General features: G+C 71.4%; 44 protein-coding genes and 5 pseudogenes (1 of these 49 running past the window's edge). 20 read left to right on the top strand and 29 right to left on the bottom strand.

The window, feature by feature from the left end; all coding sequences use genetic code 11:
• Window positions 1–109: the 5' portion of an iron ABC transporter permease gene (locus tag AB0M99_RS30845; protein ID WP_365926238.1), read on the bottom strand. The gene continues 1,481 nt to the left of window position 1, outside the view; 109 of the gene's 1,590 nt are visible here — the first part of the coding sequence; it begins with the start codon at window positions 107–109; its stop codon lies off the left edge, out of view.
• A 5-nt stretch (window positions 110–114) separates the two neighbouring features.
• The gene (locus tag AB0M99_RS30840) at window positions 115–1,134 is read right to left on the bottom strand and encodes an iron ABC transporter substrate-binding protein (protein WP_365926236.1); all 1,020 of its coding nucleotides are present in this window, start codon (window positions 1,132–1,134) and stop codon (window positions 115–117) included.
• A 213-nt stretch (window positions 1,135–1,347) separates the two neighbouring features.
• On the opposite strand from AB0M99_RS30840, the gene AB0M99_RS30835 reads away from it, so the two are divergent.
• Both AB0M99_RS30835 and AB0M99_RS30830 read left to right on the top strand, forming a co-directional pair.
• Window positions 1,348–4,005 carry an AMP-binding protein gene (locus AB0M99_RS30835; protein WP_365926234.1) on the top strand — a complete coding sequence of 886 codons (2,658 nt, stop codon included), beginning with the start codon at window positions 1,348–1,350 and terminating at the stop codon, window positions 4,003–4,005.
• A 26-nt stretch (window positions 4,006–4,031) separates the two neighbouring features.
• Window positions 4,032–4,544 carry a hypothetical protein gene (locus tag AB0M99_RS30830; RefSeq protein WP_365926232.1) on the top strand — a complete coding sequence of 171 codons (513 nt, stop codon included), beginning with the start codon at window positions 4,032–4,034 and terminating at the stop codon, window positions 4,542–4,544.
• Here AB0M99_RS30830 and AB0M99_RS30825 read toward each other — a convergent pair.
• From AB0M99_RS30825 to AB0M99_RS30815, 3 genes are all read right to left on the bottom strand, one after another.
• Window positions 4,499–5,071, bottom strand: a complete 573-nt coding sequence (locus tag AB0M99_RS30825) for a dihydrofolate reductase family protein (RefSeq protein WP_365926230.1) — start codon at window positions 5,069–5,071, stop codon at window positions 4,499–4,501. The genes AB0M99_RS30830 and AB0M99_RS30825 overlap by 46 nt on opposite strands.
• 162 nt (window positions 5,072–5,233) lie before the next feature.
• Complete coding sequence (locus AB0M99_RS30820) at window positions 5,234–5,467, bottom strand: hypothetical protein (RefSeq protein ID WP_365926228.1); 234 nt, start codon at window positions 5,465–5,467, stop codon at window positions 5,234–5,236.
• A 229-nt stretch (window positions 5,468–5,696) separates the two neighbouring features.
• The gene (locus tag AB0M99_RS30815; RefSeq protein ID WP_365926226.1) at window positions 5,697–5,939 is read right to left on the bottom strand and encodes a hypothetical protein; all 243 of its coding nucleotides are present in this window, start codon (window positions 5,937–5,939) and stop codon (window positions 5,697–5,699) included.
• A gap of 449 nt (window positions 5,940–6,388) precedes the next feature.
• Between AB0M99_RS30815 and AB0M99_RS30810 the strand changes: the two genes are divergently transcribed.
• Window positions 6,389–6,622 carry a hypothetical protein gene (locus AB0M99_RS30810; protein WP_365926224.1) on the top strand — a complete coding sequence of 78 codons (234 nt, stop codon included), beginning with the start codon at window positions 6,389–6,391 and terminating at the stop codon, window positions 6,620–6,622.
• Window positions 6,623–6,720: 98 nt separating this feature from the next.
• Here the strand turns inward: AB0M99_RS30810 and AB0M99_RS30805 are convergent, their stop codons facing one another.
• Both AB0M99_RS30805 and AB0M99_RS30800 read right to left on the bottom strand, forming a co-directional pair.
• A complete protein-coding gene (locus AB0M99_RS30805) occupies window positions 6,721–7,383 on the bottom strand; it encodes a response regulator transcription factor (protein WP_365926252.1) in 663 nt (220 codons plus the stop codon).
• Complete coding sequence (locus tag AB0M99_RS30800) at window positions 7,358–8,515, bottom strand: histidine kinase (RefSeq protein WP_365926222.1); 1,158 nt, start codon at window positions 8,513–8,515, stop codon at window positions 7,358–7,360. Before AB0M99_RS30800 ends, AB0M99_RS30805 begins: the two co-directional genes overlap by 26 nt.
• 190 nt (window positions 8,516–8,705) lie before the next feature.
• On the opposite strand from AB0M99_RS30800, the gene AB0M99_RS30795 reads away from it, so the two are divergent.
• Window positions 8,706–10,994: an MMPL family transporter gene (locus AB0M99_RS30795; RefSeq protein ID WP_365926220.1), complete on the top strand. Its 2,289-nt coding sequence runs from the start codon at window positions 8,706–8,708 to the stop codon at window positions 10,992–10,994.
• A gap of 85 nt (window positions 10,995–11,079) precedes the next feature.
• Here the strand turns inward: AB0M99_RS30795 and AB0M99_RS30790 are convergent, their stop codons facing one another.
• Together AB0M99_RS30790 and AB0M99_RS30785 are read right to left on the bottom strand one after the other, a co-directional pair.
• Window positions 11,080–11,760, bottom strand: coding sequence for a hypothetical protein (locus tag AB0M99_RS30790; RefSeq protein ID WP_365926218.1), 681 nt, complete (start codon window positions 11,758–11,760; stop codon window positions 11,080–11,082).
• Window positions 11,757–12,098, bottom strand: coding sequence for a helix-turn-helix transcriptional regulator (locus AB0M99_RS30785; protein ID WP_365926216.1), 342 nt, complete (start codon window positions 12,096–12,098; stop codon window positions 11,757–11,759). Before AB0M99_RS30785 ends, AB0M99_RS30790 begins: the two co-directional genes overlap by 4 nt.
• Window positions 12,099–12,187: 89 nt before the next feature.
• Here AB0M99_RS30785 and AB0M99_RS30780 point away from each other — a divergent pair, with 89 nt between their 5' ends.
• The 3 genes from AB0M99_RS30780 to AB0M99_RS30770 all read left to right on the top strand — a co-directional run bounded on the left by AB0M99_RS30780 (window position 12,188) and on the right by AB0M99_RS30770 (window position 13,337).
• Window positions 12,188–12,652 (top strand): DUF2269 family protein, encoded by a 465-nt coding sequence (locus AB0M99_RS30780; protein ID WP_365926214.1) that lies wholly within the window; start codon window positions 12,188–12,190, stop codon window positions 12,650–12,652.
• 5 nt (window positions 12,653–12,657) lie between these two features.
• Window positions 12,658–12,945: a DUF3817 domain-containing protein gene (locus tag AB0M99_RS30775; protein ID WP_365926212.1), complete on the top strand. Its 288-nt coding sequence runs from the start codon at window positions 12,658–12,660 to the stop codon at window positions 12,943–12,945.
• A 233-nt stretch (window positions 12,946–13,178) separates the two neighbouring features.
• Window positions 13,179–13,337: a hypothetical protein gene (locus AB0M99_RS30770; RefSeq protein WP_365926210.1), complete on the top strand. Its 159-nt coding sequence runs from the start codon at window positions 13,179–13,181 to the stop codon at window positions 13,335–13,337.
• 18 nt (window positions 13,338–13,355) lie between these two features.
• Here the strand turns inward: AB0M99_RS30770 and AB0M99_RS30765 are convergent, their stop codons facing one another.
• Entirely contained in the window at window positions 13,356–13,871 is a 516-nt protein-coding gene (locus tag AB0M99_RS30765; RefSeq protein ID WP_365926208.1) for a hypothetical protein, read from the bottom strand.
• On the opposite strand from AB0M99_RS30765, the gene AB0M99_RS30760 reads away from it, so the two are divergent.
• Window positions 13,861–15,567: a hypothetical protein gene (locus AB0M99_RS30760; protein ID WP_365926206.1), complete on the top strand. Its 1,707-nt coding sequence runs from the start codon at window positions 13,861–13,863 to the stop codon at window positions 15,565–15,567. The genes AB0M99_RS30765 and AB0M99_RS30760 overlap by 11 nt on opposite strands.
• Window positions 15,568–15,649: 82 nt before the next feature.
• Here the strand turns inward: AB0M99_RS30760 and AB0M99_RS30755 are convergent, their stop codons facing one another.
• From AB0M99_RS30755 to AB0M99_RS30715, 9 genes and pseudogenes are all read right to left on the bottom strand, one after another.
• Window positions 15,650–18,553 (bottom strand): condensation domain-containing protein, encoded by a 2,904-nt coding sequence (locus AB0M99_RS30755; protein WP_365926204.1) that lies wholly within the window; start codon window positions 18,551–18,553, stop codon window positions 15,650–15,652.
• Window positions 18,543–20,468: a non-ribosomal peptide synthetase gene (locus AB0M99_RS30750; RefSeq protein ID WP_365926202.1), complete on the bottom strand. Its 1,926-nt coding sequence runs from the start codon at window positions 20,466–20,468 to the stop codon at window positions 18,543–18,545. Before AB0M99_RS30750 ends, AB0M99_RS30755 begins: the two co-directional genes overlap by 11 nt.
• Window position 20,469: 1 nt before the next feature.
• Entirely contained in the window at window positions 20,470–22,353 is a 1,884-nt protein-coding gene (locus AB0M99_RS30745; RefSeq protein WP_365926200.1) for a non-ribosomal peptide synthetase, read from the bottom strand.
• Entirely contained in the window at window positions 22,353–25,508 is a 3,156-nt protein-coding gene (locus tag AB0M99_RS30740; protein ID WP_365926198.1) for an amino acid adenylation domain-containing protein, read from the bottom strand. Before AB0M99_RS30740 ends, AB0M99_RS30745 begins: the two co-directional genes overlap by 1 nt.
• Window positions 25,509–25,874: 366 nt before the next feature.
• Window positions 25,875–27,167, bottom strand: coding sequence for a condensation domain-containing protein (locus tag AB0M99_RS30735; protein ID WP_365926196.1), 1,293 nt, complete (start codon window positions 27,165–27,167; stop codon window positions 25,875–25,877).
• 108 nt (window positions 27,168–27,275) lie between these two features.
• Entirely contained in the window at window positions 27,276–28,610 is a 1,335-nt protein-coding gene (locus AB0M99_RS30730) for an MFS transporter (protein WP_365926194.1), read from the bottom strand.
• A gap of 349 nt (window positions 28,611–28,959) precedes the next feature.
• Window positions 28,960–29,103 (bottom strand): annotated as a pseudogene (locus tag AB0M99_RS30725) (MBL fold metallo-hydrolase); the annotation flags it as partial.
• A gap of 59 nt (window positions 29,104–29,162) precedes the next feature.
• Complete coding sequence (locus tag AB0M99_RS30720; protein ID WP_365926192.1) at window positions 29,163–30,680, bottom strand: NCS1 family nucleobase:cation symporter-1; 1,518 nt, start codon at window positions 30,678–30,680, stop codon at window positions 29,163–29,165.
• Window positions 30,681–30,795: 115 nt separating this feature from the next.
• Window positions 30,796–31,779: a helix-turn-helix transcriptional regulator gene (locus tag AB0M99_RS30715; protein WP_365926190.1), complete on the bottom strand. Its 984-nt coding sequence runs from the start codon at window positions 31,777–31,779 to the stop codon at window positions 30,796–30,798.
• Window positions 31,780–31,927: 148 nt separating this feature from the next.
• Between AB0M99_RS30715 and AB0M99_RS30710 the strand changes: the two genes are divergently transcribed.
• The 7 genes and pseudogenes from AB0M99_RS30710 to AB0M99_RS30680 all read left to right on the top strand — a co-directional run bounded on the left by AB0M99_RS30710 (window position 31,928) and on the right by AB0M99_RS30680 (window position 38,244).
• Window positions 31,928–33,340: an aminopeptidase P family protein gene (locus AB0M99_RS30710; protein ID WP_365926188.1), complete on the top strand. Its 1,413-nt coding sequence runs from the start codon at window positions 31,928–31,930 to the stop codon at window positions 33,338–33,340.
• A pseudogene (locus AB0M99_RS30705) lies at window positions 33,316–34,043 on the top strand (SDR family NAD(P)-dependent oxidoreductase). The gene AB0M99_RS30710 and the pseudogene AB0M99_RS30705 overlap by 25 nt, the downstream one beginning before the upstream one ends.
• 87 nt (window positions 34,044–34,130) lie before the next feature.
• Window positions 34,131–34,586 carry a GNAT family N-acetyltransferase gene (locus tag AB0M99_RS30700; protein WP_365926250.1) on the top strand — a complete coding sequence of 152 codons (456 nt, stop codon included), beginning with the start codon at window positions 34,131–34,133 and terminating at the stop codon, window positions 34,584–34,586.
• Window positions 34,587–34,910: 324 nt separating this feature from the next.
• A pseudogene (locus AB0M99_RS30695) lies at window positions 34,911–35,126 on the top strand (SUKH-3 domain-containing protein); the annotation flags it as partial.
• An 8-nt stretch (window positions 35,127–35,134) separates the two neighbouring features.
• Entirely contained in the window at window positions 35,135–35,326 is a 192-nt protein-coding gene (locus AB0M99_RS30690; RefSeq protein ID WP_365926186.1) for an SUKH-3 domain-containing protein, read from the top strand.
• A gap of 396 nt (window positions 35,327–35,722) precedes the next feature.
• Window positions 35,723–36,832 (top strand): CinY protein, encoded by a 1,110-nt coding sequence (locus AB0M99_RS30685; RefSeq protein ID WP_365926184.1) that lies wholly within the window; start codon window positions 35,723–35,725, stop codon window positions 36,830–36,832.
• A 998-nt stretch (window positions 36,833–37,830) separates the two neighbouring features.
• Window positions 37,831–38,244, top strand: coding sequence for a hypothetical protein (locus AB0M99_RS30680; RefSeq protein ID WP_365926182.1), 414 nt, complete (start codon window positions 37,831–37,833; stop codon window positions 38,242–38,244).
• Window positions 38,245–38,712: 468 nt separating this feature from the next.
• Here AB0M99_RS30680 and AB0M99_RS30675 read toward each other — a convergent pair whose 3' ends face one another.
• The 3 genes from AB0M99_RS30675 to AB0M99_RS30665 all read right to left on the bottom strand — a co-directional run bounded on the left by AB0M99_RS30675 (window position 38,713) and on the right by AB0M99_RS30665 (window position 40,825).
• Entirely contained in the window at window positions 38,713–39,264 is a 552-nt protein-coding gene (locus AB0M99_RS30675) for a hypothetical protein (RefSeq protein WP_365926180.1), read from the bottom strand.
• A 14-nt stretch (window positions 39,265–39,278) separates the two neighbouring features.
• Window positions 39,279–40,400 (bottom strand): NB-ARC domain-containing protein, encoded by a 1,122-nt coding sequence (locus tag AB0M99_RS30670; RefSeq protein ID WP_365926178.1) that lies wholly within the window; start codon window positions 40,398–40,400, stop codon window positions 39,279–39,281.
• Between the two features lie 203 nt (window positions 40,401–40,603).
• Window positions 40,604–40,825, bottom strand: coding sequence for a hypothetical protein (locus AB0M99_RS30665; protein ID WP_365926248.1), 222 nt, complete (start codon window positions 40,823–40,825; stop codon window positions 40,604–40,606).
• 381 nt (window positions 40,826–41,206) lie between these two features.
• On the opposite strand from AB0M99_RS30665, the gene AB0M99_RS30660 reads away from it, so the two are divergent.
• Together AB0M99_RS30660 and AB0M99_RS30655 are read left to right on the top strand one after the other, a co-directional pair.
• Window positions 41,207–47,353 carry a glycosyl hydrolase family 18 protein gene (locus AB0M99_RS30660; protein WP_365926176.1) on the top strand — a complete coding sequence of 2,049 codons (6,147 nt, stop codon included), beginning with the start codon at window positions 41,207–41,209 and terminating at the stop codon, window positions 47,351–47,353.
• 52 nt (window positions 47,354–47,405) lie between these two features.
• Window positions 47,406–48,488, top strand: coding sequence for a carboxyl transferase domain-containing protein (locus AB0M99_RS30655; protein ID WP_365926174.1), 1,083 nt, complete (start codon window positions 47,406–47,408; stop codon window positions 48,486–48,488).
• 40 nt (window positions 48,489–48,528) lie between these two features.
• On the opposite strand, the gene AB0M99_RS30650 is transcribed toward AB0M99_RS30655, so the two are convergent.
• The 6 genes and pseudogenes from AB0M99_RS30650 to AB0M99_RS30625 all read right to left on the bottom strand — a co-directional run.
• Complete coding sequence (locus AB0M99_RS30650; RefSeq protein ID WP_365926172.1) at window positions 48,529–49,524, bottom strand: serine hydrolase; 996 nt, start codon at window positions 49,522–49,524, stop codon at window positions 48,529–48,531.
• Between the two features lie 118 nt (window positions 49,525–49,642).
• Window positions 49,643–50,917: a HAMP domain-containing sensor histidine kinase gene (locus tag AB0M99_RS30645; protein WP_365926170.1), complete on the bottom strand. Its 1,275-nt coding sequence runs from the start codon at window positions 50,915–50,917 to the stop codon at window positions 49,643–49,645.
• 16 nt (window positions 50,918–50,933) lie between these two features.
• Window positions 50,934–51,722: a two-component system response regulator CseB gene (gene cseB / locus AB0M99_RS30640; RefSeq protein ID WP_365926168.1), complete on the bottom strand. Its 789-nt coding sequence runs from the start codon at window positions 51,720–51,722 to the stop codon at window positions 50,934–50,936.
• Between the two features lie 39 nt (window positions 51,723–51,761).
• On the bottom strand, window positions 51,762–52,622 hold the full coding sequence (locus AB0M99_RS30635; RefSeq protein WP_365926246.1) for an endonuclease/exonuclease/phosphatase family protein: 861 nt from the start codon (window positions 52,620–52,622) through the stop codon (window positions 51,762–51,764).
• Between the two features lie 466 nt (window positions 52,623–53,088).
• Entirely contained in the window at window positions 53,089–53,970 is an 882-nt protein-coding gene (locus AB0M99_RS30630; RefSeq protein ID WP_365926166.1) for a hypothetical protein, read from the bottom strand.
• A gap of 185 nt (window positions 53,971–54,155) precedes the next feature.
• Window positions 54,156–54,528, bottom strand: a pseudogene (locus AB0M99_RS30625) (TetR family transcriptional regulator); the annotation flags it as partial.
• A gap of 245 nt (window positions 54,529–54,773) precedes the next feature.
• Between AB0M99_RS30625 and AB0M99_RS30620 the strand changes: the two are divergent.
• From AB0M99_RS30620 to AB0M99_RS30610, 3 genes are read left to right on the top strand one after another with little or no spacing between them, the layout of a single operon-like run.
• The gene (locus AB0M99_RS30620) at window positions 54,774–55,202 is read left to right on the top strand and encodes a hypothetical protein (RefSeq protein ID WP_365926164.1); all 429 of its coding nucleotides are present in this window, start codon (window positions 54,774–54,776) and stop codon (window positions 55,200–55,202) included.
• Window positions 55,203–55,205: 3 nt separating this feature from the next.
• Window positions 55,206–55,637: a hypothetical protein gene (locus AB0M99_RS30615; RefSeq protein ID WP_365926162.1), complete on the top strand. Its 432-nt coding sequence runs from the start codon at window positions 55,206–55,208 to the stop codon at window positions 55,635–55,637.
• A 45-nt stretch (window positions 55,638–55,682) separates the two neighbouring features.
• Window positions 55,683–56,912, top strand: coding sequence for a S1 family peptidase (locus AB0M99_RS30610; protein WP_365926160.1), 1,230 nt, complete (start codon window positions 55,683–55,685; stop codon window positions 56,910–56,912).
• 172 nt (window positions 56,913–57,084) lie between these two features.
• Here the strand turns inward: AB0M99_RS30610 and AB0M99_RS30605 are convergent.
• A pseudogene (locus tag AB0M99_RS30605) lies at window positions 57,085–57,576 on the bottom strand (MerR family transcriptional regulator); the annotation flags it as partial.
• Between the last annotated feature and the right edge of the window lie 95 nt (window positions 57,577–57,671).

Here is a 57,671-nt window from a genome sequence, read left to right as displayed (position 1 = left end):
GCAGGACGGCAGGCGGGCGGCGCCCGGCACGCAGCCGCCCGACCGGCGCGGTGGCGCCTGCCGGGCGGACTGCGGGATCCGCCGGTGCGACGGGATCCGTGGAGTGCATGCGGGTCAGACCATCCCGGCTTCCTGGAGCATCTTCAGGGTCTCTTGCAGCGAATCCAGTTCGCCGAGGTCGATCTTGGGGGCGTCGAGGGAGGCCAGCGGCGGGAGGTCCTTGACGGTGCTCGTCACCCCGGCGGCCAGCGGGTACTCCTTGGTGTCCTCGGCGAAGTACTTCTGGGCCCTCTCCGAGAGCAGGAAGTCGACGGCCTTCTGTGCCGCCGGCGCCTGGTCGCTGCCCTTGAGGATGCCGACTCCGGCCGTGTTGACGAGGGCGCCCGGGTCCCCGCCCGGCAGGAAGTGGATCTTCGCCTTGACCTTGCCCTCCCCCTTCTCCGCGACCTGCTCGTACCAGTAGTAGTGGTTGATCAGGCCGAGCGAGACCTCGCCCTTGCCGACGCCGTCGAGGACCTTGAGGTTGTTGTCGTAGACCTTCGGCTCGTTGGCCTTCAGTCCCTTGAGCCAGGCTCGGGTGGCGTCTTCGCCCTCCAGGACCCGCATACCGGTGACGAAGGCCTGGAAGGAGGCGTTGGTCGGGACGTAGCCGATCTTGCCCTTCCACTCCGGCTTGACCAGGTCGTGCACGGTGTCGGGGACCTTGGCGACCTGGGCGGGGTTGTAGGCCAGGACCCGGGCGCGCCCGGAGGTGCCCACCCAGTCGCCCGCGCTGCCACGGAAGGCAGCATCGACCTTGTCCAGCGAGGCCTGGGGCAGCTTCTCCAGCAGCCCCTTCTTGGAGAGCGCACCGAGGGCGCCTGCGTCCTGCGAGAAGAACAGGCCCGCCTTGGTCTTGTCGCCCTCCTCCTGGATCTGGGCGGCGAGTTCGGCGCTCTCGCCGTAGCGGACGGCGACCGTGGTGCCGACTGCCTTCTCCAGCTCGTCCAGGAGCGGCTTGACCAGCTTCTCGTTGCGGCCGGAGTAGATCACGAGCCCGGCGTCGTCCTCGTCGACGCCGCAGCCCGCGAGTGCGGGAAGGAGGAGCGCTGCCGCGGAGAAGGCGGCTAGACGGTGGATCAAGGGGCGTCGCATGGGAAGCCTTTCCTGCACGTGCAGCGAGAACCTGAACGCCCAATAAGTAAGGTAAAGCTAACCTAAAGGCAAGGGTGACGCACGCAACATTTTGGCCCCGCCGGGGGTTCGGCGGAGCCGACCCTACCTGTGAATTCCTTATGGATCTTCCATGTCTCAGCTGTGACTTTCCTGTGACTATCCAATGAGGTAAGGCTTTCCTAAGATGCGCTCGTGACAGCCCCTTCCGCCCTGCTGCCAGGCACCAAGAACGTCCCCCTCGCCGCCGATCTCGCGACCCACGGCGACCGCACCGCGGTCATCACCGCCGACGGCCCCGTGACCTACCGCGAACTCGCCGCCCGGGTGGAAACGACAGCCGGGCGACTGGGCCGCAGGCGCCGCCTGGTCCTGGTGGTCGGCGCCAACACCGTCGATGCACTCGTCGTCCACCTCGCGGCGCTCTCGGCAGGGCACCCGGTCCTGTTGGTGCCGGGCGACCACCCGGAAGCCGTGCAGTCCCTCGTCGACGCGTACGACCCGGACGTCGTTGCACACCCGGACGGCGGACAGTGGGTACTCGACGAACGGCGCCCCGTCTCGGCGCATGACCTGCACCCGGACCTCGCCCTGCTGCTGAGCACCTCCGGATCCACCGGTTCACCGAAACTCGTACGGCTGTCGCACGAAAACCTCCAGGCCAACGCGGAATCCATCGCCGATTACCTGGAAATCCAGGACACCGACCGCGCTGCCACGACGCTGCCGATGCACTACTGCTACGGCTTGTCGGTCATCCACAGCCACCTGTTGCGCGGCGCCGCCCTGATCCTGACCGACCTGTCGGTCGCCGACAGTTGCTTCTGGGATCTCTTCCGGACCGCCCGCGGAACGACCTTCGCCGGCGTCCCGTACACCTTCGACCTGCTCGACCGCGTCGGCTTCGCCTCCATGGACCTGCCCCACCTGCGCTACGTCACCCAGGCCGGCGGCCGGCTCGCGCCCGACCGGGTCCGGCACTACGCGGCACTCGGCCGTGCGGCCGGCTGGGAGCTGTTCGCGATGTACGGGCAGACCGAGGCGACGGCCCGCATGGCGTACCTGCCGCCCCAACTCGCGGAAGCCCACCCCGAGGCGGCCGGAGTCGCGATCCCCGGCGGCTCCTTCCGGCTCCAGCCGCTGCGCGACTGGCCCGAGGGGGACACGGGCGAGCTCGTCTACACGGGCCCGAACGTCATGCTCGGCTACGCCCGCACCCCCGAAGACCTGGCACTCGGCCGGACCGTGGACGATCTGCACACCGGTGACGTCGCACGGCTGACCCCCGAGGGCATGTACGAGATCGTCGGCCGCCGCAGCCGGTTCGCGAAGATCCTCGGCCTGCGCATCGACCCCACGCAGGTCGAGACGATGCTCGCACGGCACGACGTCACGTCCCTGTGCACCGGCGACGACGAGGCCCTCGCCGTCGCCGCCATCGGCACGGGCGCCGCGGCCGCGCGCCGGATACGAAGCCTGGTGACGAGCGAGTGCGGCCTGCCGGCCCGCGCAGTCCGCGTCCACCTCCTGGCCGACCTCCCCCGTCTGCCCACGGGCAAGCCCGACTACCGCGCCGTGCGCGAACTGGCTCACCCGTCCGACGCAGGTTCATCGACGCCCGAGCACCCACTCGGCAGCGGCCCTGGAGACCTTTGCCTGCTCTATGCGCGCATCCTCGACCGGCCCGAGGTGACGCCGGACAGCACCTTCGTCGGTCTGGGCGGCGACTCGCTCTCGTACGTCGAGATGTCCCTCCACCTCGAAGAGCGGCTCGGCCACCTGCCGACCGACTGGCACACCACACCGATCCGGGAACTCAGGCCGCCGGAGGGAGAGATGCCCGCACGCAGGCGGGCCCTTGAGAGCAGCGTCGCCCTGCGCGCCATGGCGATCTTCTGCATCGTCGGCTCGCACATCCACGTCTTCGGCATCAAGGGCGGAGCACACCTGCTGCTCGCCATCGCGGGCTACAACTTCGCCCGCTTCCACCTCACCACCGCCGAACGGGGCGAGCGCGTCCGGCGCGCCTGCCTCAGCATCACGCGGGTCGCCGTGCCGTCCATGATCTGGATCGGCTTCGTACTCCTCCTCAACGACGACTACACCCTGGCCAACCTCGCCCTCCTCGACAGCGTGCTGGGGCCAGAGGACAGCAAGACGGGCATGCACTTCTGGTTCATCGAGGCGCTGGTCTACATCCTGATCGTCGTGGTGGCCCTCCTGGCTCACCCCATCGTGGACCGGGCAGAGCGTCGATTCCCCTACGGCCTGCCTCTGGCGCTCGCCGCTCTGGGCCTGCTCACCCGCTACGACCTGCTCGGCCTCCCCGACCGCACCCGGATACCCGACGCGGTCACCGTCTTCTGGCTGTTCGCGCTCGGCTGGGCGGCGGCGAAAGCCCGGACCAAGACACAGCGGATCGTGGTCACGGCCGCCGCGCTGGCCACGGTGCCCGGCTTCTTCCCCGGCGACCCCGGACGAGAGGCGATCATCATCGCCACGTTCGCCCTGCTCGTGTGGGTGCCGTCCCTCCCCAGCCGCGAACGCGTCAACCAGGTCGCCGGCCTCCTGGCGACCAGTTCCCTGTACATCTACCTGACCCACTGGCAGATCTTCCCGCTGGTCGACGGCTTCTCACGACACTTGGCCTTCCTCGCCTCCCTGTTCTTCGGCGTCGCCTACGCCGCCGCGGCAACTCGCCTGATGCGCGGACTGCCCTCGCTGCTCTCACCGGGTGCACCGCGCAGAAGCGCCCGTCCGGGATCCCGGGCTCGGGTTCCGGTCACCGCGGTGGAGCGGTTCCGCCGAACCCCTGCCCCAGCAGCTTCCGTTCAAGGTCACGGAGGTCCTTGACGAGGGAGGTGCGCACTTTCCGGGCCATGGCGGGCGCGGCCGACCGGTACCAGCCACCGGCCTCGCCCGGAAAGCTGGTGCGCGCGAGCGCGCCCTGGGCGTGCAGCGCGAAGGTGTACGTGCCGTGCATGGGCTCGAAGTCGACGAGGTGTGCGCCAGGTCAGGGCGGTGCCGTGCTTGCCCACAACACGACCCTCGACGACCTGCGGCAGTGTGTTGCAGCCGATCCGTTTGTCGCCCACGAGGTCGTCTCGGCCGAGATCATCGAGATCGCCCCGAACCGTACTGATCCGCGGCCCGGCTGCATGGAGAACTGCGCCGCCACTCGGTGGTCGGCTTCGTGGAAGGGGATGCCCGAGTTCGCCGGGGCGGACGAGCCCGCCTCGGCGCGCCTCCGTCTGAGCCCGCATGGAACCGCGCGCGCCAGCGGCCCCGGCCGGGAAGCCGGCGACGTCGGACGGCTCCCCCGCTGGGCTGACCTCGAAAGTCCCTGTCAGCGAATGACGTCGAAGACGTTCTTCTGCAAGCCGTTCGCGTAGGCCTCGTGTTCGACGAGCTTCAGCTTCTGGGTGTCCTTGTCCGTGCCGCTGAACAGGCGCTTGCCCGCGCCGAGCAGGAGCGGGAAGACGAGCAGATGGTAGCGGTCGATCAGGCCGGCGTCCGAGAGAGCCCGGTTCAGGGAGGCGCTGCCGTGGACGATGATCGGGCCGCCCTCAGTCTCCTTCAGCGCGGCGACGCCGTCGAGTGAGCGCAGGATCGTGGTCTCGCCCCAGTTCGAGACCAGGTCGTCCTCGGTGAGGGTGGTGGAGACGACGTACTTCGGCATCAGCTTGTAGTCGGCGAAGTCCTCCATGTCGGGCCACACCGGACTGAACGCCTCGTAGCTGGTCCGACCCATCAGGATCGCGGAGGCCTCCTTCTGCTCCCGACCCTTGATGTCGAACGCCTCGGGCAGGAACTCTACGTCCTTGAAGGTCCACCCGGAGTTCCGGTAGCCGGGCTCGCCGCCCGGGCCCTCCACGACGCCGTCGAGGGAGATGAAAGCGGTGCTGATCAGGGTACGCATCTGGGTTCCTCGGTGTCTCGTGTCCGGTTCTCAGCAGTTCGGTCGGTGCACGAGCGGCCCCCACTCGCGGCTGCCGCACACCAACCATGATCTATGACTGTGGATCATGAAGGAACTCATCGGTCGTCTCCGATCTCGGACCCGATCAGCGGAGGACGGGTTTTACACGGTGGGGCGATTGATCACGTCCTCGATTTGCTGGTTCCTCAGCTGGAAGCCCTTGGCCATCCAGGAGTAGAGGCCTCCTGCGTTGAGGGAGGACTGCTCCGCGCGTTGGGTGGCAGCGATGACGTCGGCGAGAGGGTCGGTCTGGGCCTCGGCGGCCGGGACTGCAGCGGCGAGGGCGGTGAACAGGAGGGACGCCGTCACGGCGACCCGCTTCGCGGTGGTGGTCATGCCCGGTCAACGCACCCGGACCCCCGTGGTCACGGCGGGGTCACGGGCTGCTGATGTCGGCGTGACCATTCGAACAATCGATCAGACGCGGGCGTCGGGGCGGCCCACCGTCCCGGGACACGGACACGGACACGGACCCGGGCGGCGGGTGCCGGCTGGTGGTGCGGGGCGTGGTGCTACGTAACTGCCGTACGGCCGGCCCCGTGTCGGCCCGGGGCGGCCGGGTGGGTCAGTAGCGGACCCAGAGGGTGATGATGTCCGGGCGGGCGGTACTGAAGGGCTCGCAGAAGAAGACCGGGCCCCAGAAGTTGTAGCCGGCCCGGCCGGCGGCCACGCATTCGGTGTACGAGGCGTGGTTGCTGCGGGCGTAGAAGCCGGTGCCGGGGACGGCCTCGGCGGCGCCCGCGGCGCCGAGCGCGAGGGCTCCGGCGGTGACGGCGGTAGCGAGGGCGGCTGCTGTGCGGCGGCACATGGCATGTCCTCCTGAAAATGCCGGGGATGCCCGGCAGAGTACCCGACACTGCGATGTGGTGCGGTACATGCAGGCTGCGCAGCCAGGCACGAACGTACCGTCACGAACCAGGCCACACAATAGGTCTAGGCCAATGCATCGCCTCCCGTCCGCGATCTCTCGGATTCCTGTCAGTACGCCACCTGCACGAATGCCGCCCCGCGTCAGTGGAATCGACCCGCTCTCTCACATCCATGACGGCGAGCCCCACCCCGGCAACCGACTCCGACCTGCGCCAACACGCATCACCTCACTGTCCCTCACCCCGGCGTCACGGAACCGAGAGATCGCACCTGCGGGTTCGCAGCTCCACGCGTACACCGGGACAGCAACACGGCCTGGCTGGACGAGGAGGTGCCCGAGCGCCTTGTGGGCTTCGGGGCGCTGGACTGCGCCCTGCGCGGGCCGGGTTGCGGGCGGTCCGGGAGCGGCTGCGGGCGAGCCGCCGGCACCGTACGAGCCGGGTCCTCGCGCCGGCGCCTGCGCTGCGTGCCGGACTCGACGAGCCGTGGCGGCTGCGGAAGTGGGAGCCCGTACCCGAAGACGCGCCCCGTTCCGGACAGCCCTACGGCGGCACCGGACCCGGCGCCGGACGCGGGCTCACCGACCGGCTCTGCATCGCCCTCCCGGACGCCCTGTGCTGATCACTGTCGAGCCCGTACTTCGCGCACAGAACAGCATCCACTTCAGGGCCCGCCTCGTATGTCATCAGGCTCTCATGGGACATAGCCCGGCACCCGGCTCAGGTTCCGGGGAGGATACGGCGCGTTTCGTAGGCCCACATCGCGATCTCGACCCTGTTGCGGGCACCGAGTTTGGCCATCAGGCTGGCCAGATGCGTCTTCACCGTGCTGAGGCTGATGTGCAGCGCATCGGCGATCTCGGTGTTGGTCAGCCCGCGAGCGACGGCCAGGAGCACCTGCTCCTCGCGGGCGGTGACCGGGGCGACCGGCTGGGCCACGGGCCGGCCGGCGGGCAGGTCCGCGAATGCCTGGAGCAGACGGACGGTGACGCTGGGGGCAATGAGCGCCTCACCGTCGGACGCCGACCGTACGGCCTGCGCCAGAAGGTCTGGTCCCGTGTCTTTGAGGAGGAATCCGCGGGCGCCTGCACGCAGCGCGCCGTAGACGTACTCGTCGAGGTCGAACGTGGTGATGACGACCACGGCCAGCGGGTCGGCGACGCCCGGGCCGGCGACCAACCGGGTGGCCTCGAGCCCGTCGATCACGGGCATGCGGATGTCGAACAGACAGACGTCGGGGCGCAGTTCGCGGGCCAGACGTACCGATTCCTGCCCGTCGGCGGCCTCGCCGATCACCTCGATGCCGGGCTGGGCGTTCAGTATGATCCGCAGGCCGGTGCGGATGATGGTCTGGTCGTCAGCGACGAGGACGCGAATGGGCACCACTCTCGGTCCTCCCTCTCGGCAGTTCGGCTTCGACGTGCCAGCCCTGGTCGGCGCCGGGACCAGCTCGTAGTTTGCCGCCGAGCAGGGTAGCGCGCTCGCGCAGTCCGGCAAGTCCGTATCCGGCACGGCTTCGGCCGGTGCGTTGGCCGTTGTCGCGCACGCTCACCCGTACCGTGTGCCGTTCGGCGGCGACCCGGACTACGAGCTCGGTCGCGTCGACCGCATGGCGCAGCGCGTTGGTCACCGACTCCTGCACGATCCGGTAGACGGCCGCGTCCACGGCCGGGGGCAGCGCGTCCAGCTCGCCGTCGAGCCCCAGGTCGACCCTGAGGCGGCCGCCCGGGGTGCGCACCAGGCGCTCCAGATCCGCGACTCCGGCAGGGGGCGCCAGCTCGGCGCCGACGCCGCGGTCGCGCAGCGCGGCGACCATGGCGCGCATTTCCTCCAGCGTGCGCGCCCCTTCCTCCTCGACCCCCTCCAGCGCCTCGACGGCGGCGGACGGGTCGGTGCCCGCGAGCACCCGGCCCGCCTGGGCGATGATCACCATGGCCGACACGTGGTGGGCCACCGTGTCGTGCAGTTCCCGGGCGAGCTGCTCGCGCTCGCGGGAGCGCACCTGGTCCAACTGCCGCTCGCGATCGGTCACCCGGAACCGCACGGCAGCCCCGACCACGCCGGGCAGCAGCAGGAAGACGAAGCCCACGAGGTTCTCGACGGCCGGGGTCTCGTCCGTGACGGAACACAGCGCGCTGGCCGCGAGGGTCACCGCGCCGCCGAGCACGATCTCGCGTCCCGATCCCCACCGGGGCAGCGCGTACACCAGCACGAGCACGACCGCGCCGGTGTACAGGCCGACGGGCTCGCGCGGAGCGGCGACGAGCGAGGCCACTTGAAGCAGGATCACCGAGCCGAACGCCAGCGTCACCATCGCCAGCGGGCGGGTCCGGCGCCACAAGGGCAGCAGGCACAGCCATACGGCGAACCCCACCGCCACCGGCCGCCACACGACGTTCTCGCGCAGGGTGGCCTCCAGCACCACACCGGCAAGGCCCGCGGCGAGCAACGCCCAGTCCCGCCACACCCGGGCGGGCGCGTCGGGCGGCCGGGGTTCGGTCCACAGGGTTCGCAAGTCGTCTCCTAGCACGGTTCTCAGAGTAGGCACCGCGCCGCGCCGCGCATCAGCCGAAAGGACTGGGCGTCACTCCGCCCTGGGGCCGACGGATCCGCGGCCCGCGGGCCGATGCCGCGGAGCGCCGTGGCGACGAACCTCGGCATCGGCGGCCGTACAGGAACGGCCAGCGAGGTAGTTGGAGGATCAGATGCTCTCGAAAGCCCTGTTGCGCCTGGGTGGGGGCGCCGCCCGCCATCCCTGGCGGGTGATCGCGGCATGGCTGATCGCCGCCACGCTTGCCGTCCTCGCCGCGATCGCCTTCGGCGGGCGGACCGCGGACTCGATGACCGCTCCGGGGCTGGACTCCCAACGGGCCGCGGAACTGATCGAGCGGGCCGGCACCGGCCAGGAGGGGATGACCGCCCAAGTGGTCGTCACCCCCCTCGACGGCGGTGCGACGTTCTTCGACCACGGCGGCGCGCGCACCGCTCTCACGCGGCTGCAGAGCGAGGTGAAGCGGCTGCCGCACGTGCTCGGTACGAGCGACCCGGCGGGGGCACTCGACGCACGCGGGGACACCGCCGTGCGCGGCGGCCTTGTCTCGGCCGACGGGCGGATCGCAGTCGTCCGGGTGCAGTACCCCGACCAGAGCCGGCTGTCGGCGAAAGACCTCGACGCCCTCGTCGAACTCGGCGACCGGCTGCGCGCCGAGCTGCCCCTGCGCATCGAGATGGGCGGGAACCTCTTCTACGCCTTCTCCGAACCCGCCGGCGGCGCGAGCGAGCTGATCGGCATCCTCGCCGCCGCCGCGATCCTGTTCTTGGCGTTCGGTTCGCTCGTCGCCGCCGCGCTGCCGATCGGCATGGCGGTCTTCGGGCTGACCATCGGAGTTGCCACGATGACGGTACTGGCAGGGGTGACGGACGTCCCGACCTTCGCCCCCGTCCTGGGCAGCATGGTCGGGCTCGGAGTGGGCATCGACTACGCGCTGTTCGTGCTCGCCAGGCACCGGGAGTACCTCGCGAGCGGGCTCGATCCCCACGAAGCGGCGGGGCGGGCGGTGGCCACGGCGGGACGGCCCGTGGTCTTCGCCGGCGGCGTCGTCGTCGTATCGATCCTCGGCCTGGCGGTCGCGAACGTGCCGTTCATGACGGTGGGCGGGCTCGCCGTCTCGGTCGTCGTTCTGATCATGATGGTCGCGTCGGTGACGCTTCTGCCGGCCTTCCTCGGCGCCGCCGGCCCACGCCTGGCCCGGGCCGGCCGGATCGGCCGGGCTCTGCAGACCGGGAAGCTGGGCCGACTCGCACGGCGGCGGGACCCGGAGGCGGGCGCCGCTCCCGCCGCCGGTTGGCGGCGCTGGATCGGGCACGTCAGCCGGCACCCGGCGCTGTACGCGATCGGCGCGGCGGGGCTGCTGCTGGCCGCGACGCTGCCCGTGCTCGGCCTGCGCGTCGGCCTGCCCGACGACGGCTCGATGCCCCCCAGCCGTACCGAGCGCCGCGCCTACGACCTCGTCGCCGAGGGGTTCGGCCCGGGCACCAACGGTCCCCTCGTCATCGCCGCGGACCCCGCCGGTGATCCGGGAGTGCTGGACCGAATCGTCGGGGCGGTCGCGGCGGATCCGGGCATCGCATCCCTCGCGCCGACGCACATCGATCGGGCCACCGGCATCGCGACCCTCGTGGTGTTCCCGACCACCAGCCCTCAGGACAAGGCCACGGCCGACACCATCGCCCGGCTGCGCACCGGCGTGCTGCCCACGGCGATCGGGCACGGTCCGGCCACGGCCACGGCCCACGTCGGCGGCGCCACCGCGAGCCTGTCCGATGTGGGCCAACGCACCAGCCAACGCCTGCCGGTGCTCGTCGCCGCCGTGCTGGCGATGTCGTTCCTGCTGCTGATGCTGGTCTTCCGCTCGATACTCGTACCGCTCAAGGCGGTACTGCTGAACCTGCTGAGCATCGGCGCGGCCTACGGCATCATGGTCGTGGTCTTCCAGTGGGGTTGGGGAGGCGCGCTCATCGGGCTGGAAGCGACTGTTCCGATCGTGTCGTTCATCCCGATGTTCCTCTTCGCCATCCTGTTCGGCCTGTCGATGGACTACGAGGTGTTCCTCCTCTCCCGCGTACGCGAGGAGTACCTGCGCACCGGCGACAACGGCACGGCGATCGTCGAGGGCATCTCGCGCACCGCCCGGATCATCACCTCGGCCGCCCTCATCATGGTGGCGGTCTTCCTGTCCTTCGCCGTCGCCGAGGACCCCTCCACCAAGATGTTCGGGCTCGGCCTGGCCACCGCGATCTTCATCGACGCCACTGTCGTACGCATGGTGCTGGTACCGGCGACCATGACACTCCTCGGCCGGACCAACTGGTGGCTGCCGAAGTGGCTGGACCGGATGCTTCCCCGCGGCCCGGTCGGCACCGACGACACCGACGCGGATGCGGATGCGGAATCCACGGGCGAGACCCCTCGTCCACGGCTGGCTGACCGTTGACTCAACTCCCGCAGACGGCACGTCCCTCTGACCAGCACAACAAGCCAGTACCGGGCAGCCCCACCACTCCGCAGCCTCCCGTTCGTCAGGGGGCGGTGACAGGCAGGCGGGCGCAGTGGCGGCACGCGCGTGCAGAAGCGGCGATGCGCGTGTGGAAGGCGATAGTGATCAGACAGGCGGCCGCGATCAGTGGCCAGTTGGTGGCCAGTACCGCGGCAGTGATGAGGGTCAGCGCGCTCAGACCGAGGGCGACTGCCGCGGTGGTTCCCGTCCAGGCGACCACGAGCGGCAGTCGTTGCGGGAGGGGCAGTCGGCGGGCCAGTGTGCCGGTGATGGAGAGGCACACGGCCGCGAGCAACGCAGTGAGCGCTGCGAGGACGCCGAGGTGGGCGACGGTCACCTGGAGCAGGTCCAGCAGCCGGTGGCCCGCCGCGCGGGTGGCGAGCTCGACCAGGTACCAGCACACCAGCACACACGGGACGATCATCATGACGGTGCGCGCGGTGTGACGGGCCTGGGTGATGGTCAGTTCATGCTGGAAGCTGGGCGCGATCTCGGCCACGGTGCCGAACTGGCGGATGGCCTGGCGGGCGGCGTCCCGGCCAGGTTCGGTATCGGGCGACAGCTCCCGCGCGGTGTCCAGGAGGCCTTCGCGCAGTTCGTCCACCATCTGGGTCTTGAGTCGGGCCGGGCCGTGCAGGGTGGCCGTCAGCTCCGCGAGGTGGACTTCGATGGTGTCGTCGGCACGGATCTCGGGCGCCTTCACGTGGCGTGTCCGGGGGTCGGAGCGGGTTCCAGCACCGAGCCGATCGCTGCCGTGAACGCCCGCCAGTGTGTCCGCTCTGTGGCCAGGCTGCGCCGTCCGGCGTCGGTGAGTTCGTAGCAGCGCCGACGGCGTTCGCCCACCGACTCCCATGCGCTGCTCAGCAGTCCGATCCGCTCGAGCCGGTTGAGGGCGGGGTAGATGGTGCCCTTACGAAGCTCCAGTACGCCGCCGCTGCGCTCCTGGACCGCGGCGATGATCGCGTAACCGTGCAGGGGGCCGGATTCCAGTACGGACAGCAGTAGTCCGTCCAGGTGGCCGCGTACCGCATCCGTCTTCATAGTCAGGCAGCCTACCCAAGGAGCGCCATACCGTGCTACTTATGGATCGGTAGCCAATCTATTGGTAAGTCATCCATGAAGGGATCCCTGTGACCAAGCTGCTGCTCTCGCTGCACGTCCTGGCCGCGATTCTGGCGATCGGGCCGATCACCGTCGCAGCCTCGATGTTCCCCCGCTACGCGAGGCTGTCGGCCAGCAGCGACGCGCAGGAGACCAACGGCCGGATCACCGCCTTCCTGCACAAGATCTGTCGTGGGTACACGGTCGTCGGCATAGCCGTCCCGGTCCTCGGCGTCGCCACCGGCGCCCGGATGGGCGTCCTCACCGACCCCTGGCTGCTGACGTCGATCGTGCTCACGGCTGCCGCTGCGGCCCTGCTACTCACGGCGGTCCTGCCCGGACAGGCCCGACTGCTCGCCCAACCCGCGGACGCCATTTCGGAGCTGCGGTCAGCGGCGGCACGCCTCTCCATGACCACGGGGATGTTCAACCTGCTGTGGGCAGTCGTCGTCGTCCTGATGATCGTCCGCCCCGGCTCCACAACGGGAGCCTGATCAACATGCGAACTCTGCGCATCGCGGCCGCAGCCGAAGCCGCATCCCTCACGCTCCTGCTGCTCAACCTGTTCACCGTGCACACCGGGGTGATCACGTCGCTGGCCGGCCTGCTCCACGGCACGGCCTACCTGGCCGTCATCGTCGCAGTCTTCCTCACTCCCGCCATCGCGCGGCCGGGAGCCAAGGGGTGTGCCTTCATTCCCGGCATCGGAGGGCTCCTCGCACTGCGCCTGCTGGGGCAGCAGCCACCCGCCTCCTCACCTGACATACTGCCCGGCGCCGACAGATGACCGGGAAACGATCACCGACAGCACGGGAAGCCCCGCTCCCCGCGGGGTGCTCAGACGCAGGCTGACGACTTCCGTCCGTGCCCCATGTGCAGCGGGTCGACCGACGGCCATGGGTAGCCCGGTCGCTCGGCATCATGCGAACCTCCCCAGACCTGGGACTGTCCGAAAGTTTACGTATGCCCCGATGTGGCCCGTAAGGCATGAGACGTGGTCTCCGCCGGGAAGGATCACTGATGGGGATCAAGGACGACCGGCCCCGTGAAGGCATCGTACGGACGGGGGCCGAGTTGGCTCGACTGGCGGAAACAGAAAGCGACTTGGCCAGCCCGCTCGTGGAGCGGGCCCGCGCCGAGAGCGTGAACCTGGTCGGGGAGAACGGACTGCTCAAATGACTGACCGGGGAGGAGGGTTCAGGCGTCGCGCATGCGCAGCAACAGGACTCCGACCGACAGCGCCGCGGCGGCCCACCCGGCGGTCACGCAGAGGCCGGCCCAGGGGCTGATGGGCAGGCCGGGGAGGTCAGTGGTGGCCTGGATGGCAAGCCCGGCGCTCATCGGCGCGATCTTCTGGAGCAGGCTCTGCCAGTGCGGATCGCTGATCGTCTGGGAGACGATGGGGACGACGTAGAGCAGGCCGAGGACGACCCCGATGCTGGTGGCGGGGTCCCTCACGGCGCTCGCGATTCCGAGGCTGAGAAGAGCGATCAGAACCAGGTGGAGGACCGACCCGACGACCGCGCGCAACGTCGGCCCGGCGGCCAGGGACAGGGCCTGGTCATCGGGGCCGGGCAGGATCAGCCACCCGGCAAGTAGCGCCCCGAGGACAGCGACGGTTCCGGCGACGGCCACGACGCCGGTGAGGGCAACGGCTTTGGCCGCGAGGACGGTGGCCCGCTGCGGCACCGCCGTCAGGCTGGTGCGGATCACGCCCGAGCTGTACTCGCCGCCGATGACCTGTACGGCCAGGATGGCGACCGGCGCCTGGCCGAGACAGGGTGGCCGTCGGGGGGTCTCGGATCCGCACGGGGTGCTCGCCACCCTCACGACCGGCGCGCGCACCGTCACCGTACGCGGACCGCAGCGGCACTTCACCGAGCAGAAGCGGCCGTTCACCGACCCGTTCGACCGCGTGGTGAAGAACCTGGGCGGTGAGAAGCCCGAAGACGGGGACCCCGAGGGGTGGGGCCCGTCCCCCGGCGGCGGCAGGTGGGACATCGACGGGTACGAGCCGCTCCATTCCGACTACACGGTGGAGGGTGGCTCCGGCCGCATCAAGCTGGCGCGCGACAACCGCACCCGCTACGCGTACCTCGTGGACAAGGAGGTCGGGGACGTCGATGTCACAGCCGTCGTCGGCTTCAGCAAGGCGCCGAGCGGCGCACCGTTGTCGATCGGCCTGACGTGCGGGTTTACGGACATGAAGAACCACTACCGTGCCAGGATCACCGTCTCGCCGGCGCCGAACGTCGAGGTCCGGCTGTTCCTGGAGAAGGAGGACAACGACGTGGTGACCGTGCTCGGCGGCACCCCGCAGTCCGACTCCGTCCTGCTCGCCACCGGCTTCACGCCGTCGGACCGCTGGAACATCCGACTGGTGCGGGAGGGACACAAGCTCCGGGCGTCCGCTTGGCGTTCCGGTGACGCCGAGTCCACGGCGAAGTCGAGCGGCGAGGTGACGGACACCCGATTCGGCAAGGGCCACATCGGGGTGCGGGCACTGGCCTCCCTCAACTCCACCAACTTGCCCGTGGATGCGATAGTCGACGAGTTCAAGGTGAATTCCTGCAGTTGGGCCGAGCCCCCCTCGGTCACCCACGCGACCTGGGTCCGTCTCCTGCCGGCGCCCTTCAACGGCACCTGGACCAAGGAGTTGGACGCGCAGATCCGGGCTTGGGCGTCGGACATCTCGCCCGACGCGCTCTCCTTCGCCTCCATGTTCCTGCTGAACGCCCCCGACGTCACCTCACCCGCCCTCCACGGTGCACGCGTGCTGGGCAAGGCCTCCTACGGGCCGAGAGAGCACGACGCCCCCGATTCCGGCCGGCTGGACATCGGCGCCGACGTCTTCGACTACATGGGCCTGAAGGAGGCGGTCTTCCCCAACGGCGAGCCCGACCGAAAGCCCGGCGAAGATCCCGAGGATCGCAGCCGCTTCAAGGGCAGCCTCGACTGTTCGGGCTTCGTGCGAATGGTGTTCGGCTACCACATGGGCATACCCATGGTGGTGAAGAGGGACTTCGGCTCGGGGAACCTGCCTCGGACCAGCCACGACATGGCCCTGGAGGGACCGGGCGTCATCGTGGCCCAGTCCACTCCTCCGGCCGGGAGTCAGGACAGCACGGCTTACGAGGCGAAGCCGCCGTCGATCACCGGGCTCCAGATCGGCGACACCCTGTACTTCAACTGCGAGCCCGAGAAGGCCGGCGCCCCCGCCGATCAGCGCCGCCCCATCGACCACGTCGGCATCTACGTCGGCCTGGACGACAAGAAGCGCCCCCGCTTCGTCTCCAGCCGCAAGACCCCCGACGGCCCCACCAGGGGCGACCTCGCCGCCCAGTCCCTCATCGGCCAGGCCGGCACCGGCTACTACACGAAGGCCCTGCGCATCATCCGCCGCTTCTGACCCGGCGTCTCCTCGGTCGGCACCGGGTGCGGAGCTGACCGAGGAGACACGAGCGCTCGGGGCTCCGGGCGCGGTGGCAGGGTCAGACGGGGGCGGCGCTCATCGGGCCGATCATGTCCGCCAGTACGGTCCGCCGGTCCTCTCCGGGACGGGACCGCAGGGGGCGCGCCAGGCGCGTGCTGTCGTAGTGCCAGCGGTGGTCGAGGTCCTGGGGGACGGCCTCGGTCTCGTGGAACTCCGCGCGGGTGCCGAGCAGTTCCGTGAGGTCGCGTGCGAGGTCGCGCCAGGACACATGGCCGCTGCACGCGTTGGCGACTCCGTGCAGGGGCCGTTCCAGGCACTCGGCCACCGCGCGGGCCAGGGCGGCCGCGTGCACCCAGGCCGGTCCGTACCAGGCGTGGCCGCCCGTTCCCGGGCGCGGCAGTGTGATCGGCCGGCCCTGGAGGGCGGACTGGTAGAGCGTGCCGATGGCGCCCCAGCGCAGTTGTTCGCGCAGTCGGTCGTGCGCGCCCCAGACGATCGGGGAGCGTACGACGCTCGCTCCCCCGCGTCCCTCGGTCTCCGCCGCGCGCAACAGCAGCGCCTCGCAGTCGAGCTTGGCCCGGCCGTACGGGCTGACGGGCTCGTGGGGCGGGGTCTCCTCGCCGACCCGGTCCGTACCGGGGTGCCCGTAGGCGTCGACGCTGCTGACGAAGGCGAACGGCCCGCGCCGCCAGGCGTCGACCATCGTCTCCATCGCGGCCAGGTCCACGTCGTGGCGGGTGAAGGTACAGGCGGCGTGGACGACCGCGTCGGCCTGCGCGACGGATTCGCGCAGGCCGGCCAGGTCGGCAAGGTCGCCCTCGATGACGTCGACGCCCTCAGTGGCGATCAGGTGGGCGGACTCGGGCCGGGCCAGCGCCAGTACCGGGCGTCCCTGGGCGGCGAGTTCACGGATGATGAACGCACCCACGCCGCCCGTCGCGCCGGTGACCAGCACCGTGCCCGGTCGGAGGGCCCGGGAGCGGGGGGCCGGCCGGCTCGCGGCCTGCGCGGCGCTCTGCTGCGCCGCCCGTCCGTCGAGGAGCGCGGTCAGGGCCCGGGGCGTACGGGCCTGGAGCACGTCGAGGCCCGTGAGGGGCAGTCCGAGGTCCGTCCGCAGCCGTTCGGCGAGTTGCACGGCCTTGAGGGAGTGGCCGCCGAGGGCGAAGAAGTCGGCGTCCGGCGCCGGGTCGGTGCCGAGTACGGCGGTGAAGGCCTCCCGGACCGCTTGGGCCCGGGGGCCGGACGGTGCGCTCGGCCCGGACGGCCCGGGCAGCCGGGTCTGGTCGAGCGGCCCGGAGTCGGTACGCGGCAGCGCGTCGACGAGCGTGACCGCGGCGGGTGTGGCCTCGGGGGCGAGCGATCGGCGCAGCAGGCCCAGCAGTTCGTTGCCGGATGGGCCGATGCTGTCGCGCAGGACGGCGTAGGCCACGGACGGACCCTGATCGGGCTGGACCACGACGGCGTCGGCGACATCCGGGTGGGCCCGTAGGGCCTGCGCGGCCGGGTGGCTGTCGGCGGGATCCGGACTGCCGCTCGGCAAGGGCAGGTCGGCCAGGACGAGTTCCGGGTCGGCCGCCACCGCGTGCAGCAGGGCCGCGTAGTCGCGCACGACCGTTTCTGCCACGGTGTCGTCGAGGGTGCTCGCGTCGTACTGGACGAGTGCCTGGGGCTGTTCGTCGGTGACGCCCGGCCCCGGCCCCAGAGCCAGGCCGTACGAGAGGGTGAACTTCGCGCCGTCGGAGGGGATGTCGACGTACTCGGCCGACGTGCCGGGCAGCCGCAGTACCGTCGGCTCGCCGAGGAGGTCGGAGGTGACGCGTACCAGCGCGCTGCCGTCGGCGCCGCGTGCCCGGCCGCCGAGGCGTTCGAGGACCAGGTCGAAGGGGATGTGCCGGTGGCTCTGGGCTTCGAGGAGGGCGTCGTTCACCCGTAGCAGCAGTTGGGCGAAGGTGGGGGCGCCGGAGACGTCGACGCGTACCGGCAGGGTGTTGACGCACAGGCCGACCAGTGCGCGCATGGCGCTCCCGCTGCGGTGCGTGCTCGCCACCCCAATGACGAGGTCGTCGGCGCCGGTGAGGCGGTGCAGGGCCGCGAAGGCGGCGGTGAGCGACACGGCGAAGGGCGTGGCGTTGCGCTCGGCACCCAACGCCATCAGTGCGTCGGGGACATGGGCCGCAAGGGGCTCGCTGCGTGCAGCCGCGGGGCGGGCGGAGTCGTACGGCGCGGCCGACGTCCGCTCGGGCAGGCGGGGTGGGACCGCGCCCGTCAACAGGTCGATCCAGCGCCCCATTTCCGTCTCGTAGCCGGGCAGGGCGTCGTGTTCGCGGCGCGCGTGGTCGGCGTACTGCGGCGGTGCGGCGAGCGTGTGCGGGCTCGTTCCCGCGGCGGCCTCGGCGTAGAGGACGGCGAGTTCGCCGGCCACCGTCTCCAATGAGGCGCCGTCGATCGCGATGTGGTGGAACGTCAGCAGCAGGGTGTGGTCCTGCGGCCCGTGGCGCAGCACGAGCGCCCGTACGGCTTCGCCCGCCGCCAGGTCGAAGGGCCGGGCCGTCTCGCGCCGCAGCAGCTCCGGCGCGTGCGCCGGGTCGGCATCGACGACGTGGACCGGGACCGTCCACGGCGTCGGGAGCACCTCCTGGCAGGGCTCGCCGTCGCGCTCCAGGTAGCGGGTGCGCAGGATGCCGTGGCGGGCCACCAGCGAGGTGAAGGCGGTGGCGAAGGTGGCCGCGTCGAAGGGGCCGCGGAGGCGGGTGGCGAAGGGGACGTGGTACGAGTCGCCCGCCCCGCCGAGGCGTTCCATCAGCCACATGCGGCGCTGGGCCCGGGACAGGGGGACGCTCCCGGTCTGCGCGGCGGCGGGCCCGGCGTGACCGCGCCGGGCGGTTCCGGCGCGGGCGCGGCGCAGCAGCTCCCGCTGGAGTTGGCCGCGTTCGTGGGCCGCGGATTCGGCGTCAGTGGGCATCGCTGTGCTCCGGGGTCTCGGGGTGGAGGTCTCGGTGGGTGTCCAGGAGGACGCGTTCGAGCAGCGCGGCCTGTTCGGCGACGCTCGGGGTGGCGAAGAAGTCCGCGAGCGAGATCTCCACGCCCAGTTCCTCGCGCAGGTCCTCGGTGACGATGAGGGCGAGGAGCGAATGTCCGCCGAGGAGGAGGAACTCGGCGTCGGCGCTGGTGACCTCGACGCCCAGCGCCTGGCTCCACACCTCGGCGACGGCCTGCTCGATGGGCGTCATCGGCGCCGCGGCCCCGTCGGCGGGCCGCTTCTCGGCGGTGTTCGCGCGTCCGGTGAGGGCGCGCCGGTCGACCTTGCCGGCCGGGGTGAGGGGCAGTCGCTCCAGCAGGGTGACCGTGTCGGGAACCAGGTGGGCGGGCAGGACCGCGGTGAGCCGCTCGCGGAGCGCCGCGCCGGACGGCCCGTCGACGGGCCCGGCGACGGCGAAGGCGATCAGGCGCGCCTCGGGCGTGCCGGCCCCGTCGACGGTGACGGCGGCGTCGTCCACGTCCGGCTGCTCGCGCAGGGCGTGTTCGACCTCGGCGGGTTCGATGCGGAAGCCGCGGACCTTGACCTGGTCGTCGTTGCGGCCGTGGAACTGGAGGACGCCGTCGGGCCGCAGGGAGACGACGTCGCCCGTGCGGTAGAGCCGCCGGCCCGCGGCGGCGGCGTGCTCGACGAATCGTTCGGCGGTGAGTTCGGGCAGGCCGGTGTACCCCTGGGCGAGCCTGCTGCCGCCGATCCACAGTTCGCCCCGTTCGCCGTCGGCCACCGCGCGGCCCTCGGCGTCCAGGACGTGCGCGGTGGCTCCGGCGATGGGCCTGCCGATCGGTATCTGCGCCAGACAGTCCTGCTCGGTGACCCGGTGGGCGGTGGCGAAGGTCGTCGTCTCGGTGGGCCCGTAGCCGTTGACGAGTTCCAGCCAGGGGAAGGCGCTGAGCACCTCGCGTGCCTGCGCGGCGGCCATGGCCTCGCCCCCCACGACGACCGAGCGCAGCTGCGCGAAGACGCGGGAGTGGCGTGCGGCGAGCTGGTGGAAGAGGGCGGTGGTGAAGAACGCGACCGTCACGCCGTGCCGTTCGACGTGCCGGGCGAGGTCCTCCAGGGAGGGTCGCTGTTCGGTGCAGACGACGACCGCGGCGCCGTTGGCGAGCGCGACCCAGACTTCGAACGTCGAGGCGTCGAAGGTCATGGGCGAGTGGAACAGGACGCGGTCACGGCCGGTGAGGGTGACGTAGTCGGGCGCGGTGACCAGCTCGGCGATGGCCCGGTGCGGTACGAGGACGCCCTTGGGGCGGCCGGTCGAGCCGGAGGTGAACATGATGAACGCCGGGCCGTCCGGGGCGGACTCGTCGTCCGCTCGGCCGCTCGTGAGCGGCTCCTCGGGCAGGGCGAGGACGGGGCCGGGGAGCGTGGCCGCGTCCAGCAGCTTCGCGTCGCCGACGGTGAGCGTCACCTGCGCGTCGGCGATCACGGCCTCGGTGCGCGGCCGGGGCTGGGCCGGGTCGAGGGGTACGCACACCGCTCCGGCCAGCCAGAGCCCGAGCTGCGCCACGACGGTACGGTGCGAGCGCGCCGTCAGCAGCGCCACCCGGTCGCCGCGGACCACGTCGTGTTCGCGCAGGCGGGCGGCGAGGGCGCGGCCGGACCGCAGGAGTTGGCCGTAGGTGAGGGTGGTGTCGCCGTCCACGACTGCGAGTGCGTCGGGGGTGAGTTCGGCGTGCCGGGCAACGAGCGCCGGCAGGGTGGCCGCCAGTGCCGGTGCGGGTGCGGGTGCGGGTGCGGTCGTACGGATGCCGGGCGCGGGCGCGGGGGTGCCGTGCGCCTGGGCGGCGGGCTGCGGGGTGGTGGGCTGCGGAGCGGCGGGCTGCGGGGTGGTGGATGACATGTCAGGCTCCTTCCGGTCGCGGGGTCCGGCGGTGGTCGATGAGGGCGGCGAAGGTGCGCAGGTCGGTGCTGCGCAGCAGCTCCGGGGCGCGCAGGCGCACTCCGGTCTCGTCTTCGACGACGGCCAGCAGCCGTGCGGCGATGATGGAGGTGCCGCCGGCGTCGGTGAAGTTGTCGCCGAGAGCGGTGCCGGGCCGGCCGAGGAGGTCGCGCACGGTCGTCAGTACGAGCCGCTCAGTGGCCGTGGTGGCGGCGTCGGCAAGGTCGTCCGTGGCGGCGGTCCGCGGCGCCCCGGGTGCCGGAGCCTGGGCCTGGGTCCGGTCCTGTTCCCGGGCGGTCAGGGCGGGTCGGTCCACCTTGCCGTTGGCGTCGAGCGGGAAGCCGTCGACGATCCGTACGGCGGTGGGGACGGCCTGCTCGGGGAGCCAGGAGCGGACGGCGTCGAGGAGCTCCGCGGGCGCCGGTTCGGCGCCGTCGGCGGTCCGTACGTGTGCGACGAGGCGGCCGTGGCCGGCGCTGTCGCGCAGCACGGTGACGACGGCGGTGCGCACGCGGGGGTCCTGCTCGAAGGCGGCTTCCACCTCGGCGGGTTCGATCCGTACGCCGCTGATCTTCACCTGGTCGTCGAGGCGGCCGAGGAAGTCCAGGCTGCCGTCGGGGTTCATCCGTACCCGGTCGCCGGTGCGGTAGAGGCGGTCGACGCCGGGTACGGCCAGGTCCGGGGCAGGCGTCGTGAACCGGAGTGCGGTGAGTTCGGCGTCGAGGTAGCCGAGCGCCAGGCAGTGGCCGCCGACGCGCAGTTCGCCGTCCTCGCCGCGGGCGACGGGGCGGCCTTCGGCGTCCGTGACGACGAGGGTGACGCCGGGCAGCGCGGTGCCGATGGGCGGCGGGGCATGGTCGCCGGCCTGCGGATCGGTGGCCCGCATCGCGTGGGCGGTGGTGAGGACGGTGGCTTCCGCGGGGCCGTAGGCGTTGTGGACGGTGGCGGTGACGTCGGCGCCGGGTCGGCGGCGCATGCGGTCGCCGCCGACGACGAGGTGGCGCAGCTCCAGGCCCTGGGGCCACGGCCGGTCCAGGAGCGGTTCGACGGTGGGGGTGGCCGCCACGGCGTGGGTGAGGCCGGTGTCGCGCCACCAGTCGGTGAGCACCTGCGAGTCCCAGCGGGTGTCGTCCGGGGCCGGTACGAGGGCGGCTCCCGAGGTCAGGCCGGCCCACAGCTCCAGCAGGTGCGGGTCGAAGGCGACGCCGATGAGCAGGGACTGGCGGTCGCCCGGGGCGATGCCGGTCTCGGCGCGGTACCAGTCCAGGGCGACGGAGAGCGAGGCCTCCGCCACGGCCACCGCCTTGGGGCGCCCGGTGGAACCGGAGGTGAGGACGGCGTACAGGGTGCCCTCGGGTGCGCGCCGGGTGCCGCGGACAGGGCCGGCGAAGGCAGCGACCGCGGCGGCGGGCGCGTTGACGCCGTCGGTGGGCAGCAGCAGCGGCACGTGCTCGCCGCTCCGGTACTCCTCGGGCAGGACGCCGGGGTCGCCGATGAGGCAGGCGACGTCGAGGTCCTCGGTGACGGCCCGGATACGGCGTTCGCCGGGGCGGGGGCCGAGCGGCAGGTAGACGGCGCCGATCCGGGCGAGCGCGACGGCGGTCACCACCAGGGCGGTGGAACGGTCGAGGCAGACGCCGACCAGGTCACCGGGCCTGACGCGGTCGGCCAGGTCCTTGGCGGCCAGCGCGGCCGCCGCGTCGAGGTCCTGGTACGTCCAGGTCCCGGTGCCGTCGATCACGGCCGGGGCCTTCGGGGTGCGCCGGGCCCAGTCCTCGAAGCGGGCGAGCACGCGCGTCGGTTCGGCGGCGGGGCCGTGGGCGACGCTCAAAGTGGTCCGGGTCATCACGACTCCGTCGAGGTGGTGGTGGCGAGCGCCTCGGCCTGGTCGGCGAGGACGGGGTTGCGGAAGAGCACCTTCAGCGGCGGGCGCGTGCCCAGCCGGGGCTCCAACCAGGCGGCCAGCTCGGCGGCCAGCAGGGAGTGGCCTCCGCTGTGGAAGAAGTGCGAGCGGGCGTCGAACCGGCTGTGGCCGAGGACCTTGGTCCAGCCTTCGGCGAGCAGGGCCGTCATCGGTTCGTCGAAGACCGGGGTGGACGAGGACCGGGCCTCGGGCTCGGGCTCGGCCGTCGCGGCGCCGTCGGTGTCGAGTGCCGCGGCGCGCCGCGACAGCGCCGTACGGTCGGGCTTGCCGCCGGCGAGGGTCGGCATGCTGTCCAGCCGCGCCCACCGGGCGGGCACGAGGGGGGCGGGCAGGCGGCCGGCCAACTCGGCGTGCAGCGCCTTCTCGTCGAAGGCCGCGCCGTCGGCTGTGCCTTCGAGGAAGCCCACGAGCCGGGGCCCGCCGGGGCCCTCACGGTCCAGGACGACGGCGCAGGAGCGGCCGCCCAGCACCGCGGAGGCCGCCGCCTCGATCTCCTCCAGCTCGATGCGGTGGCCGCGCAGCTTGATCTGGTGGTCGCGTCGGCCGAGGAAGTACAACAGGCCGTCCAGGCCTCGGTAGCCGACGTCGCCGGTGAGGTAGACGCGCAGGCCGCCGAGTGCGTCGACGGTGACGAACCGGGCGGCCGTCGCCTCGGCGTTGCCCACGTACCCTTCGGCGAGGCCGGGACCGGCGATGGCCAGTTCACCGACCGCCCCGGTCTGCAGGGGGCGGTGGTGGGCGTCGAGGACCAGGACCCGCTCGCCCGGGAACTCGGTGCCCAGGGGGATCTCGGCGCCGTCGGCGAGGGCCTCTCGGGATACCTCGTGGACGGTCGAGCTGATGGCGGCCTCGGTGACGCCGTACACGTTGAGCACGGTGGCGTCGGTGTCGGCGAGGACGCCGCGCAGGGCCTCCACGGGAAGGCGCTCACCGCCCAGGACCAGGAGCCTGGGCGCCCAGCTCCCGTCGCGCAGCGCGGACCGCAGGTCCTCGCGGGTGGCGAGGAAGTAACTGGTGGGCAGGTTGGCGACGGTGACCCGGGCGGACACCAGCTGTCCGGCGAGCTCGGCGCCCGTGGGCACCTCGTACTCGGGCACGACCAGGCAGGCGCCGGCGTGCAGGGTCGGCAGCACCTCCTCCAGCGCCACGTCGAAGGACGGCTGGGCGAACATCAGGACGCGGTCCGAGGTGGTGAGGCCGAACCGTTCGGCGGCCGACGTCATGTGGTGCACCAGCGCCGCGGGGCCCACGGCGACGGGCTTCGGCGTCCCGGTGGATCCGGAGGTGTGGATGACGTACGCCGTGCCGGGAAGTACGGAGCTTTGGTGCGCGGGGGGCAGTACCGGGGCGTCGATCCGGGCGGTCGGCAGCGCCTGCGGCAGTTCCGGCGTGCCGTCACCGGTGAGCACCAGCGCCGGGGAGAGCCGCTCCAGCAGCAGGGCGAGCCGGGCCGGCGGGTCCGACGGGGACAGCGGGCAGTAGACGGCGCCGGCGCGCAGGCAGGCGAGCAGGGCGACGACCGAGTCGGTCCCCCGGGGCAGCACCGCGGCCACCGCCCGGCCGGGCGTCACGCCGGCGGTGCACAGTCGCCCGGCGAGCGAGCCCACGCGCTCGTCGAGTTCGCCGTAGGTGAGGCGGCGGGCGCCGCACAGCAGGGCCGGCAGCGACGGGGGGTGCGCGGCGACGGGGTCCAGCGGATCGCGGTCGGCCGGGACGGCCACCGGCGCGGCGGCGGGCTCGACTGCGGTCGGGTCGAGGTCGGTCAGCGGCTTCTCGGGGTCGTCGAGATAGGCGCGCAGCAGGTCCAGGAAGCGGCCGGCGAGCAGGCGTGCGACGTCTTCGCCGAAGAGGTCGGCGTCGTAGTCCCAGACCAGCGTCATGCCGGGCAGGCCCTGGCGCGGGGTGACTCCGCGGCGGTCGTCCGGGAGCAGGACCACGTCGAGGTCGAAGCGGGTGGTGCCGGTGTTGAAGCCCTCGAAGAGGGTGATGTCGAGGCCGGGTACGTCGATCTCGGGCAGCGGTGCGTCGTGGGCGCTGAACATGACGGGGAAGAGCGGGTTGCCCGCGCCGGAGGTGTGCATGCCGAGCGCCCGGGTCAGCTCCTGGACCGGCACGTCCTGGTGCGGCAGGGCCCGGATGAGGGTGTCGGTGACCTCGTCCATGGTGTCCTGGGCGGGGACGGAGCCGTCCAGGGCGAGCGGGAGGGGGATGGTGTTGACGAACATGCCGACGGCGTCCTCGTAGCCGAGGGGGCGGTTGCCGACGGCGGTCCCGATGACCATCCGGGAGCGGCCGCTGTGCCGGCGCAGGAGCTCGGCGAACAGCCCGAGGAGCGTGGCGAAGGGGGTCAGGCCACGTGAACGGGCGTGCCCGCGCAGGCGTTCGGCGAGATCGGCGCCGATGCTCTGGCGCAGCTGGCCGCCGTGGTGCCTGCGCTGGGCACCGGGGCGGGTCAGGCCCGGCAGCGGCAGGTCGTACTGCTGGTCGCGCAGCTCGGCCCGCCAGAAGTCGAGCGATTCGGGGGCGTAGGCGGCCCCTTTCCCGGCCTGGGCCCGTACGTGGTCCGCGTACGACGAGGCGGGCGGGAGCTCCAGGCTCTCGCCGAGGACGTGGGCGCGGTAGACGCGGAAGACGTCGTCGAGCAGGATCGCGAACGACTGCCCGTCGTGGATCAGGTGGTGCTCGACGTGGACCAGCCGGTGGTGCCGCTCGGCCAGTCGTACGAGGGTCCAGCGGATCAGCGGTGCCTCGAAGGTGTCGAGCGGGCTCTCGGCCTCGGTCCGCAGGAGCCGGGCGAAGGCCGCCTCGGGGTCATCCTCCGTACTGAGGTCGACCGTGTGCAGTCTCGGCGCGCACTGCGGCGCCACGCGCTGCGCCGGTACGGATCCGGTGGAGGCGACGAGCTCGAGCCGCAGGCCGGGGTGGCGCGCCAAGGTGGCGGCGAGTCCGCGGCGCAGGGCATCGGTGTCGAGCGTGCCCCACAGGTCCAGTGAGGCGGTGAAGTTGTAGGCGCGACTGCCGGGCTGCATCTGCTCGTGCAGCCAGACGATCTCCTGCGAGGAGGAGAGGGGGAGCATGGGCGATCCCTGAGGTTGTGGGTCGGTCTCGGTGCCGGGCACGGTCGTGTCGTGTCCGGTGGTCGTGCGGACGGCTCCGCGGGTCGCGCGGTGTCGTTTTCTGCGTGGGGATGCCGTGGGGGGAGGCGTGTGTGCGCGGGGGCCCTGCGCGGTGTGCGGGCGCGGCGGCTCTGCGCGGTGTGCGGGCGCGGCGGCTCTGCGCGGTGTGCGGGCGGTTGCCGGTGCGCGCGGGGCCGCGGGTGGGGGCCCTGGCGCGCTGGGGGGCGCCGCAGTTGGTTCGGGTGCCGGGGGCTCGGGCGTCGTCGTCGGAGCGCGCGGGTGGTGCCGCCGCGCGACTCGGGCCTGCGCCGGTGTCCGGCGGCTGGGTCACTGCACGGCGTGTCCCGAGGGGCGCAGCGCGCGGGTGAGGACGTCGAACGCCCGGTGCGCGGTCTCGTCGCCGAGTACCGCCCGGTCCCACACCATCCGCAGGCGGATCTCCGCGCCCTGGGTGACGGAGACGGCGAAGGGACCGCGGACCGGTCTTCCGTCGACGTGGACCTCGCGTCCCTCGACACCGGCCAGCCGCAGGGGCGGGCGGCGCGTGTCGTCGTCCACGGTGAGCAGCCCGTCGAGGCCGCCGCTCCAGCGCGAGCCGGCGGCCCGCGCGGCGGCCACGACCGCGTCGAAGGGTACGTCGGCGTGGTCGAGGTCGTCCCACCACGCGTCGGCCGCCACCTGCGAGCCCGGCCCGTGACCGGTGTCGACGGGGAAGACGAGGGTGTTGAGGAAGCAGCCGACGACCGGCTCCGCTCCCGTGGGACGCCCGCCCCACGGGTAGCCGAGCGGGACCGCGCGGTCGGGTCCGTACAGTTCGCGGGCCGCGGAACGGCAGGCGTCGAGCAGTCCGGGGAAGGACACGCCGGCGTCGTGGGCGGGCAGCCGGGCCTGCGCGGCGCCACCGGGCCGCGCGCCTTCGCGTACGCGTGCGGGGCGGGGAACCGGGGCGTGGTCGTGCACCGCGTGCAGCCGGTCCGCCCAGTACGCGGCGGCCTCGGGCGTCTCCGCCTTCTCCTCGGCGGCGAGTTGGCCGAGGACCGCGTCCCGGTAGGCGGCGAGTTCGGCCCGCGTCTCCTGCGGCGTGGGGTGGCCGTCGGTGGCCTCCTCGCCGTAGGCGGCTCCGAGTTCGTCGACGATCCGCGCCAAGGACCGTCCGTCGCAGACCGCGTGGTCCAGGACGACCGCGAGGACGTCCTCCTCGCGCTCTTCGTCGCGTACGAGGAACAGCCTCAGGGAGGGCCCCTGCACGTCCCAGGCGGCCAGTGCACGACGGAGCGCCTCGGCGGGCGACTCCCCCGGTACGAGGCCGGGCCGGGTCACGCTGACGTCCGGGTCGGCGGCGACGGACAGGACGGGGGTGCCGCGGATGACGGTGGGCCGCGAGCGCAGGGCGGTGTGCCGCGCGGCGAGCCTGCGGGCGGCGGCCCGGAGGCGTTCGGGGTCGATGGTTCCCTGCGGGAACGCGAAGAACATCGGCACCAGGTCGGGGCGACCGGCCGGGTCCAGCGAACGCACCAGCACGAAGCGGCGCTGCGCTCCGGTGGCCGGCAGCAAGCTGTCGGACCGGTCGTCGGCGAACCGCCGGTAGCGGGCCAGGTACTGACTGGTGATGCTGAGCACGTGGTCCTCTCTGTCATGGCATTGGTGGGGGCCGTTGTCGTCGCAGCGGCGTGTCGGCGGGTGCGGCCGGCGCGGGGTCCCGTCCCCGCGGCGCGCGTCGTGGGCGGGTCAGCTGGTGGGTGCGGGGGCCGGGCGTTCGTCGCCGTCGGCGGCTGTCGGCTCGCGCGGTGCCGCCTCGGCGGCGTCGTCGTCCGGCGGAGCCGGCAGGTCCCGCATCCGGCGCAGCGGCGACAGCAGCAGCGGCACCGGTACGGCGAGGATGCCGACGGCGCACCAGGCGAGCGCGGTGCGCGACCCGTAGGACTGGGCGAGGGCTCCGCCCAGGAGCGCGCCGAGCGGCAGGGTGCCCCACATGAGGAAGCGCAGGGTGGCGTTCATCCGGCCGAGCAGCCGTGGCGGGCACATGCCCTGGCGGAAGCTCACCTGAGCGACGTTGTAGACGACGGCGCCGAAGGAGACGACCGCCGATCCGGCCGAGAACAGGAGCGCCCCGGCGACACCGTGCCCGGACAGGGGCCACAGCAGCGCGAACGGGCCGGTCACCAGGAGGGACAGGAGGATGACCCGCGCCTGCCCCAGCCGGGCGGCGATGCGCCCGGCGCACAGCGCGCCCAGGAGCCCGCCCACGGCCGACGCGGACAGCACCAGCCCGAGCCCGCCCGCCTCCAGTCCGACGACGCGGACGAGGTGCACGGTCTGCGTCGCCATGAGGACGGCCGTACAGAAGTTGGCGAGGCCGGTGGTCAGGGCGATGACGCGGAGCAGCGGGTGGCCGAAGATGAAGCGGACGCCTTCGCCGATCTCCTTGCGCAGGGAGCCCCCGGCGACGCGTTCGGGTGCCTCCTCGGCCTTCTCGATGCGTTGGAGGAAGAGCGCGGAGAGCACGTAGCCGATGGCGTCGACGATGACCGCGAACTGCGCTCCGACGAGTTGGACCAGCCCTCCGCCGAGTCCTGGGCCGGTGACCTGGGCGGTGGACCGGACGGTCTCCAGCGCTCCGTTGCCGGCCATGAGTTGTTCACGGGGCAGGATCTGCGGGAGGTAGCTCTGGTGCGCGACGTCGAAGAACACGGTCGCCACGCCGGTCACGAGCGCGACCGCGTAGAGCTGGGCCATGGTCAGGACGTCGGCGAGCGCGGCGGCGGGGATGCTGCCCATGGACACGGCGCGCACCAGGTCCGCGCGGATCATGAGGGGCCGTTTGCGCATGCGGTCGGTGAGGGCCCCGGCGGGGAGCCCCACGAGCAGGAAGGCGGCGGTCTCCGCGGCGGTCAGGAGGCCCACCTGGAAGGCGGACGCGTCGAGTTCGAGGACGGCGACGAGGGGCAACGCCACCAGCGTCACCTGGGCACCGAACTGTCCGGTGGCGGCTCCCGCGAGCAACAGTCGGAAGTCACGTAAGCGCAGTGAGCCGCCAGTGGCAGCTCCGGATGTGTCGGACATGTGAAGGACACTCACCGATCCATCGATCAAGGTCAAAGCAAAGCTGTCGCTTTCGGACATCTTTTGCTGCCCGATGGATGCCGATCAGGAGATTCTTCGTACTACCCGGGGTAAGACCGCGTGAATTCCCGTCGACGACGCACGCAGCACGGGGCAGGTGGGCCAAGGGGGAACAGGGAGGCGCCGATCGCCGCCCCTCACCCTGCGCAACCGCCATCACCCTGACCGAAAACGGGCGCGACGATGGAGCTGGGCCGAGGCGCGGGCCACCGCCTGCTGAGGAGCCTGTGCGCTCTCGGCTTCGCACAGCAGCACGTCGCATTACTCGGCCAGTTGCGTGAGGCTCGGGCACGGCGTCGGGCTCGTCCAGCCGCACGTGCCGCTGCACCGGGCCGAGCGTCCCGCTCCCCGCTTCCACCCAGATCCGGGTGTCGCCGCACGGGTGGTCCACGCTCGGGTACAGCGTCGCGCACCCCGGCACCGTAAGGCGCAGAAGCTGATCACTCGTCCCGGGAACTTGGAACGCGTGATCCACAAGGGTCGGCGATTCCTCTACTCGCGATCGGCTCCCGGTGAGCCGGGGCGCGCCCCGGCCATGAGCGCTGCGTAGAGCAGCAGGGACACGGTCAGGCCGACCGCCCAGCCGTAGTCGGCCAGCGGCTTGAGGAAGGGGATCAGACCCTCGGCGGGGAACGGGCCCTTGCCGGGGGCCGAGTGGGAGCCGCCGATGGCCAGTACGCCGCCGACCGCGAAGGCCGCCAGTGCCCGGAGGTTCCAACCGCCCGTGTACCAGTACGGGCCGCCCTCCCGGTAGAGGTCGGGCAGCGAGAGCCGTGTGCGGCGCACGATCCAGTAGTCCGCGATGAGGATGCCGGCGACCGTGCCGAGCAGCCCGCCGACCAGGCCCAGCCAGGTGAAGATGTACAGCTCGGGGGTGGAGGTCAGCTTCCACGGCATGATCAGCACTCCGACCACGCCGGTGATCAGCGCTCCGCGGCGGAAGTCGATCAGGCGGGGGGCGAGGTTGGCCAGGTCGTAGGCGGGTGAGACGACGTTGGCGGCGATGTTCACCGAGATCGTCGCGATCAGTACGGTGACCAGGGCGAACAGCAGCCCGAAGACGCTGTCGGCCTTGGCCACGAGCTCCACCGGGTCCCAGATCGGGGCGCCGTACACCACCTCCGAGCCCGAGGTGACGAACACGGACAGCAGCGCGAAGAGGGTCATCGTCGTCGGCAGCCCGAGGGTCTGTCCGAGGATCTGGGAGCGCTGGCCGGCGCCGAAGCGCGTGAAGTCGGGGATGTTGAGGGAGAGGGTGGCCCAGAAGGCGATCATCCCCATGAGCGAGGGGAAGAAGACCGGCCAGAAGTCCGTGCCCCAGCCGAGCCGGGACGGCTGATCGAGCAGTTCGCCGAAGCCGCCCGCCTTGACCCCGATCCACACCAGCAGGGCCAGCGCGCCCACGATGACGAAGGGCGCGGCCCAGTTCTCGAAGCGTCTCAGGGCCTCCATCCCCCGGTAGATGATGGCGAGTTCGAGAGCCCAGAAGACGATGAAGCACAGCCACAGCGTCCACGGCTCGCCACCGATCTCCGCAGCGCCCGCCCAGCCGCCGAAGATCTTGCCCAGCAGGACGAAGATCCCGGACCCGCCGATCCAGGTCTGGATCCCGAACCAGCAGCAGGCCACGGCCGCCCGGATGAGCGCGGCCAGGTTGGCCCCTCGTACCCCGAAAGAGGCTCGGGCCAGCACGGGGAACGGGATCCCGTACTTCGGGCCGGCGTGCCCGGTGAGGAGCATCGGCACCAGCACGATGAGGTTGGCGAGCGCAATGGTGAAGACGGCCTGCTTCCAGTCCATCCCCAGGGCGATCAGCCCGGAGGCGAGAAGCCAGGAGGGGATGTTGTGTGCCATGCCGACCCACAGGGCCGTGAAGTTGTACGTCGTCCAGCGCCGGGCCCCGACCGGTACGGGCAGGAGGTCGGGGTTGGCGAAACGGCTGTCCGAGGGGACTTCGCCGGGAGCGAGCTCGGTGCGGTCACCGTTCTCGGCGATCGGGTCGTCGGGCATGTGCGCACGCCCCTTCGGGTCGGGTGGGGACCTCGGCCGGGACCGAGAGGGACACCCTCTCCTTCCCGGTGTTCCGCGCGGCCATGCCGAAAATCCCCGCAGACGGCGCGGCGGCTCACAGCCAGCCGCTGCGCTGCGCCTGGAGGGCCATCTGGAAGCGGTTCTCGGCGCCGAGGCGGGCCATCAGGACCTGGAGCCGGCGGAAGAAGGTGCGGCGGCTGATGCCCAGCTCGCGGGCGATGACCTCATCGCTCGCGCCGCCGGCCAGCAGGCGCAGCAGGCGGCGGTCGGCCGGCAGCAGACCGGCCGGGCGGGTGGCGCGGCCGTGGAAGGGCAGGGCTTGCTGCCAGGTCTGCTCGAACAGTGCCAGGAGGGCGGAGAGCAGCCCGCACGGCTGCACCACCAGCATCGTGTTGTGTACGTCCGCCTCCCTGATCGAGAGGGACACCAGCGCGTACGCCTCGTCGATGATCACCAGCTTGACCGGCACCGTCGGCGCCACCCGGGCCTGCTCACCGGCTTCGATGCACGGCTCGATGGCGCTCTCCAGCTGCCCGGGCACCTCCAGGGACGCCCGCGAGTAGACGACCCGCTGCGTCACGCCGCGGGCGAGCGTCGCGAGCGCGTCATCGAGGGCGCCGGCCAGCGGGAAGTAGGGCGGCGAGTCGAGCTGGCGGATCTGCGTGCGGGCGCTGACCCAGGCGCGGCGCATCCTGGGGCCGATGGCGTCGCCGGTCACGACCTCGACGAGGTCGTCGTTGTACGCCGCGAGCCGCTGGCGACGGAACGACTCGAACGCGCCGCCCACGGTGATACGCGACCCCTCGAGCTCCGCCGCCCGGTGCCTGGCGAGGATCTCCAGGGCCGCGGCGGGCGGTACCGGCGCCACCACGTCCGTACCCTCCGTGGCGGCGCTGGCCAGCCCGGCGTCGACCAGCTCCGCGTACGCCGCGGGGAACTCGGCGCCGTCCACCCCGGCCGCGTCCCCGATCTCGGCGAGCGGGGCGGGGGCCAGTTCGAGGAGTGACAGGTACACGCGGCCCGCTGCGGGGCCGATCCCCAGCATCCGCAGGGCATCGCCCAGTTTCGCGTTCGCCATGCACGCCATTATCGACGACGAGGGCGTGGATGTGGCCGATCAGTGCCACTGGCACGACTGGCCCACCTGAGCGCTCCCGTCCGCAGTACGGTCCGGGTGCCGCCGGGGGCCCCTCGGCAGTCGAACCGATCCGGAAGAAGGTCCAGGCGTGTCGAAGGGTCGCAAGAACGGTCTCTACTCGGGGGTCTCCGAGGAACTGTCCGCCCTGATGAGGAAGGGATGGGCGGACACCGAACGGGACGGCCTCCCGCTCGACGAGCAGGCCCCGTACGCGGCCCGGCGCCGCGCCGCGCTCTCCGCGTGCTTCCCCGGCGAACGGCTGGTCATCCCGTCGGGCAACCTCAAAGCCCGCTCGAACGACGACACCTACCCGTTCCGCCCGCACTCCGCCTACGTCCACATGACCGGGGACCAGGCCCGCGACGGCGCGCTCGTCCTCGAACCCCGCCCCGACGGCGGCCACGACGCGTACTGCTACCAGCTGCCGCGCGACGGCCGGGACACCGACGAGTTCTGGCTGGGCTACACCGCCGAGCTGTGGATGGGCCGTCGCCGCTCCCTCGCCGAGTCCGAGCGCGTGCTCGGTCTGGCCTGCCGCGACGTCCGCGCGGCGGTGGGCGACCTGGCCTCCGCGCCCGACATGCCCACGCGCATCGTCCGCGGCGTCGACCCGGCACTGGAGGCCGCGGTCACCACCGACGCGGAGCGCGACGCCGAACTGGAGGAGGCCCTCAGCGGACTGCGGCTCGTCAAGGACGACTGGGAGATCGGCGAGATGCGCAAGGCGGTGGACTCCACCGTGCGCGGCTTCACCGACTGCGTCGGCGAGCTCTCGCGGGCCGTCGCGTCCTCCGAGCGGTGGGTCGAGGGCACCTTCTTCCGCCGGGCACGGCTGGAGGGCAACTCCGTGGGCTACGGCTCGATCTGCGCCGCGGGCGAGCACGCCACGATCATGCACTGGACCGACAACGACGGTCCCGTACGCCCCGGGGACCTGCTCCTGCTCGACGCAGGCGTGGAGACGCACACCCTCTACACCGCCGACGTCACCCGCACCCTGCCGATCAGCGGCACCTTCACGGCCGTGCAGCGCAAGGTGTACGACGCGGTGTACGAGGCCCAGCAGGCGGGCATCGCCGCCGTGCAGCCGGGAGCCGCGTACCGCGCCTTCCACGTGGCGGCGCAGCGGTACCTGGCGGAGAAGCTCGTCGAGTGGGGCTTCATCGAGGGCCCGGCAGATCGCGCCTACGAGCTCGGCCTGCAGCGCCGCTTCACCATGGCCGGCACGGGCCACATGCTCGGCCTGGACGTCCACGACTGCGCCCAGGCCCGTACCGAGGAGTACGTCGACGGCGTGCTGGAGCCCGGCATGCTGCTCACGGTGGAGCCGGGCCTGTACTTCCAGCCGGATGACTTGACGGTGCCCGAGGAGTGGCGCGGCATCGGGGTGCGGATCGAGGACGACCTGCTGGTGACCGCCGACGGCTCCGAGAACCTCTCGGGGTCCCTGCCGCGCTCGGCCGACGAGGTCGAGGCGTGGATGGCCCGCGTCGCGGGCTGACTCTGTGCGCCACGGAGCTGACCGATCCCGCCCTGTCTGCCGTGAACCCGGCTCGGGCAGGGTGGGTACGGCGGCATGACCGCCGCACGACGGGAGAGGCGATCACGGGGGAACTGGACGGCAGGACCGCTCTGGTGACGGGCGGCTCATGTGGGATCGGGCGCGCGGTCGCCCTGCGGCTCGCCGCCGAGGGAGCGCCGGTCGCGGTCCACTACGGTGACGACGGTGCAGCCGCCGCGGAGACCGTGGCGCGCATCGCCGAGGCCGGAGGCCGGGCGTTCGCGGTGCGGGCGCGGTTCGGAGAGAACGGCGCGGTCGACCGGCTCTTCGAGGCACCCACCGCCGGACTGGCGGACCACGGCGTGGACGTCCTGGACGTCCTGGTCAACAACGCGGGCATCCACTCGGTCAGTTCGATCGGGCAGCTGACCGAGGAGGAGCCCGGGAGGCTGCCGGCGGTCAACGTGAGCGCGCGCCCGGCCAGATCGGTTACACCGTCACCAAGGCGGCACTGGCGGCCCTCGGCCCGTCCCTCGCCAACGAGCCGGGCCGGCGCGGGATCACCGTGAACACCGTCGGACCCGGGGTGGTGCCGACCGACATGATCGCGCCCTACGCCGCGGTTCCCGAGGCGGTGGCGGCCCTTGAGCCGATCACCGCGCTCTCCGGCGGTACCTACCTCGGGCCGGGCGCGGCCGGGTGATCGGCCCGAGCGGAACGGCAACGTCCACCTCGTCGAAGACGTCCTCGGCGCTCCGGCAGCGAGGCCCCTGGCATACTCCGCGCCGTGATGACTGACCACGGCTCCGGCCCGTCCCTGACCGTCGGCGAGCACGATCCCGAGCTCGCCGACCGGTTGACCGAGGCGCTGATCGCCTTCAACAGCGCCGCCACAGGTGCTCCTGACCGCAGCGTGCTCTCGATCAAGGTCACCGACGAATCAGGTGGACTGGTCGGCGGGTTGACCGCCCGGACGTGGGGCGGCCTGTGCGACATCGACCTGTTGTGGGTCCGCGAGGACAGTCGCAAGGACGGCTGGGGCAGCAGGATCCTGCTGGCGGCCGAGACGGAGGCACGGCGCCGCGGTTGCGATCGTCTCTCCGTCTCCTCCTTCACGTTCCAGGCCCCTGGCTTCTATCAGCGCCATGGCTACGTCGAGACCGGCCGGACCCCGGGGGTTCCTGGCGGGCACTCGGTCGTGCACCTGTTCAAGGCGCTGACCGACGCGGCACCCAGGCCCCAGTAGCAGCCCTGCCGCCGGGTACGGCGTAGCCGCCACGGGTGAGGTGGATCGCGTCGGCGAGGGGGCGTTCGACCCGCAGGTACTTGCCGTTCGCCTGCTTGGCGATGTCGGTCATCCCCGTCTGGCGCTTGTCCAGGGTGCAGACGGCGTGGCGGCGCCGGTGGACGTACGGGCGCCGGGCCCCGCCCCGCGGCCCGAAGTGAAGGACGGGTCGATCTGGAGACGTCAGACCCCGCCGAAGCCGCCGCGTTCGCAGCACGCATCGTCCGCGAGGGGCAGGCGGCGCCGCAGGAAGAGCCGTACGTCTGGCCGAGGGAGGCGGAAAGGGTGTTACGTGTCGCGGGCCGGCATCCGGGCAGGAGCCACGACACGACACCGTGGCGGGAGCAGCTGGAAGCGGACGGATTTTGCATGCACGCTGCCGCCGGGGAGTTTCTGCGCGAGTTCGGTGGGCTGACAGTCGGCCGTGGAGGCCCCGGGATCACCCGCGCGAGGGAGGCCTTCGAACTCGACCCGCTGCTCGCCACAGTGAGGACGACCGCTTCGGCGAATTGGGCGAGGAGATCGGCCGCCACCTGTTTCCCCTGGGGGAACTCGACCACGGCCCTGCATTCCTCGGCCTGGACGAGCAGGGTGAGCTTTACGTTGTGTCGAATTGGCTGGCCCGGTTCGGCCGCATGCCCCGGGCCATGGAGAACCTCGGCCTCGGAGTGATGCCGGCCCGCAGCCCAAGGGTTCCCTGAGCACCTTCCGGCCCGCCATCGGAGTCCGAATGAAGCACCGCGGCTGCCGAGGCCTCCGCGCCGGCCAGCCGCTGTGCCGGTGACGGCAGGCGGGACGAGGCCTGATTCCTCGGGGAGGCCAAGAGAGCCGTAGAGCGCCACAATCGAGCATCCGGACAGCCCGGGCTCAGCTGCCGTTGGGGGCGTTGACGATCTCCGCATCGGTGGGAGGCACAAGGCTGATCCTGGTGTCGAAGGCGGAGTAGACCAGCTCCAGCTCCTCCGACCTCTCCTGGGTGTGCTCCCAGTAACTACCGGGTGGTAGCTATATTTGACCAGCCCGTGCACCCGATGGGGGCATACGGGTCTCAACAAGGGGGATCCATCATGACAATGACACGTCGTCAGAGCAGGCCAGTGCTCTCGACGCTTTCGGCCGGACTTGCAGCCACCGCCCTCATCCTGGGGCTCGGCACGTCGGCCGCCGCCGCGCCAATACCGGGCGTGGCGCAGGGCAACACGTCGGCGGGGGCGGTGCGCGGGGCGCAGCCCATACCCACCGTCTCGGCCTCCAAGGCACTGCCCGGACGCGACATATCGCCGGTCCAGAACTTCGGCACGATCAACACCTTTGGGCAGAACGCCGAGCACGAACGGATCACCCGCGCGGCTCTCGCCTGCGCGCCGGGTACGACTCCCGGCACTGCCGGCACGTGTTTCCAGCCTGCCTCCATCCGCCAGCTGGCGGGGGCGAACGGCACGACCGGAGCCATCGGCGCACCGGACATGGACCAGGTGTTCACCGAGGCCGCGCACTGCGACGGAGCCGACTACCTGAACGCGGCCGGCTACCCCCGGACCCGGGCCCAGGCCACGTCGGTGCTGCTGGCCTGCATCGCGCACCTCAAGACCGAGTTCAACCGGGGCGTTGAGAAGGCGGACGCGCTCGTGGATGGCGCGGGCACCGTCAACGGCTCCGAAACCGACCTCTCCTCCGACTGCACCTTCGTGCTGGGCGTTGCGGGCCGCGGCAAGTGCAACGCCATCGAGGGCTTCGGCCGGGCACTGCACGGCACCGAGGACTTCTACTCGCACAGCAACTGGGCGGACCAGGGGGACAGCCGGTCCGCCATCGGCATCAACAACCCGCCGGGCCTCGCCCGTACCGGCCCGGCGCCCTTCCTGCAGATGGCCGCCACCGCACCTTCGGCCTCCGCCATCCCCGGCGACCTCACGACGGGCTGCTTCAGCCTCAACCCGTGGGGCTGCGGCAAGCGCATCACCCACAGCGTCCTGAACAAGGACAACGGAATGATCAACGCCGCCACCGGGGAGGCCACGTACCCGACCACCTCCAGGGGGCTGATCGGAGGCAACTTCAACGCTGCCGTCCAGGCCGCCATCGCCGACACCCGCTCCCAGTGGGACGGCTTCCGTAGTTCCCTCACCGCCCGCTACGGCACCGTCCGCGGTCAGCGCATCGCGTGCGCGATGACCCAGGACGACCCGGTGCGCGACTGCCGGTAGCCCTTGACCGGAGTCCTCGGCACAAGGGCGCCGGGTCGATGCAGACGACGTAGGGCCGGATACCGGTCGGGGCCCGGCAAGGGCCCCGACCCGTATCCGGGACCTCACTGGAGCTTTGCCGGCCCGGATGACGCCGCGCGGAGCCTACCCGCGTCCCGAACGTATCCCGGCCGGCCAGGAGAGCTTCACCCACTCCCCCGCCCTGCCCAGAAAAGACTGTTCCTGCACGGGAGTTGACATCACGCATGTGATGTCAAGGAGCCACGCCGCACGCCGTCACCAGCGGCTACGCCGGTGAACGGCTAGTGCGGGACCCGGCAGCCCCTGGACCTGCTGCCCGACCGGGAGGCCGGGACCCTGGCCGCGTGGTTGCGCGAGCAGCCCGGTGCCGAGATCGTCTGCCGCGACCGCGCGGCGCTCTTCGCCGAGGGCGCCCGAACTGGCGCCCCGCAGGCCCAGCACTGCGCAGAACGCCGAATGGTCCCCCGGCCCCGTCGAATGCCGCGTCAACGACCTGAAAGCCCTCGAGCGTGGCATGTTCGGCAGAGCGAACCTTCCGCTGCTGCCGAAGCGGCTCCTCCTGACTCGATAAGTCGCATCTCCGAACGCAGAAGCCGTTCTCGCTGCTCGGGAGACCGATTTCTTGGTCACCTTCACGGGATCCGGTCCTGAACCCCTGCAACCCGTTGGAAACACCGAGCTGCTCGGCCGAGGACCTTTCGCGCAAGGACTCTGGACGGCACCAGTCAAGGCCTTGCGGTGCCGCAGATCAGAGGCCCTGCAAAAGAACGCCGCCCGTATTTTTGCAGGTGGAACTGCCTGGATCACACCCGACCACCGTGATCGACTGTGCATACCGCAGAAGAGCTGCCCTGCCCTGGCGGACGGCCCCACCCCTCGGTGGTCCGGGAATGAACAACAACGGCGGCGGGCTGGGAAGCCCTCCCGCCAGCACCGCGTCTGTGCCCGAACGGGCCAGTCGCACGAAGGAGACAGTCATGCTGGTCCAAAAGCTCAAAGCAGCCGTGATCGCGGCCACCGCGGTCGCGAGTGTCGCGGCGGTGGCCACCCCGGCCGAAGCGGGCAGCTGCTCGCGCGGAGGCCGCGCCTACATCTGCGATTACGGCGTGACCAGCTACCTGCTGCCCAACAGCACGAAGCAGGAATTCGTCGTCGGCACCGACCGTGCCGTGTGGACCCGCTGGACCGACTCCGACGGGGACTGGTCCGGATGGGAGTCCATGGGTGGAAAGGCGTGGAGCACAGCACGCGCCTACGACTACGACACCAGCGACCCCTGGACCTTCAGGGTGTTCTACTACAACGACAAGGGCGAGTACTGGGGCCGCAACCGCGACCGCTCCGGCACCTGGTCTCCGTGGACCCGATACGAGCTCCCCATCAACGGCTGAACACCGAGCCCCGCCACAAGGTCCCCCGTCGCCTCGTTCAGGACTCCTCCGGCTCATTCAACGGCCCTCGCGAGCAGCAGTGCTCACGAGGGCCGTCCTCGTCGCGCTTCCACCCGATACCCCGTCCCTCGTTGCGAACGTGCACGCCCATCACACCCTCGGCCAGGCGCCTGTACGTGCAGCACCAGCCGTCTGCCGACTCCCCCGCTCCGCGCCCGGTCAGTGTTGCGAGCGCGCCCGGATCGTGCCTTCGCAGCCTCGCGCCCGGCCTCCTACGGCGGGACCCACCACCACAGCGGCTGCAGGGGGCGCCTTCTCCTGCGCGGCCACCCACGCGGCCTCCGGGCGTTCCGCCTCTGCCAGCTCCGTGCGCGTCGGCCCGCATCAGCTGAGCACCCGCGGCACCTGCCTTGATCCGGCTGGCATCCACCCCGTGCCACCAGCACACCCGTTGACATCAGCCACGAGTCACGTCCGCGGGGTGAGGCGCGCGACTGCCGTGTCGTAGCGGGCCTGGACTCCCGCGTCCGCCGATACCTTCAGCAGCACGCCCAGTGCCCGGACGGCGCCGTCCTCGTAGCCGGACGACTCCGCTTGGCGGGCTGCCAGGTCGAGTTGCCCGATGCCCTCGGCCTCGTTCCCGAGTGCCAGCAGAGCTTCTCCCCTCACCATGAGCAGGAGTATCCGGGGGATGTCAGCCGTGTCCCGCCGGTCGTCGAAGGCCAGCGCCTCGGTCGCCGTGTCGAGGGCCTGGTGCCAGTTCCCGGCGTCGGCCTGGTGCCGGGCGAGGTGCTGCATGGCCAGTCTCTCGATGGTCCGGTCACCGGCCTTGCGCGCCAGCTCCACCGCCCGCTCGCATCCCTGCACGGCGGCGTCCAAGCCGCCGAGCGCGGCCTGCGCCATGGCCAGAACGATCAGCGCGTTCGCCTCGGCGAGTGCGTCACCTGCCCGGGAGGCGAGTGCGGAGGCGGCCCGCAAGTGGGTCAGGGCCTCGGCGATGCGTCCTTTCTCGGTCAGCACCCAGCCGAGCACGTTCAGCAGCCGTGCCTCGCCGTGCTGATCGGCGTCGGCGCGAGCCGCTTCGAGCCCGGTCTGCAGAAGCGGGACCCAGCCGTCCCGTCGCGCCAGACGATCAGCGGCCACAGTGTCAGGACGATCCGCCAGGTCCTGCCGTGCAGTGCGGCGGCGTGCGACCCGGCCACCGCCGATGTGAGGTCGTCCCGCTCCGCCGTGTACCAGGACACGGCGGCGGACCGGTCGGTGAACTCCCTTACGGCGGCGGGCGGCAGGTAGTCCGCTGGCAGCGGGAAGCAGCCCTCGTTGCCGGGCTCGGCCGCCGCCACGGCCGCGAGGCCGGTGGCGATGTAGTGGTCGAGGACGCGCTGGAGCGCGTGGGGCCCGATGTCCAGGCTCCGTGCGTAGAGCCGTACGAGATCGTGCAGCGTCCACCGGCCGGGCACCGTCTCCGTGACCAGGTGCGCGGCGGCCAGCTGCTCCAGGCCGGTCTCGGCGGTCGCCGGGTCCGTGCCGGTCAGGGCCCCCGCCGCGTACCGGTCGACGTGCGTGCCCGGGTGGCGGCCGAGGTGGGCGAACAGGCGGGAGACGTGCTGCGGGAGCTGTTGCAGCGTCACCCGCAGGACCGCCCGTACGCCGGTGTCCTCCACGTCCAGCAGGCCCAGTCGGCGCGCTTCATCGGCCAGCTCGGCGGCCATCGCGCCCAGAGACCAGCCGGGCCGCTGCGCCAGCCGTGCCGCCGTCACCCGCAGTGCCAGGGGCAACCCGCCGCACAACTCCGCCAGCCTTCGCGCGGCCTGAGGCTCTGCGCGCACCCGTTCCGTGCCGAGTACCTCGGCGAGGGGCATCGTGCCGTCCTCGGTGCTGAGCACGTCCACGGCAACCGGCCGGGCGTTTTCGGTGACGATCAGCCCCGGCAGCCGGCGCCTGCTGGTGACCGCGGTGACACAGCGGCGGCCGCCCGGCAGGAGCGGCCTGACCTGCTCGGAGTCCCGCGCGTTGTCCAGGACCACGAGGAGCCGGCGGTCGGCGGAAATCGACCGGAACAGCGCGGCCGCGCCGTTCGCCGAATCCGGTATCCGCTCGTGCGGTACACCGAGCGCCAGCAGGAACTCGCGCAGTACCTCGCTCGCCCGTGTCACCGAAACCGCGCAGGTCCACGTAGGGCCGCCCGTCGGGGAAGTCGGCACGACCCCGGTGGGCCCAGTGCAGCACGAGGACGGTCTTCCCGACCCCGGCGGGCCCGACGACCAGACAGACGGGTGCCTCTCCGGCGGCGGTCCCGGACACAGCGGTGAGCTCCGCCGCCCGCCCGCGGAAGCCGCGCGGCGCACGCGGGAGCAGATCAGGCACACCAGGTGACGCAACAGCATCCCGTGCGGCGGCATCCGGCACACCAGCAGGCGGGTGTCGCGGCAGGCGGCCGGACGACCGCGGCAGCCGCGCGGGGACGGCCGAGACTCGCGGCGTGCTCCAGATCCCGGGCCCCGTCCTCACCCAGCCCCAGGGCCGCGGCCAGCGCCTGCACGGTCCGGCGCTGCGGCCCCCGGGTGCGTCCGCGCTCCATGTACGACAGCGCCCGCACGCTCACCCCCGCCGCGTGCGCCAGCTCCTCCTGGCATGCATCCCGCACGGCAGGCACCACTGGTCAACAGGGGATCCCAACAACGGAATTGGTTGCACCACCGTCGCGTCACCGCCACGGGGGCCGCGCGGTCTCCGGTGTCCGGTCCTTCCTGGTCGACGACCCCTTGAAGGGGTGGCGCGACCGCTGCCAGGATCCAGCGTCGTCCCGGGGGCGTCCGGACAGTTCCTGGTCCAGCCCGTTGATCTGCTGTCTACTGCCCCCTGCCACGATCCGCGCCTGAACGAAGTCCCTTGAGGAATGGAGTACAAGGACATGCAAGGGCTGATCGGGCGGGCATGCCACCCGGGCCGACTGCGGGCTTTGAGCCAGTTGCTGGGACTGGCCCTGATCGCAGGACTGTTGCAGACGCTGCTCCTGCCAGCCGGGCAGGCCGCAGCCGACGTCGGAGACCACACCGTGGCTTCCTGGAACCTGCAGGCCAAGGCTGCTCGGCTCCAGTACACGGTCCCCTATCTGATGCGGGAGAAGCGGCTGGAGATCATGGCCCTTCAGGAGATCCCGGAGATGGGCGAAGCCATGCAGTTCTTCACCGGCGGCAGGCTGGTCAAGGACGTCGGGACGCGTCACCTGGAGGAGTCGTCGTGGAGTGACAACGGGCAGACCTACTACCTGTACCGGGTGGTGAACGACCGCTCCCAGAACCGGGGGGTCGGAATCGTCTCGACGGTCCAGCGGCGGGCTGACGATCTCGACGTCGCCGAGATGCCCGGAAACCGCGAGGAGGTCTCGACCAGGGGACGAGACGGCGCGGTGGGCGTGGTCCCACGGAATGATGCGTTCCCCTTCCCTGCGGTGGGCGTTCGCCTCGGCGCCGAATGGTTCTACTCGATCCATGCGACCAACGGATCGACGCGGAGGTTGAACAACGCCGCGGGAATCGTCCGGACGATCAACGACCGCAGGCCGGGCGAACACTGGGCTGCCCTGGGTGACTGGAACCGTCATCCCTCCAACGGGAGCGACAAGTTCGCCGCCGGGTGGGACCTCAGGAGGGAGAATCCGCTGGAGCAGCAGATCGACAACGATCCCGCGGGCGTCCGCGCCGTCTACAGCAATCAACGCACACACCGCACATGGGTGGTGAAGCCGGGCGACGAGAACAAGTCGAAGAAGCAGCAGAAGAAGATCATCGTGGACTCGAACGAGATCGACTACCTGGTGAGCAACGGCGCCGCCGCAGGCTACGCGGCTACCAGGATGGACAGCCCGCTGGGGTCGGACCACTATCCGGTGGTGTACTCGCGGAACGCCGTCGACCCCGCCGTGGCCTGCCCCCTCCAACCCGTCCAGCCCCGGACCGAGTCGAGTGCCACCGCCGGTGGCCTCTGCGAGGAGACGCCCGAAGACGACACTTCCGACGCCGGGTCGGCCATCGTCTCGATGGGGGACAGCTACATCTCCGGTGAGGGAGGGCGCTGGGCGGGCAACGCCCTCACGAAGCAGGAGGGGGACGTCTGGGGGACGGACCGGCGCGACCGCTGCCGGTCCAAGGAGGACGGTACGAAGGAGGACTGCGTCTACGACGCGACGTCCTACGAGGGCGGCAACAAGTGCGACCGCTCCGACGTGGCGCCGATCAAGGGAGCGGAGTTCGAGGACGTTCCGGTCGAGCGCCGGTTCAACCTCGCCTGTTCGGGGGCGACGACGAAGAACATCGTCTCGGATTCGTTCAAGGGCGAGAAGCCCCAGGTCCAGCAGCTGGCGGACCTGGCCAGCTCCTACGACATCCGGATGGTCGTCGTCTCCATCGGCGGCAACGACCTGGACTTCTCCGGCATCATGACGGGGTGCGCCCTGGCCTTCTTCAGCACCGCTCTGAACTCCACCTGCGTGCCGCACGCGGATCGGGTGTTCAGCGGGAAGCTCGACACGGTGCGGGCCGATGTCACCAACGCGCTGACCGAGATCCGCCGGGTCATGTCGGCCGCCGGCCAGTCGAATTACCAACTGGTGCTCCAGTCGTATCCCAGCCCTCTTCCCGCCACGGACGACTTCCGCTATCCGCAGGGCACGATCGTCAGCGACCGGTTCAAGAAGGGAGGATGTCCGTTCCGCGACAAGGACGCGGACTGGGCCCGCAACTCGATGCTGCCCCGCATCACCGGGATGCTGCGGCAGGCCGCGGGCATGGCCGGGGCGAAGTTCCTCAACGTGCAGGACGCCTTCGCCGGGCACGAGTTGTGCGCGAAGACGGCGCAGCAGGCGACGGACGCGAACAACAACACCGCTCCGCTGCCGGCCGCGAAGGCCGAGTGGATCCGGTGGGTGCCCTACGTTCCCCGTACCGGGTGGGTCACCCCCAACGCGCAGGGCGACGTCCAGGAGGCCGTTCACCCGAACGCGTTCGGTCAGCAGGCGCTGTCGCAGTGCCTGACCGAGTTCGGCAAGGCGGCGCCCGGCTCCGACCGGTACATCTTCGGCTGCGCCGGCTCGAACGACGGCATGAAGGTCGCCCCCGACCCGTCCGTGGTGCGCGAGGGCATCGTCCGGCTCCGCAACGCGCGCACCAACGAGGTGCTGGACGCCGAAGGCCAAGGCGATGACGACTACCTCGTCACCCACCCCGCTGACGGGCGGACCAGCCAGCGCTGGCTCCTCCACAACGTGGACGGGCAGGTGTCGCTGCAGGCCCAGCACAACGGGCGCTACTTGGCCCCGTGGAACTCCTGGACGTACCTGGGCGGCGCCGAGCTCGGCTGGGAAGTGTCGCGGGAGGCGGACGGCCGGGTCGTGCTGTCCATCGGCAAGCGGGGCAGGTGTCTCGCCCAGGACCCGGGGAAGAGGTCCGGCGGCAAGAACTGGGTCAGCCACGACTACTGCCGGAACGGGGTGAACGAGAACGAGTACTGGTACCTCGACTATCAAGGGGATGTCGTCATCACCCCCCGCGACACGGACTCCGGCACGGATCCGCGCGAGGGCCAGCAGGTGGACCTGCGCTCGGCCACGGGCATGGCCGTGGACCTGAGCGGCAGCAACACCGCCGCCGGGACGAGCGTCCAGGCCTACGAGCCCAACGGCTCCCCCGCCCAGCACTGGGTGATGCGGGCGCTCGGCGGCGGGAACTGGCGGATCGCGTCCGCCCTGAGCCCGGGCATGGTCGTCGACCACGATCCCGGGCCGCACACCACCCATCTCATCGCGGCCGAGGAGGGCAACGCCAACCAGGTGTGGCAGCCCAAGGGCACCGGCACCGGCTGGTACACCCTGGTCAGCGGGGCGGACGGCCAGTGTCTGACCGCCGGCGCCGAGGGCTCGGCGCTCGCGGTGACGGCCTGTGACGCGAACGACCAGGCCCAGCGGTGGAAGTTCCGGGAGACCGGGACGGGCACCCAGGTGGGCACGATCCGCGGGCTGGGCGACAAGTGCGTAGAGCCGCGCGGCGGCAGCCGGGACGACCGGACACCAGTCCGGCTCTCGGACTGCGCGGGCTCCGACGGCCAGGCGTGGACGGTGGCGGCAGACGGCTCCCTCCAGTCCCTCGCCAAGTGCCTGGACATCGACGGCGGCCGCGCGGACAACGGGACGGCCGTCCAACTGTACGTGTGCAACGGGTCCCCCGCCCAGAAGTGGATTTACACCGCACGGCAGGAGCTGCGGAACCCGAACTCGGGCAAGTGCCTGGACGTCCCCGGCTCGGACACCGCCCGGCTGTTGCAGATCTACGACTGCAACGGGCGCGACTCCCAGAAGTGGCAGCTGTCCGCCCGCCCGGTGGGCCAGCCGGACGGCGGCGACGCGGGCGACCCGTTCGACGCCTCCGCTGACGGGCGCGGCACCAAGCCGGCCGTGTCCGGCGACTGCCGCCCCGAGGGCATGACGCCCACCCAGGGCGTCGCGGCGCGGTACTGCGACGTCTACGACGGCGCGGGCCGCGAGTGGGTCGGCAACGAGCGCACCCGGCGCGTGGTGGGCTACTTCACCGGATGGCGCGCGGGCAAGAACGGCGACCCGAAGTACCTGGCGTCGAACATCCCCTGGTCGAAGATCACACACGTCAACTACGCGTTCGCCGACGTGCAGGACAACCGGATCAGCATCGGCGACCCGAACGACCCGGCCAACCCGGCGACCGGCATGACCTGGCCGGGCGACAAGAACGCCATGGACGCCTCGCTGCCGTACAAAGGGCACTTCAACCTGCTGAACACCTACAAGAGGCAGCACCCGGCGGTGAAGACGCTGATCTCGGTCGGTGGCTGGGCGGGCACGCGGAACTTCTATGCGACGACCACGAACGCCGACGGTTCGGTGAACCAGTCCGGTATCGACGCGTTCGCGGACTCCGTCACCGCCTTCCTGGACCAGTACGGATTCAACGGCGTCGACATCGACTACGAGTACCCGACCGCGCTGCCCAATACGGGCAACCCGCTGGACTGGGACGTCTCCAACCCGCGCCGAAGGGGCCTCCAACAGGGCTACAACGCGCTGATGAAGACGCTACGGGAGAAGCTGGACCGATCGGGTGCGGACAGGGGCCGGTACTACCTGCTGACCTCGGCCGGCTCCTCCTCCGGCTATCTCGTGCGCGGGCTGGACGCCGGACAGGCATTGCAGTACCAGGACTACGTCAACGTCATGACCTACGACCTGCACGGCTCCTGGAACAAGTTCGTCGGCCCGCAGGCCCCTCTGTACGACGACGGGCGTGACAACGAGCTGGCGGACGCCGGCATCTACGACGACCAGGCGCCCGACACCAAGGACTTCCGGAAGGAGGGCTACTTCAACACCGACTGGGCCTACCACTACTACCGCGGCGCCCTGCCGGCCGGCCGGATCAACCTCGGCATCCCCTACTACTCCCGCGGCTGGCGCGACGTCCAGGGCGGCACGGACGGGCTGTGGGGCACGGCCGCGATGCCGGACCAGGCGCAGTGCCCGCTGGGCACCGGCGGCCGCGGTCCCGTCAACGCGCAGTCCTGCGGGCTGGGCGCGGTCGGGATCGACAACCTCTGGCACGACCTGGAGAACGACCGCGAGGTCGGCGCTGGGTCGAACCCGCTATGGCACACCAAGAACCTCCAGGACGGCCGCACCCCCGGCTACCTGCGCTCCTACGGGGTCGACACCGAGCTGCCGAGCGGGCAGCTGACCGGATCCTACGCGCCGAAGTACTCGGACGCCCTCCAGGCATCCTGGCTGTGGAACGACACCAAGAAGGTGTTCCTGTCCACCGAGAACGAGAAGTCGCTCGACGCCAAGGCCCGTTACATCGTCGACAAGGGCATCGGCGGCGCGATGATCTGGGAGCTCGCCGGTGACTACACCCAACGCCCCGGCGGGGCATGGGGCATGGGCTACGACCTGACCACCCGCCTCGACAACGCGTTCAAGGGCGCCGGCGCCACCGGCAACGCGAAGGCGGGCGGGCGGCCCCAGCCGACCGAGGTGATCGACGTGAAGGCCGAACTGGTGGACTTCCCCACGGGGGAGAAGGACTTCTACCCCGTCCAGCCGAAGCTGCGGATCACCAACAACTCCGGCGTCGCGCTCGCCCAGGGCACCGAGATCTCCCTCGACCTGCCCACGTCGACGCCGCCCATCGTCAAGGACAACGACTACAAGGAGATCAAGGGCCTCGTGCCCGGCCACACCGGGCCCAACACCGGCGGCCTCCAAGGGGACTTCCACCGGCTCACCATCACTCTCGGCTACTGCGAGGACCTGGCGCCAGGTGCCTCCCGGGACATCGACCTGAAGTACTACTTGCCGGTCACCGGGCCGTCCAACGTGACGTTCAGGATCGGCGGACAGGAGTTCGGCTCGACGGGGGACCAGCGCCGCGGCGTCCGGACGGTGACCCCGCCGGCGCCCGCTGCGGGCAACTCCTGCCAGGCCCCGGACTGGCGCGAGGGCCAGGTTTACCGGCCGGACGGTGGACGGCTGTGGCGGATGTACGACAAGGGGGACAAGGGCTGGATGTTCGAGTACGGCGACAGCCGGGCCGGGAAGCCTATGGTGATCGACAACAACCCGGACCGGTCCCGGGCGCACCTCGTGGAGCTGATGGACCAGAACCCCAACCAGTACTGGCAGATCCAGCCGGCCGGAGGCGGCCTGTACTCCATCGCCAGTGGCGGCAGGTGCCTGACCGCCACCGCCTCCCGGCAGGACATCGCCTCCCTCGGCTGCAGCGGACGGAACGAGCAGAAGTGGCAGCTCGTGCCGATCTCTGACAACGGCAGTGAGGGAACACCTGGCGGGGCGAAACACAGCGGCCTGTTCAAGCTCCGCTCCACCGCGGGCAACGACATCGAGGTCGCCGGCGGCGCCACTGCCCGGGAGACCCATCTCCTCACCGGCGACCCGGCCGCCTCGACGGCCGCGTTCGTGAAGTACCAGGGCTCCTACTGGTACGCCCAGTGGTACACCACCGCCGCCCCCGGCACGGCGGAGGCCAACGGTGGCCGGCCCTGGAAGAAGCTGAGCCCGACGCCGTAACACTGAGGACCAGTTGGCCGGACACCGCGCGTGCAGCGGTGTCCGGCCAACTGTGCTCTGTCAGCTGGTCTTGTCACGTCGGGTTTGTGGTAGTTCGCTGGCTGGCAGTGCAGCGGTCAAAGGGAACGGCTCTCCGGCCCGAGAAGGCGCAAGCCGGCCTGGCCAGCGAGCCGTTCCGCACGCTCCGAGTCCTCCTGGCGACTGCACACGTAGAGTCGCGGCCCAGAGTCTCTACGGCCAGATCTTCCTCCGCAATGTCCGGCTCTCCGGCAGGGTGCCCCAGATCTCCCTCATCATGGGCCCCTGCGCCGGCGGCGCCGTCTACTCACCCGCGCTGACCGACTTCGTGGTGATGACGGACAAGGTCTCCCACATGTTCATCACCGGCCCCGAGGTCATCAGGGCCGCCATGGGCGAGGAAGTGGATATCGAAAGGCTCGGCGGCGCTCATACCCACAACGCCAGGTCGGGGAACGCCCACTATCTGGCGGCGGACGAAGAGGACGCGATCGCCTTCACGAAGAGGCTCCTGTCCTATCTCCCCGCGAACAGCTCAGAGGAGCCGCCGGCCGGTGAACCCGCCCCTTGCTCCTCCGTGCGGCTCGAGCAGCCGCCCGGGAGCGCGCCACCAGGCCGGGGAACGGACGTCCATGACATGGGCGAGATCATCACCGGCGTACTGGACACCGGAACGTTCCTGGAGATCCAGCGGTTGTTCGCACCGAACATCGAGGCGACGGTCCCGCTCATCGCCGTCATCACGGGCAGGGCATACGGCGGTGGCTACGAGGTGATGGGGTCCAAACACCTGGGGGCCGACGTCAACCTCGCCTGGCCCACCGCCCTGATCGGCCCCACGGACCCCTCGGACGCGTTCCGTTCCCTGCGCAGCGCGTCCGGTTCCCCCGATCCGGCGATCACTGGCGACGCCGACACGGACGTCGACCGGCCGTCCGCCCGCCCGCATCAGGACACCGCAGGGCTCTGCGATCCCTACATCGCGGCGGAGCACGGTTACGTCGACATGGTCATCAACCCCTCCGACACCCGTGCGCACGTCATCCGGACGCTGCGACTGCTGCGTGGCAAATCGGCGACCTTGCCGCCCCGGAAGCACGACAACATCCCCCTGTGACCACGCCTCATCGGCTGGCGACCCATCCCGTGGCCACCGGTCAGCGCTTCGGGTGCGGGTCGGCGAGGGCCTGCGGGAGGGCGGCGCGGATGGCCGTGATCAGGGTGTGGCTGGACCTGAAGGCGGCGGCCATACCTTCGGCGGGGGTGGTGTCCGGCTGCTGGTGGAGGACGACGCCCAGGATGAGGCGGGCGGCGCCCGCGGCCTCCTGCGTGGCGGCCCACATGAGGTTGCCGCCCGCCGGGGTGGAGGAGCCGGTCTTCAGGCCGATGACCCCGTCCTGGCCGAGCAGTTTGTTGCTGTTCTGGATCTGCGTTCCGACACCGGGGGCCGTGACGGAGGGAGTGGCCACGATCCGGCGGAAGGCTTCGTTCATCATGACGGCGCGAGCCAGCTTCAGCTGGTCGGCCGCCGTACTCGTCGTGTCGGTTTCGATGCCCGAGGCCCCGGTGTAGGTGGTGCGGTTCATTCCGAGTGCGGCGGCGGCCTTGTTCATCTTCGCCGTGAACCGCTGCTGATCGCCGGAGTCCCAACGTGCCAGCAGCCGGGCGACGTTGTTTCCGGAGGGCAGCATCATGAGTTCCAGGAGCTGCTGTTGGGTGTACTGATGCCCGGCCAGCACCGGTGCGGTCGATTCCGCGGTGGAGAACGACTCGTCGGCGGCCTGCTGGTCTGCCTTCACCTGCTCGCCCGGCCCGTCGCCGGACATCGGGTGGCCGTTCAGGATCACGTAGGCGGTCATGACCTTGGTGATGCTGGCGATCGGTACCGGTACCTGCTCGCCCTTGGAGCCGAGGCTGCCGATGCCCTCGACCTCCGCGCTCGCCTGGCCCTCCGCCGGCCACGGGAGGTCCAGCGACCCGGCGAGCGAAGCGGCCGCGGCGCCGTCCGCACTGCGCGGCCCGTCGCCGCCGAAGGCGTACCAGGCGCCCGTACCGGTCACCAGGGCGAGGACGGCGGACAGCGGGACGAGCGCGGACCGGCGCAGGACGGACCGGCGCTGGCCGTAAGAAGTGCGGTGGTGTTTGGCGGGCATCGGGGAACCTCCAGGAAGACGGGTGCGGATCGCGCACCGGGATCACCTTCGAGGAGCCGTACTTCCAGACCTGCGCAAGCCGGTTTCCGCCGCCGGGAGAGCGTGTTGCGGTTCCGTTTCAGCCACCGGACGGACCGGGTCCGCCGTCCAGGTCGAGGGTGGCGACGGCGCCCCCGTCAGGGGCGTTCGCGAAGGCCAGCCGGGCACCGAGGACCTCCGCCTGCCCGAGCGCGATGGTCAGCCCGAGTCCGTGGCCGCGCCCCCGCTCCGGGGTTCCCGTACGGAAGCGCTGCGGGCCTTCCGTGAGCAGCGCTGCGGGATAGCCGGGCCCGTGGTCCCGTACGAGGATCCGCGCGCCCGTGGCGGTGGCCTCCACGGCGACCTCGACGGGGGCCGATCCGTGCCGGTGGGCGTTGGTGACGAGGTTGACCACGATCCGTTCCACCCGGCGCGGGTCGGTCTCCACGGTCCTGGTGGCACGGACCGCCACGGCGGTCGGCGTCCCCGTGCGGCGGACGATGTCGGTGACCAGCTCGCCCAGCGGCACCGCGTCGGTCCGGGCCCGCTCGGCTCCGGCGTCGAGCCGCGAGACCTCCAGGAGGTCCTCGACCAGCCCGTTCAGAGCACGGGCCCGGTCCCGGACGAGCTCGGCCGCCTCATCGCCCTCCGGGAGCAGCCCGGCGGCGGTGGACAACCCCATCAGCGGGGTGCGTAGTTCGTGCGCGACGTCCGCGGTGAAGCGGCGCTCGGCCTCCAGTCTGTGCTGCAGGGCCGCGGCCATCTCGTCCACGGCCGCCGCCATCTCGGTGATCTCGTCACGGGCCCGGCCGCCCGGTCCGATCCGGGCGTCGAGGTCGCCGTCGGCGATGGCCCGGGCTGTCCGCGATCCCCGGCGCAGCCTGCGGTTCATCGGCTCGGTCGCCAGGGCGGCGAGCGGCACGACGACCAGGAGGGCGGCCAGCACGGCCTTGACGATGCTGCGGTCCAGGAGCTGGAGGCCGCGTACCTCGGAGCTCATGTCCGTCCGGGCGACGAGTACCCGGTCGCCCTCGACGGGCATGGCCGCCCACAGCCAGTACCAGTTGGGGGGTTTGCGGTCGTTCCAGGTCGCATACAGGGCGGCCGGGTCCTTGGCGGCCAGGGCCTTCGCGAGGGGTGGGTCGAGCCGCTCCGGAGTGAGGACCTCGACGTCGAGCGGCGCGCTGCCCGTGCGGGTGTACTCGCGCTCCGCGGCTGCCAGGCGCGCGGTAAGGCGTTCCTTCCCGGTACGGTCGCCGCGTTCGGCCATCGCCTGGTGGACGAGGACGCCGATCACGGCGGCCACGGCGCAGCAGGCGGCCGCGGTCAGGGCGGCGATCTTCCAGCGCAGGGCGCGCGGGTTGAGGAGTGCCATGGGTGCGGACGGCCCCTCAGCCGCGGGCGAGCTTGTAGCCGAAGCCCCGGACGGTCTCGATCCGGTCGGCGCCGATCTTCTTGCGCAGCCGCAGCACGCACAGGTCCACCACCCGGGTGTCGCCCTCCCAGCCGTAGTCCCAGACGTCGCGCAGGAGCCTGCGCCGGTCGAGCACGGCGCCGGGGGCCGCCGCGAACTCCAGCAGCAGCCGCAGCTCGGTGGGGGTCAGCGGAACGGGCCGTCCACCCCGGTGCACCTCCAGGCCAAGGGTGTTCACGGTCAGGTCCCCGAAGACCAGCTCCCCGGGGGCCGTCCCGGCATCCGCGGAGCCGACCGCGGGATCCGCCGGTCCCGCCCCCCGCGCCGGAGTCGTCTCCGGTCCGGCCGCCCGGAACGTGGCGCGGCGCAGCAGCGTACGGATGCGGGCGACGAGGACGGCGGTGTCGACGGGTTTGACGACGTAGTCGTCGGCTCCCGCCTCCAGTCCCGAGACCACGTCGAGGGCGTCCCCGCGCGCGGACATCATCAGGACCGGGACCAGGCTCTCCTCGCGGATCCGGCGGCACAGCCCGATGCCGTCGAGCTCGGGCAGCATCACGTCCAGGATCAGCAGGTCGTGCGTGCCGGCCCGGAACGCCTCCAGGCCGTCGAGTCCGTCCGCGGCGACCGCGACCTGATAGCCGTACCGCTCCAGGGACAGCTGCACGGCGCGGCGGATGGTGGCGTCGTCCTCGACGACGAGGACGCTGACGGGGTCGGGGACCCGGGGTGCCGACACGACACCTGCCTGTTCATAAAGGGACATATGTGGAGACCATCGTAGTCAGTGGGGCCTGCGGTGGGGTCACAGCCGGAGGGAGGCCGCGACGGGGAGGTGGTCGCTGCCGGTGGCGGGAAGGGTCCACGAGGAGGTCGCGCTCATCCCCTTCACCAGGATCTGGTCGATGCGGACCACGGGGAACGCGGCGGGCCAGGTGAAGCCGAAGCCGGCGCCCGCCTCCCGCTGCGCGGAGCTCAGGTGAGAGGTCACGGGATCCAGGGCCGAGTCCTGCGTCGTCCCGTTGAAGTCGCCCATGACGACGACCCGGGCCAGCGGCTCCGCCCGCACGGCGGCGGCCAGCTTCCGGGCCGCATCGTTGCGGCGCGCGGTGGTGAACCCGGCGTCGGGGGTCACGCGTACCGAAGCGAGGTGGGCGGCGTAGACCGCGACGGGGCCGCCCGGGGTGTCGACGGTGGCTCGTACGGCACGCGTCCAGGGCATGATCGGCACCGCTTCCACGCCGTTCAGCGGGTGTTTGCTCCACAGCCTGACGCCGAGGGTGTCGGAGTGGTGCGGATAGCCGGCGGCCAGCTCGCGCTCGTAGACGGGCGTGGCCTTCGAGGACATCTCTTCCAGGGCCAGTACGTCCGCGCCCGACGCGGCGAGCGCTCGCGCGGTCCGCGCCGGATCGGGATTCTCCTCGTCCACGTTGTGGCTGACCACGGTGAAGTTCCCGCCGCCGGACCGCTTGTCGCTGAGGGTCCCGCCGAAGAGGCAGACCCAGACGACCGCGGGGGCCAGGACGGCGACGGCCGCGAGCCGGGAGCGGCGTACCGCCGCCGCCACGAGGAGGACGGGGACGCCCAGCCCGGCCCAGGGCAGGAAGGTCTGGAACAGACTGCCGAGGTTTCCGGCCACGTTCGGGATCCAGGCGCTAAGGGCCATCGCCAGGGCCGCACACACCGCGGTGGCGGCGATCAACCAGCCACGGCCGCGGCCGGTACGTCCGAGAGTGCGGGAGCGGCAGGCGGGAGGAGGCGGAAGCGGGCCGGGTAGCTCCTCTTCCCTGGTGGCCTCAGAACGGTACGGGGTGCTCAGCACGGCAGCCGCCTTCCGATGTCGTGTGCGCCGGTGATCCGGTACCGGCACAGCCTCGGAGAGGTGCGCTTCCAGGGCGTCAGGAGAGCCCTTCGAGGGCCCCGCGATTGCGTTTCAGCTGGGTATCGGTATGCGGAGCAGACTCACGGCCCGCGGCGCCGGGCCGGCGTCCGGGTCCCGGCAAGCGGTGCGTACGAACGAGAGCACCGTGTACGCCGATCTCCGCCAGGCCTTCGCCGAAGGCGTGGAGGGCCCCGCACGGAACCGGGAGGCCGGGGGTTCGCATGCGGGGCCGCTCACGGAGTGCGGGCCGTCAGACTGCGGTCAGGGCGTACGTACCCGTACCGTCCTGCCTGCCGCTGGAGTACTGGCGGATCAACTCCCCGTTCGCGTACCGGTCGTGGCCCATCATGGAGCCGGTGTACTTGTTCTGCACACCGATCTTCGAGCTTCCGGGTACGTCGCGGTAGATGTAGAACCGCTGGAGGTCGTCCTCCCCGCAGGTGACCGTCGTCAGGTAGGCCTGCTCCTGGCCGGCGATGCCCGCCGGGATGGTCGCGCATCCGCCGTTGCCCCAGTTCCACAGGGACGCCTCGAGGACTCCGTTGTTCTCCGTCACGTTGCACAGGCGCCAGTTGTCCAGGTGGGCGCTGAAGAACGTCGATTCGCGCAGGCGGATACCGTCGTCGGCCAGGAGCGGGGCGCTCCAGTTCAGGGGCCTGCCAGGCACGTCGATCCTGTAGGCGCCGGGCGCGCAGTTGAGCGCGAACTGCGCGCCTCGCCCGACTGTTGTGCCGCTGGTGGTAGCCGGGCGCTGCACGAGGTCCTGCGTCTGCTCCCCTGTCAGGGCCACCGCGCCTGCTTCGAGGGCGGCGCGGGTCGTGGAGCTGCTGCTGCCAGGCCTCTCGATCCACTTCAACGCCCAACGGCCGTCGCCCTGTTGGACACGGTTGCAGTTGAGACTTGCGGACGTACCGGTGACTTCCTGGGTGACTCCGGTCGTCGTGACGTACGGGTGGCGCATGCCGAGGTCGGCCGCTGTGCAGGTGTCGCCGGGCTTGACCTGCGCGGCGGCGGACTTCGCGGGTGCGGCCGAGGCCGGTAAGGCGGCAAAGCCGACGGTGACTACCGCGGCCGCGACGGCACAGGCCATGAATGCTTTGCCCATGCGGCCGACGGAGTGTGTGGGGCGCATCGTTGCCCTCTCCCCTGGTTGTGGATGTTCGGTCAAGCGACGAACGTAGTGGCCACGGGGGTGGGGGCGGGAGCCCGGAACCTGCCAAAATGATCATAGAGGGGCCTATTCCGCCCCTCGCGCGCGGGTCCGGTCGGTATCAGCTGGTCGCCGTGCCCCTGTCCGGAACGGCCCTGGCCCGTGGTCATCAGCCTGTCCCCGGCGCGGTCGACGCCGCCGTTCTGCGCGCTCGCCTGGGCGCCTTCCCGGAGGAAGGTGATCTCTGCGGAGACGCCATCGGGTGCGTGCGCACCGGCCCGCTCGCACATGGCGGTGAGGCGGCGGCGCTGATCGGCCTGGTGGCTCTCGATCGGTCGGCGGGCCGGATGGCCGGGCTCGGGCAGGCCGGCGATGGAGTTCACGAAGGGGCCAGCCCCTCCGGACGATGTCCGGCAGTCCCCCGGCGATGAAGCGTGCCACGGCGAGCACTTGGGCCCGGCCGTCGTCGCGGTGCTCGGCTTCCGCCCGGTCCGCGAAGGCCTGGACCCCGACAGCCCTGATGCCCTCGTCGAGGAACAGTTCCTCGGCCGCGTCGAGGAGGAGCTCACGCTGTTCCGGGGGCCGCTCCGGCTGGAGCCGTAGGGCCTGTCTTCCGGATCGGTGTCCATCGGGCGTCTACTTCGACGTCGTTGGGGCACCAATCGCCGTACTGACATGCATGTTGACTGAACGTCTGCCAAGGCGCACGACCGTTGTCGGAGTCCGGTCACGGACACCGGCGCCCACCGGTATGCGGCGCCGGCAGACGATCCAGGAGGACTCCCATGTCCGCAATCCCCTTCCGCACCCGCGCCGCGGCCGTCGCGGCCCTGGCGGTGGCCGTCGCGCTGCCCCTCGCGGGCTCGGCCACCGCGTCGGCGGCGGTGCCGACCGATGTCCAGCAGGTACAGAGCTCGCTCCAGTCCGGGGACTCGCCCACGAGCTGGGCGACCAAGAACGGCGGCTACGTCCAGATCAACTGGAACCCGCCCTTCAACGTCGGCAAGTACGACTGGGTCGGCCTCTACAAGCAGGACCCCGGCGTCATCGGCGTCAACAACTACGTGGACTGGCAGTGGGCCTACGGGCACGGCACCTCGTACGTGTCCAAGATCCCGGCGGTCAGCGGGGACTACTGGACGGCCTATGTCTCCTACGACTACTCCTCGGGCCAGTACCGCATCGTCACCTCCTCCCACGACAAGATCGACTGAGTCATGACCGTGCTCACCAGGGCGGCGGCCACGGCCCTCGCGCTGCTGTGCGTGCTGCCGGTCCAGGCCGCCTCTGCGGCCGGGCCGGCGGTCCCTGCGGCGGTCCCACCGGCCGCCGCCCCGTCCACGCCGGGCACCTGGGCCGCCGCCATCCACGTCAAGGAGACCCAGGTCGTGACGATCGGCTGGGACTACGGCGGCAACCCGGTCGGCAAGTACGACTGGGTCGGGCTGTACTCCTGCGACCCGCAGGAGTGCGGCGTGAACAGGTACGTCTCGGGCGCCTGGCAGTGGGCCTCGTCCGGCACCTCGTACACCTTCACCCGGGCGCTCAGCGACTCGCTCATCGGCACGTACTGGACGGGTTACGTCTCCTACGACTACGCGTCCGGCCAGTACCGCCTGCTGTCCTCGCACATGAACCTGCTCGCCTGAGCAAGGGCCCGCACCCCCGCACGACATCCATTCAAGGAGATGACCATGAAGGTCCCCAGGAAGGCGCTCGCCAAGGGCGCGGTCGCGGCCCTGCTCGCCGGGCTCGCCATGGCGCCCGGCGTGGCGTCGAGCTCCGCCGCCGGCAGCCTCGCCTTGCCGGCCCCGTTCACCCCGCAGACCGCCGCGCGTGCGGTGGCGGCCCAAGTCGGCCTCCCGGAGGCCGAGGTGGCGCAGCGGCTCGCCGCGCAGGACGGGCTGGCGGCCACCGCCAAGGCGTTCGAGGGCAGTCAGGGCGCGAAGGCCGCGGGCGTCTGGGCCGACGTGATGCGCGGCGAGGTCCACGCGAACGTCGTCGACGACGAGGGTGAGCGCGCGGCGAAGGCCGCCGGGGTCATCCCGCAGCGCGCCGCGTACACCACCGCCGTCCTGAAGGAGGTCCAGGCGCGGCTGGATGCCGCGGGTGCCAAGGGACTGATCCCGAAGGACAGTTCCTGGGGGGTGGACACCCGGGCGAACCGCGTCAGGCTGGAGCTTCCGGCCTCCGCGGACGGCGAGGCGCTGCTGCGCGAGGCCGGCGTGACCGGCGAGGAGCGCGGAAAGGTCGCCGTCTCCATGCATCAGGGGACCGCCAACCACCAGACCGGACTCGTCGGCGGTGACGGTCTGTCGATTCCGGGCAGGGGCCTCTGCTCGGCCGGGATCATGCTCCAGAAGGGTGGCGACACCTACCTGGCGACGGCCGCCCACTGCGTCGACATGGGCAACGAGATCCGGCGGAACGACGGCAGCACGGACAGGAACGGCAACGGCCTCATCGGCAGGGTGGCCGTCAAGCAGTACCCCACCTCGGACTACGCACTGATCAAGGTGGACCACCCTCGGGACTGGAGCCCGTCGGGTGGGCAGGCCAAGTCCGAAGGGCCGTGGTTCAACATCTACAGCGGCTACGTCGCGAACCCGGCGACGGACATGGTGGGCAGTCTCTACACCTGCATCTCCGGAGCGGCCGGCGGCTGGCAGTGCGGCAAGTACTTCGCGTCGGGGTGGAGCTTCACCAACGGGGACGGCACGACCACGTCCGGCGTCGTCGTCGTCAGCGACGTCGCCACGCAGGGCGGCGACAGCGGAGGAGCCGTCCTGTACGGAACCAAGGCCGTCGGTACCCTGATCGGCTCGGCGATCGTCAACGGGAAGCAAATGTCGACGGTCCAGCCGACCTCCAGGATCGTCCAGGACTTCGACGGGGCCATAACCCCCGTCGACTGGCGCACGTGACGGCCACCCCCGACCGGGACGGCCCCTCGCACGCACCCGCGGACGCTGCTGGCTGAGTGGGATCCTGGTCAACTTGCCCCGCCGAGCTGGTCTTCCAGCGAGGCGGGGCGAAGTGCTGCGAAGTGGCGCATCGACGCGCTGTACGTGATGAGAATGCTGGCCAGACCAGCGATCAGCTGCCTGCGGAGAGGTCCCCGTCAAGGAGCCGTGCCGTGAGTTCCATGCACCGCGTCCGGGCCGCGGAGAAGCCATAGGGCATCTTGGTCACTGCTTTGAAGGCGCTCATCTGGGCGTCCTCCTCGCCGCTCGCCTCGGCGTCATAGATCTCGAAGAGCTTCTCCTCAGCCACGTCCAGTCCGGCGGCCTCAATGGCCCGGAGCAGGGCCTTGTGGTGGGCGCAGTGTTGCGCGGCGAGTTCCTCGACCTGCGGGTCGTGGGGGTCGACGGTGTCATCGAGGGCGGCGTCGGCCGCGTCGAGGCGGTCTGCCTCGGCCCGTAGGCCGGGATCGGTCGCAAGGGTGATGAACAGGCTGGCCTGAATTGCGGCTCCCAGCGGCCCGAAGATCCGTTCTGTGACCAGCAGGGCGTCCAGGTCGGAGGGGCGCAGCGCGCCAGAAGGCAGGTGGCTGAGGCGGTCCGTGACCAACGGGGAGAGCAAGCCCAGTGAGCAGTGTGCATCGTGAAAACTGCATGTCAGGTGGGCTGGTGTGCGTAGGCGTCGGGACGCTCGGCCAGGTCCGGGGTGGCAGTCCAGCGACA

This window comes from Streptomyces sp. NPDC051183 (assembly GCF_040682455.1).
Taxonomy (GTDB): Bacteria; Actinomycetota; Actinomycetes; order Streptomycetales; family Streptomycetaceae; genus Streptomyces.
Note: the sequence above shows the minus strand (reverse complement) of the source record. Positions and strands in the feature narration are given on the sequence as shown.

What these genes read in the sequence shown, in the direction of transcription:
- AB0M99_RS30650 (WP_365926172.1), bottom strand. Translation starts at nt 49,524, where the DNA reads ATGCCCGCCAAACACCACCGCACTTCTTACGGCCAGCGCCGGTCCGTC.
- AB0M99_RS30615 (WP_365926162.1), top strand. Translation starts at nt 55,206, where the DNA reads ATGACCGTGCTCACCAGGGCGGCGGCCACGGCCCTCGCGCTGCTGTGC.
- AB0M99_RS30745 (WP_365926200.1), bottom strand. Translation starts at nt 22,353, where the DNA reads ATGACCCGGACCACTTTGAGCGTCGCCCACGGCCCCGCCGCCGAACCG.
- AB0M99_RS30785 (WP_365926216.1), bottom strand. Translation starts at nt 12,098, where the DNA reads ATGAAGACGGATGCGGTACGCGGCCACCTGGACGGACTACTGCTGTCC.
- AB0M99_RS30730 (WP_365926194.1), bottom strand. Translation starts at nt 28,610, where the DNA reads ATGTCCGACACATCCGGAGCTGCCACTGGCGGCTCACTGCGCTTACGT.
- cseB (WP_365926168.1), bottom strand. Translation starts at nt 51,722, where the DNA reads ATGTCCCTTTATGAACAGGCAGGTGTCGTGTCGGCACCCCGGGTCCCC.
- AB0M99_RS30755 (WP_365926204.1), bottom strand. Translation starts at nt 18,553, where the DNA reads ATGCCCACTGACGCCGAATCCGCGGCCCACGAACGCGGCCAACTCCAG.
- AB0M99_RS30830 (WP_365926232.1), top strand. Translation starts at nt 4,032, where the DNA reads ATGGCGGGCGCGGCCGACCGGTACCAGCCACCGGCCTCGCCCGGAAAG.
- AB0M99_RS30610 (WP_365926160.1), top strand. Translation starts at nt 55,683, where the DNA reads ATGAAGGTCCCCAGGAAGGCGCTCGCCAAGGGCGCGGTCGCGGCCCTG.
- AB0M99_RS30775 (WP_365926212.1), top strand. Translation starts at nt 12,658, where the DNA reads ATGCGAACTCTGCGCATCGCGGCCGCAGCCGAAGCCGCATCCCTCACG.
- AB0M99_RS30825 (WP_365926230.1), bottom strand. Translation starts at nt 5,071, where the DNA reads ATGCGTACCCTGATCAGCACCGCTTTCATCTCCCTCGACGGCGTCGTG.
- AB0M99_RS30680 (WP_365926182.1), top strand. Translation starts at nt 37,831, where the DNA reads ATGCTGGTCCAAAAGCTCAAAGCAGCCGTGATCGCGGCCACCGCGGTC.
- AB0M99_RS30820 (WP_365926228.1), bottom strand. Translation starts at nt 5,467, where the DNA reads ATGACCACCACCGCGAAGCGGGTCGCCGTGACGGCGTCCCTCCTGTTC.
- AB0M99_RS30750 (WP_365926202.1), bottom strand. Translation starts at nt 20,468, where the DNA reads ATGTCATCCACCACCCCGCAGCCCGCCGCTCCGCAGCCCACCACCCCG.
- AB0M99_RS30630 (WP_365926166.1), bottom strand. Translation starts at nt 53,970, where the DNA reads ATGCGCCCCACACACTCCGTCGGCCGCATGGGCAAAGCATTCATGGCC.
- AB0M99_RS30740 (WP_365926198.1), bottom strand. Translation starts at nt 25,508, where the DNA reads ATGCTCCCCCTCTCCTCCTCGCAGGAGATCGTCTGGCTGCACGAGCAG.
- AB0M99_RS30720 (WP_365926192.1), bottom strand. Translation starts at nt 30,680, where the DNA reads ATGCCCGACGACCCGATCGCCGAGAACGGTGACCGCACCGAGCTCGCT.
- AB0M99_RS30700 (WP_365926250.1), top strand. Translation starts at nt 34,131, where the DNA reads ATGACTGACCACGGCTCCGGCCCGTCCCTGACCGTCGGCGAGCACGAT.
- AB0M99_RS30815 (WP_365926226.1), bottom strand. Translation starts at nt 5,939, where the DNA reads ATGTGCCGCCGCACAGCAGCCGCCCTCGCTACCGCCGTCACCGCCGGA.
- AB0M99_RS30620 (WP_365926164.1), top strand. Translation starts at nt 54,774, where the DNA reads ATGTCCGCAATCCCCTTCCGCACCCGCGCCGCGGCCGTCGCGGCCCTG.
- AB0M99_RS30665 (WP_365926248.1), bottom strand. Translation starts at nt 40,825, where the DNA reads ATGGAGCGCGGACGCACCCGGGGGCCGCAGCGCCGGACCGTGCAGGCG.
- AB0M99_RS30795 (WP_365926220.1), top strand. Translation starts at nt 8,706, where the DNA reads ATGCTCTCGAAAGCCCTGTTGCGCCTGGGTGGGGGCGCCGCCCGCCAT.
- AB0M99_RS30715 (WP_365926190.1), bottom strand. Translation starts at nt 31,779, where the DNA reads ATGGCGAACGCGAAACTGGGCGATGCCCTGCGGATGCTGGGGATCGGC.
- AB0M99_RS30840 (WP_365926236.1), bottom strand. Translation starts at nt 1,134, where the DNA reads ATGCGACGCCCCTTGATCCACCGTCTAGCCGCCTTCTCCGCGGCAGCG.
- AB0M99_RS30770 (WP_365926210.1), top strand. Translation starts at nt 13,179, where the DNA reads ATGGGGATCAAGGACGACCGGCCCCGTGAAGGCATCGTACGGACGGGG.
- AB0M99_RS30635 (WP_365926246.1), bottom strand. Translation starts at nt 52,622, where the DNA reads ATGGCCCTTAGCGCCTGGATCCCGAACGTGGCCGGAAACCTCGGCAGT.
- AB0M99_RS30645 (WP_365926170.1), bottom strand. Translation starts at nt 50,917, where the DNA reads ATGGCACTCCTCAACCCGCGCGCCCTGCGCTGGAAGATCGCCGCCCTG.